The 56,291-nt window shown below is 68.5% G+C and carries 52 protein-coding genes and 4 riboswitches (2 of these 56 only partly in view); of the genes, 32 read left to right on the forward strand and 20 right to left on the reverse strand.

Features of this window, described 5'->3' with window-relative positions:
- From JL100_RS10915 to JL100_RS10940, 6 genes are all read left to right on the forward strand, one after another.
- A protein-coding gene (locus JL100_RS10915) for a DUF3141 domain-containing protein (protein ID WP_202679818.1) crosses the window boundary here: on the forward strand, positions 1–912 show its 3' end. The gene continues 1,260 nt to the left of window position 1, outside the view; 912 of the gene's 2,172 nt are visible here — the last part of the coding sequence; the start codon falls outside the window, past its left edge; the stop codon is at positions 910–912.
- Positions 913–1,005: 93 nt separating this feature from the next.
- Positions 1,006–1,521, forward strand: coding sequence for a c-type cytochrome (locus JL100_RS10920; protein WP_202679817.1), 516 nt, complete (start codon positions 1,006–1,008; stop codon positions 1,519–1,521).
- A gap of 2 nt (positions 1,522–1,523) precedes the next feature.
- Positions 1,524–2,396, forward strand: a complete 873-nt coding sequence (locus JL100_RS10925) for a cytochrome c (RefSeq protein ID WP_228421199.1) — start codon at positions 1,524–1,526, stop codon at positions 2,394–2,396.
- Positions 2,397–2,647: 251 nt separating this feature from the next.
- The gene (locus JL100_RS10930) at positions 2,648–3,358 is read left to right on the forward strand and encodes a metallophosphoesterase family protein (protein WP_202679816.1); all 711 of its coding nucleotides are present in this window, start codon (positions 2,648–2,650) and stop codon (positions 3,356–3,358) included.
- A 272-nt stretch (positions 3,359–3,630) separates the two neighbouring features.
- Complete coding sequence (locus JL100_RS10935; RefSeq protein ID WP_202679815.1) at positions 3,631–5,616, forward strand: PAS-domain containing protein; 1,986 nt, start codon at positions 3,631–3,633, stop codon at positions 5,614–5,616.
- The gene (locus tag JL100_RS10940) at positions 5,613–7,247 is read left to right on the forward strand and encodes a response regulator (protein WP_202679814.1); all 1,635 of its coding nucleotides are present in this window, start codon (positions 5,613–5,615) and stop codon (positions 7,245–7,247) included. Before JL100_RS10935 ends, JL100_RS10940 begins: the two co-directional genes overlap by 4 nt.
- A 66-nt stretch (positions 7,248–7,313) precedes the next feature.
- Here JL100_RS10940 and JL100_RS10945 read toward each other — a convergent pair whose 3' ends face one another.
- Complete coding sequence (locus JL100_RS10945) at positions 7,314–8,516, reverse strand: EAL domain-containing protein (RefSeq protein WP_202679813.1); 1,203 nt, start codon at positions 8,514–8,516, stop codon at positions 7,314–7,316.
- Positions 8,517–8,811: 295 nt separating this feature from the next.
- Between JL100_RS10945 and JL100_RS10950 the strand changes: the two genes are divergently transcribed.
- The 9 genes from JL100_RS10950 (at position 8,812) to JL100_RS10995 (ending at position 20,799) form a co-directional block, all read left to right on the forward strand.
- Complete coding sequence (locus tag JL100_RS10950) at positions 8,812–9,036, forward strand: hypothetical protein (protein WP_202679812.1); 225 nt, start codon at positions 8,812–8,814, stop codon at positions 9,034–9,036.
- 195 nt (positions 9,037–9,231) lie between these two features.
- Positions 9,232–10,143 carry a hypothetical protein gene (locus tag JL100_RS10955; protein WP_202679811.1) on the forward strand — a complete coding sequence of 304 codons (912 nt, stop codon included), beginning with the start codon at positions 9,232–9,234 and terminating at the stop codon, positions 10,141–10,143.
- A gap of 79 nt (positions 10,144–10,222) precedes the next feature.
- Positions 10,223–10,340, forward strand: a riboswitch (TPP riboswitch).
- 83 nt (positions 10,341–10,423) lie between these two features.
- Positions 10,424–12,229 carry a phosphomethylpyrimidine synthase ThiC gene (thiC, locus tag JL100_RS10960; RefSeq protein ID WP_202679810.1) on the forward strand — a complete coding sequence of 602 codons (1,806 nt, stop codon included), beginning with the start codon at positions 10,424–10,426 and terminating at the stop codon, positions 12,227–12,229.
- 74 nt (positions 12,230–12,303) lie between these two features.
- Positions 12,304–13,044 (forward strand): terminase small subunit, encoded by a 741-nt coding sequence (locus JL100_RS36510; RefSeq protein WP_202679809.1) that lies wholly within the window; start codon positions 12,304–12,306, stop codon positions 13,042–13,044.
- An 80-nt stretch (positions 13,045–13,124) separates the two neighbouring features.
- Positions 13,125–13,352: riboswitch (cobalamin riboswitch) on the forward strand.
- A gap of 39 nt (positions 13,353–13,391) precedes the next feature.
- Entirely contained in the window at positions 13,392–13,940 is a 549-nt protein-coding gene (gene cobU / locus JL100_RS10975) for a bifunctional adenosylcobinamide kinase/adenosylcobinamide-phosphate guanylyltransferase (protein ID WP_407696983.1), read from the forward strand.
- 9 nt (positions 13,941–13,949) lie between these two features.
- Positions 13,950–14,981 carry a cobalamin biosynthesis protein CobW gene (gene cobW, locus JL100_RS10980; RefSeq protein ID WP_202679808.1) on the forward strand — a complete coding sequence of 344 codons (1,032 nt, stop codon included), beginning with the start codon at positions 13,950–13,952 and terminating at the stop codon, positions 14,979–14,981.
- Between the two features lie 6 nt (positions 14,982–14,987).
- The gene (gene cobN / locus JL100_RS10985) at positions 14,988–18,728 is read left to right on the forward strand and encodes a cobaltochelatase subunit CobN (protein ID WP_202679807.1); all 3,741 of its coding nucleotides are present in this window, start codon (positions 14,988–14,990) and stop codon (positions 18,726–18,728) included.
- Positions 18,725–19,348 carry a cob(I)yrinic acid a,c-diamide adenosyltransferase gene (gene cobO, locus JL100_RS10990; RefSeq protein ID WP_228421200.1) on the forward strand — a complete coding sequence of 208 codons (624 nt, stop codon included), beginning with the start codon at positions 18,725–18,727 and terminating at the stop codon, positions 19,346–19,348. The genes cobN and cobO overlap by 4 nt, the downstream gene beginning before the upstream one ends.
- Before the next feature lie 11 nt (positions 19,349–19,359).
- On the forward strand, positions 19,360–20,799 hold the full coding sequence (locus JL100_RS10995; RefSeq protein WP_202679895.1) for a cobyric acid synthase: 1,440 nt from the start codon (positions 19,360–19,362) through the stop codon (positions 20,797–20,799).
- 101 nt (positions 20,800–20,900) lie between these two features.
- On the opposite strand, the gene cbiB is transcribed toward JL100_RS10995, so the two are convergent.
- The 3 genes from cbiB to cobA are packed head-to-tail and all read right to left on the reverse strand — an operon-like array spanning position 20,901 to position 24,002.
- On the reverse strand, positions 20,901–21,875 hold the full coding sequence (gene cbiB / locus JL100_RS11000) for an adenosylcobinamide-phosphate synthase CbiB (protein ID WP_202679806.1): 975 nt from the start codon (positions 21,873–21,875) through the stop codon (positions 20,901–20,903).
- The gene (locus JL100_RS11005) at positions 21,872–23,173 is read right to left on the reverse strand and encodes a cobyrinate a,c-diamide synthase (RefSeq protein WP_228421201.1); all 1,302 of its coding nucleotides are present in this window, start codon (positions 23,171–23,173) and stop codon (positions 21,872–21,874) included. The genes cbiB and JL100_RS11005 overlap by 4 nt, the downstream gene beginning before the upstream one ends.
- A 4-nt stretch (positions 23,174–23,177) precedes the next feature.
- Positions 23,178–24,002: a uroporphyrinogen-III C-methyltransferase gene (gene cobA / locus JL100_RS11010; protein ID WP_202679805.1), complete on the reverse strand. Its 825-nt coding sequence runs from the start codon at positions 24,000–24,002 to the stop codon at positions 23,178–23,180.
- A 35-nt stretch (positions 24,003–24,037) separates the two neighbouring features.
- Between cobA and JL100_RS36680 the strand changes: the two genes are divergently transcribed.
- A complete protein-coding gene (locus JL100_RS36680) occupies positions 24,038–25,906 on the forward strand; it encodes a cobalt-precorrin-5B (C(1))-methyltransferase (RefSeq protein ID WP_323378482.1) in 1,869 nt (622 codons plus the stop codon).
- Here the strand turns inward: JL100_RS36680 and cobM are convergent.
- The 6 genes from cobM to JL100_RS11055 are packed head-to-tail and all read right to left on the reverse strand — an operon-like array spanning position 25,855 to position 32,085.
- Positions 25,855–26,622, reverse strand: coding sequence for a precorrin-4 C(11)-methyltransferase (gene cobM, locus JL100_RS11025; protein ID WP_202679804.1), 768 nt, complete (start codon positions 26,620–26,622; stop codon positions 25,855–25,857). The two genes, JL100_RS36680 and cobM, sit on opposite strands and share 52 nt — an antisense overlap.
- On the reverse strand, positions 26,619–28,421 hold the full coding sequence (gene cobJ, locus JL100_RS36515) for a precorrin-3B C(17)-methyltransferase (protein WP_202679803.1): 1,803 nt from the start codon (positions 28,419–28,421) through the stop codon (positions 26,619–26,621). The genes cobM and cobJ overlap by 4 nt, the downstream gene beginning before the upstream one ends.
- Positions 28,418–29,122: a precorrin-2 C(20)-methyltransferase gene (locus JL100_RS11040; RefSeq protein ID WP_202679802.1), complete on the reverse strand. Its 705-nt coding sequence runs from the start codon at positions 29,120–29,122 to the stop codon at positions 28,418–28,420. The genes cobJ and JL100_RS11040 overlap by 4 nt, the downstream gene beginning before the upstream one ends.
- Positions 29,119–30,324 carry a precorrin-6y C5,15-methyltransferase (decarboxylating) subunit CbiE gene (cbiE, locus tag JL100_RS11045; protein WP_202679801.1) on the reverse strand — a complete coding sequence of 402 codons (1,206 nt, stop codon included), beginning with the start codon at positions 30,322–30,324 and terminating at the stop codon, positions 29,119–29,121. Before cbiE ends, JL100_RS11040 begins: the two co-directional genes overlap by 4 nt.
- On the reverse strand, positions 30,321–30,947 hold the full coding sequence (locus JL100_RS11050) for a precorrin-8X methylmutase (RefSeq protein ID WP_202679800.1): 627 nt from the start codon (positions 30,945–30,947) through the stop codon (positions 30,321–30,323). Before JL100_RS11050 ends, cbiE begins: the two co-directional genes overlap by 4 nt.
- A gap of 7 nt (positions 30,948–30,954) precedes the next feature.
- Entirely contained in the window at positions 30,955–32,085 is a 1,131-nt protein-coding gene (locus JL100_RS11055; protein WP_228421203.1) for a sirohydrochlorin chelatase, read from the reverse strand.
- 38 nt (positions 32,086–32,123) lie between these two features.
- Positions 32,124–32,354, reverse strand: a riboswitch (cobalamin riboswitch).
- Here JL100_RS11055 and cobD point away from each other — a divergent pair.
- The 10 genes from cobD to JL100_RS11105 all read left to right on the forward strand — a co-directional run bounded on the left by cobD (position 32,344) and on the right by JL100_RS11105 (position 40,852).
- Complete coding sequence (gene cobD, locus JL100_RS11060) at positions 32,344–33,405, forward strand: threonine-phosphate decarboxylase CobD (RefSeq protein ID WP_202679799.1); 1,062 nt, start codon at positions 32,344–32,346, stop codon at positions 33,403–33,405. It overlaps the preceding riboswitch by 11 nt.
- Positions 33,402–34,043 carry a 5,6-dimethylbenzimidazole synthase gene (gene bluB / locus JL100_RS11065; protein ID WP_202679798.1) on the forward strand — a complete coding sequence of 214 codons (642 nt, stop codon included), beginning with the start codon at positions 33,402–33,404 and terminating at the stop codon, positions 34,041–34,043. Before cobD ends, bluB begins: the two co-directional genes overlap by 4 nt.
- Positions 34,044–34,106: 63 nt before the next feature.
- A riboswitch (cobalamin riboswitch) is annotated at positions 34,107–34,331 on the forward strand.
- A gap of 120 nt (positions 34,332–34,451) precedes the next feature.
- Positions 34,452–35,123: an energy-coupling factor ABC transporter permease gene (locus tag JL100_RS11070; protein WP_202679797.1), complete on the forward strand. Its 672-nt coding sequence runs from the start codon at positions 34,452–34,454 to the stop codon at positions 35,121–35,123.
- Complete coding sequence (locus JL100_RS11075) at positions 35,120–35,425, forward strand: energy-coupling factor ABC transporter substrate-binding protein (RefSeq protein WP_202679796.1); 306 nt, start codon at positions 35,120–35,122, stop codon at positions 35,423–35,425. The genes JL100_RS11070 and JL100_RS11075 overlap by 4 nt, the downstream gene beginning before the upstream one ends.
- Positions 35,412–36,161, forward strand: coding sequence for a cobalt ECF transporter T component CbiQ (gene cbiQ / locus JL100_RS11080; RefSeq protein WP_202679795.1), 750 nt, complete (start codon positions 35,412–35,414; stop codon positions 36,159–36,161). Before JL100_RS11075 ends, cbiQ begins: the two co-directional genes overlap by 14 nt.
- Positions 36,158–36,967 carry an energy-coupling factor ABC transporter ATP-binding protein gene (locus tag JL100_RS11085; RefSeq protein ID WP_202679794.1) on the forward strand — a complete coding sequence of 270 codons (810 nt, stop codon included), beginning with the start codon at positions 36,158–36,160 and terminating at the stop codon, positions 36,965–36,967. The genes cbiQ and JL100_RS11085 overlap by 4 nt, the downstream gene beginning before the upstream one ends.
- Positions 36,968–37,013: 46 nt before the next feature.
- Positions 37,014–37,223 (forward strand): DNA gyrase inhibitor YacG, encoded by a 210-nt coding sequence (locus JL100_RS11090; protein WP_202679793.1) that lies wholly within the window; start codon positions 37,014–37,016, stop codon positions 37,221–37,223.
- 135 nt (positions 37,224–37,358) lie between these two features.
- A complete protein-coding gene (locus JL100_RS11095; protein ID WP_202679792.1) occupies positions 37,359–39,545 on the forward strand; it encodes a DUF3141 domain-containing protein in 2,187 nt (728 codons plus the stop codon).
- 2 nt (positions 39,546–39,547) lie between these two features.
- On the forward strand, positions 39,548–40,198 hold the full coding sequence (locus JL100_RS11100; protein ID WP_202679791.1) for a CoA transferase subunit A: 651 nt from the start codon (positions 39,548–39,550) through the stop codon (positions 40,196–40,198).
- A gap of 3 nt (positions 40,199–40,201) precedes the next feature.
- The gene (locus tag JL100_RS11105; RefSeq protein ID WP_202679790.1) at positions 40,202–40,852 is read left to right on the forward strand and encodes a 3-oxoacid CoA-transferase subunit B; all 651 of its coding nucleotides are present in this window, start codon (positions 40,202–40,204) and stop codon (positions 40,850–40,852) included.
- A gap of 9 nt (positions 40,853–40,861) precedes the next feature.
- Here the strand turns inward: JL100_RS11105 and JL100_RS11110 are convergent, their stop codons facing one another.
- Complete coding sequence (locus tag JL100_RS11110) at positions 40,862–42,037, reverse strand: ROK family transcriptional regulator (RefSeq protein ID WP_202679789.1); 1,176 nt, start codon at positions 42,035–42,037, stop codon at positions 40,862–40,864.
- Between the two features lie 268 nt (positions 42,038–42,305).
- On the opposite strand from JL100_RS11110, the gene JL100_RS11115 reads away from it, so the two are divergent.
- The 6 genes from JL100_RS11115 (at position 42,306) to JL100_RS11140 (ending at position 48,463) form a co-directional block, all read left to right on the forward strand.
- On the forward strand, positions 42,306–43,379 hold the full coding sequence (locus tag JL100_RS11115) for a sugar phosphate isomerase/epimerase family protein (protein WP_202679788.1): 1,074 nt from the start codon (positions 42,306–42,308) through the stop codon (positions 43,377–43,379).
- Complete coding sequence (locus JL100_RS11120) at positions 43,376–44,560, forward strand: Gfo/Idh/MocA family protein (protein WP_202679787.1); 1,185 nt, start codon at positions 43,376–43,378, stop codon at positions 44,558–44,560. Before JL100_RS11115 ends, JL100_RS11120 begins: the two co-directional genes overlap by 4 nt.
- Before the next feature lie 18 nt (positions 44,561–44,578).
- A complete protein-coding gene (xylA, locus tag JL100_RS11125) occupies positions 44,579–45,889 on the forward strand; it encodes a xylose isomerase (RefSeq protein WP_202679786.1) in 1,311 nt (436 codons plus the stop codon).
- Between the two features lie 39 nt (positions 45,890–45,928).
- Complete coding sequence (gene amaB, locus JL100_RS11130; RefSeq protein WP_202679785.1) at positions 45,929–47,425, forward strand: L-piperidine-6-carboxylate dehydrogenase; 1,497 nt, start codon at positions 45,929–45,931, stop codon at positions 47,423–47,425.
- 139 nt (positions 47,426–47,564) lie between these two features.
- Complete coding sequence (locus JL100_RS11135; RefSeq protein ID WP_202679784.1) at positions 47,565–48,017, forward strand: MarR family winged helix-turn-helix transcriptional regulator; 453 nt, start codon at positions 47,565–47,567, stop codon at positions 48,015–48,017.
- A gap of 44 nt (positions 48,018–48,061) precedes the next feature.
- Positions 48,062–48,463, forward strand: coding sequence for a DUF1398 domain-containing protein (locus JL100_RS11140; RefSeq protein ID WP_202679783.1), 402 nt, complete (start codon positions 48,062–48,064; stop codon positions 48,461–48,463).
- Between the two features lie 47 nt (positions 48,464–48,510).
- Here JL100_RS11140 and JL100_RS11145 read toward each other — a convergent pair whose 3' ends face one another.
- The 9 genes from JL100_RS11145 to JL100_RS11185 form a co-directional block, all read right to left on the reverse strand.
- Positions 48,511–49,695 (reverse strand): ribonuclease E/G, encoded by a 1,185-nt coding sequence (locus tag JL100_RS11145; RefSeq protein ID WP_202679782.1) that lies wholly within the window; start codon positions 49,693–49,695, stop codon positions 48,511–48,513.
- Positions 49,692–50,306: a Maf family protein gene (locus JL100_RS11150; protein WP_202679781.1), complete on the reverse strand. Its 615-nt coding sequence runs from the start codon at positions 50,304–50,306 to the stop codon at positions 49,692–49,694. Before JL100_RS11150 ends, JL100_RS11145 begins: the two co-directional genes overlap by 4 nt.
- 34 nt (positions 50,307–50,340) lie before the next feature.
- Positions 50,341–50,559, reverse strand: a complete 219-nt coding sequence (infA, locus tag JL100_RS11155) for a translation initiation factor IF-1 (RefSeq protein WP_037452069.1) — start codon at positions 50,557–50,559, stop codon at positions 50,341–50,343.
- 272 nt (positions 50,560–50,831) lie between these two features.
- A complete protein-coding gene (locus JL100_RS11160) occupies positions 50,832–51,611 on the reverse strand; it encodes a succinate dehydrogenase iron-sulfur subunit (RefSeq protein ID WP_158045036.1) in 780 nt (259 codons plus the stop codon).
- A gap of 92 nt (positions 51,612–51,703) precedes the next feature.
- On the reverse strand, positions 51,704–53,494 hold the full coding sequence (sdhA, locus tag JL100_RS11165; protein ID WP_202679780.1) for a succinate dehydrogenase flavoprotein subunit: 1,791 nt from the start codon (positions 53,492–53,494) through the stop codon (positions 51,704–51,706).
- A gap of 7 nt (positions 53,495–53,501) precedes the next feature.
- Positions 53,502–53,903: a succinate dehydrogenase, hydrophobic membrane anchor protein gene (gene sdhD, locus JL100_RS11170; RefSeq protein ID WP_202679779.1), complete on the reverse strand. Its 402-nt coding sequence runs from the start codon at positions 53,901–53,903 to the stop codon at positions 53,502–53,504.
- A 9-nt stretch (positions 53,904–53,912) separates the two neighbouring features.
- A complete protein-coding gene (sdhC, locus tag JL100_RS11175; protein WP_323378484.1) occupies positions 53,913–54,308 on the reverse strand; it encodes a succinate dehydrogenase, cytochrome b556 subunit in 396 nt (131 codons plus the stop codon).
- A 597-nt stretch (positions 54,309–54,905) separates the two neighbouring features.
- Positions 54,906–55,097 carry a hypothetical protein gene (locus JL100_RS11180; RefSeq protein ID WP_202679777.1) on the reverse strand — a complete coding sequence of 64 codons (192 nt, stop codon included), beginning with the start codon at positions 55,095–55,097 and terminating at the stop codon, positions 54,906–54,908.
- Positions 55,098–55,388: 291 nt separating this feature from the next.
- Positions 55,389–56,291: the 3' portion of a DHA2 family efflux MFS transporter permease subunit gene (locus JL100_RS11185; protein WP_202679776.1), read on the reverse strand. Its footprint extends 654 nt past the window's final position; only the last 903 of its 1,557 coding nucleotides appear in the window; its start codon lies beyond the right edge, outside the window; it ends in the stop codon at positions 55,389–55,391.

Below are 56,291 nucleotides of genomic sequence, written 5' to 3' on the forward strand. Positions count from 1 at the left end.
TTCGAGCCGCGCGAGATCGCCGACATCCTCAAGCTGGACGACACCCGGGAGGACGAGCTGCGATTCGAGGCCGTCGCCCGCGTCTCCCAGGTCAACGAGGGCCTGTACGAGACCTTCGCCCGCCCCTGGATCACTCCCTTCGTCACAGAGGCGTCGGCACGCTGGCTGCGCCTGATGCACCCGGCGCGGCTCGAACGCCTGACGGTGTCGGACCACAACCCCTTCATGCGGCCGCTGGAGCCCCTGGCCGAGGCGGTCCGGCGCGAGCGCCGGCCGGCCGCTCCCGGTAATCCCTTCGTCCAGGCGGAGCGGCGGATGTCCGACGGCATCGTCCAGGCGCTGGAGGAGTACCGGAAGTCCCGGGACCTCGCCTATGAGCGGCTGTTCAAGGCGATCTACGGCGCCCCCCTGGTCGAGGCCGCCGTCGGCCTGCGCGCCGAGGGCGCGCGGCATGTCCGCCGCCGGGGCGACTCGGCGCTGCGCGCCGAACTGGCCAAGGCCAGGCTGGCGCTGCTGGCGACCCGGATCGAGGAGGGCGGGCGGCTGGAGGCGCTGATGCGCGCATTGATCTACGTCTTCCGGGAAGACCGCCGCATGGTCGATGAACGCACCTTCCGGATGATGGAGCGGATCCGCGACGAGCGGCCCGACGCGGAGCGGGTGAGCGTCGCACGGGTGAAGGACTGCGTCCGCATCCAGGCCGCGATCCTCCAGATCGACGAGGAACGTGCGATTCGCGCCCTTCCGAGCCTCGTCCCCGATCGCGCGGGCCGCGAACGCGTCCTGGACGCCGTCCGGCGCATCTCCCTGGCCCAGGGCGCCCTGTCCGCGACGGCGCAGGCCCGCCTCGACCAAATCCAGGCGGCGCTTGGGCTGGAGGAGCGGAACCCCGGACGGGCGGTCATCGCCTGACCGCTCCACCAAAGCCGTACCCCCTCTGGTAGGGGGGTGGAGAGCCCGCGTTTCGCGTCTACTTCCCTGACAATCAGCGGAAGGAGAGTTACGTTGAGCAGGATCAGCAAGAAACCGGGAATCGTCCGTAACGCCGTGATCTGCGTGGCTTCGGCAGGATGCCTCGTCGCCGCGATCGGCCAAGCCGCCGCCCAGTCCCAGCGGCCGGTGTCCGCCGACCCGGCCGTCGTGGTCAAGGAACGCGAGACGACCATGAAATCCATGGGCGACGCGATGAAGAAGATCTCCGCCTACGTCAAGAACGAGGGCGGTACGGTCGAAGGGGTGCGCGAGGGCGCCGCGGCGATCCGGCAGGCTTCGCAGAAGATCGCGCCCAGCCTGTTCCCCGCCGATACCGGCATCGGCAGGATCGAGGACAGCGAGGCCAAGCCCGAGATCTGGCAGCAGTGGCCGAAGTTCGAGCAGGCGGCCGCCCGCCTGGTGACCGCCGGCAACGACCTGTCGTCCGCCGCCGAGGGCGGCGACCGCGCGGCGATCGCCCGGCAGTTCGCCCAGGTCGGGCAATCCTGCGGCGGCTGCCACGACGATTTCCGCCAGAAGAAAAACTGAACGTGGCTTCCTGGCTTCTACGCCTGGGCGTGCCGCTGGCCCTTGCGGCCGGCGGTGCAGCCCCCTCGTTGGCCCAGACGGCCGGGGAAGATCCGGTCAAGCGCGGCGAGTACATCTTCAATGCCGCCGGTTGCCTGGGCTGCCACACCGAATCCAAGGAAGCCCCCCGGCTGGCCGGCGGGCGGGCCCTGAAGACACCGTTCGGCACCTTCTACGGGCCGAACATAACCCCCGACCCGGACACCGGGATCGGGGGCTGGACCGACGAGGATTTCATCCGCGCGCTGCGCGAGGGCCGCTCGCCGGACGGCACGGCCTATTTCCCGGTCTTCCCCTATACCTCGTTCACCCATCTGACCGACCAGGACCTGCGCGACCTCAAGGCCTATCTGGACGCCCAGCCCGCCGTGTCGAAGCCGAACCGGCCCCACGACGTGTCGCCGCCCTTCGGCTGGCGCTTCCTGCTGCCGGCCTGGCAGGCCCTGTTCCTGGAGGACGGCGGCCTGCCGCCCGAGCCCGGCCGCGATGCGCAATGGGAGCGCGGGCGCTATCTCGTCCAGGCGGCGGGGCACTGCGGCGAATGCCACAGCCCGCGCAACTTCCTGGGCGCGATCGACCACGACCGGATGCTCGCCGGCTCGGCCGACGGTCCGGAAGGCAAGCCCGTGCCGAACATAACGTCCGATCCCGAGAACGGCGTCGGCAAATGGTCGCCGGGCGAAATCGCCTTCCTGCTGGAGATCGGCATGATGCCCGACGGCGACTTCGTCGGCGGCGGCATGAACGAGGTGGTGGAGAACAGCACGTCCAAGCTTAGCGCCGAGGACCGGGAGGCGATCGCGGCCTATCTGCTGACCGTGCCGCCGGGCGGATGAGCGCTCCCGGGAGCTTTCCTCGGAAAGGCCCGGGCCTCGTTGAGGCGAAATATCGAACTTTTCGGGTTTCGTGAGAAAGCGGAGCACTTTACACTAATAACGAAGTCGTGGATGCGTCGAAGCGGCCTTTCCGGTCGCGGCACCGGAGCCTTCGCCAGGAGGTGGGGCCGGACCGGGGCGCAGAGGTCCTGAGGAGGAGGAAAGATGCGCGTGCCCGACCTGCGCCGACAGGCCGTTCGCCGGGGCATGCCATGACGATCCTCTTCTGCGGCGATCCCCACGGCAGCTTCTCCCAGATCATCAGGGCCGTCGCCGCCAAGCGGCCGAAGGCGGTCGTGATCGTCGGCGACCACGACCTGGAACAGCCGCTGGAAGAGGCGCTGGCCCCGGTCGTATCGGCGGGCGTTCCGGTCTGGTGGATTCCAGGCAACCATGACGGCGACCGGGTCCACTGGTACAGCAACCTCTTCGACAGCGGCTTGGCCGGCTTCAACCTGCATGGGCAGGTGGTCGAAATGGCTCCCGGCCTTCGCGTCGCCGGCTTGGGCGGCGTGTTCCGCGGGCGCATCTGGCACCCATCCGAAGGCGACGGGACGCCGCGCCATCCGAACCGGGATTCCTATCTGGACTCCCTGCCGACCGGCCACCGCTGGCGGGGCGGGTTGCCCCTGGCGCAACGGGTGTCGATCTGGTGGGAGGATTACCAGAAACTCAAGGCGCAACGCGCCGACGTGCTGGTGTGCCACGAAGCGCCCAGCAGCCACAGGCACGGGTTTGCCGTGCTGGACGAACTCGCCCGCTCGATGGGGGCCCGTCTGATCATCCACGGCCACCACCATATCGGCTATCAGGTCATGCTTCCTGCGGGGCTGCGCGTCGTCGGGATCGCGCGCGCCGGATTGTGGCGGCTCGCCGTGCCCGCAAAGGCTGCCCGGGTTCGCCAGGACGCGACACATCATTAGAATGCAAATTTTCCGCGTGTTGATGTCGCAGCCTCGATCTGAAAACTTTTCATAATCGAATTTTCCTTATCGTCGAGCGAGCAATTGCCGCTTCGTGAACGATAATGATAAACGCCTCGCTGCTCCTTCTGGGCGCGGCCACTGTCTTCGGGGGGGGATGGTGGGCCGGACGCCGCCACCGATCGGACCCGACCGTGCCGTCCGGCCTTTCTCCCGTCGACCTGATCGGCGGAATGCCATTCCATGCGACGTCCGTTCAGGAAACTTCCGTCGTGCCGGACCGGCAGTTCGCTCGCGACGACGACGGCGGGACGGTGGATCCGACCCGGGCCGGCCAGCAGCTCATCCTCGACGCCATACCGTTCCCGGTCGCCGTCCTGCGGCGCTGCGACGAGGTGGTCCTCTACGTCAATACGCCGCTGGCCAGGATCGCCAACCAGGACGCCGCGTCCATGATGGGCCGCCGCTCCACGGTCAAGTACGCCACGCGGGCCGACTACGAGGATGTCCAGGCGGCCCTGGAGCAGGCTGGCCGGATCGACGAGCGCGAGGTGCGGCTGCGCAATATCGACGGCAGGATCTTCTGGGTCACCCTGTCGGCGGTGCTGATCCCCTACCATGGCGAGGACGCCTTCCTTGTGGGCTTCACCGACATCACGGCGCGCAAGCAGGCGGAGGTCGTCCAGCGCGAGCTGATCGACGCGGTGCCCGTGCCGCTGGTGCTCGCCAGGACCTCGGATGCCAGGATCCTCCAGATCAACCGGCGGGCGTCCGAACTGTTCGGGATCGCCTCCGACCTCGCGGTGGGGCGCTATGCCACGGACTTCTACGTGGTGGAGGAGGAGCGGCGGCGCCTCGGCATGCTGCTGCGCGAGGACGGGCAGGTGGACGAGTTCGAGGTCCAGCTGGCCGACAGCATGAGAAGGCCGTTCTGGGCGCTGCTCTCGGCGCGGCTGTTCGACCACAAGGGCGAGCAGGCCAGCCTGACCGCGGTCAACGTGATCAACGAGCGCAAGCGCATCGAGCAGGAATTGGCGGTCGAGCGGGCCATGCTGAAGGCCACGCTGGAAAACATGGACCAGGCCATGCTGATCACCGACCGCGACCTTCGGGTGATCGGATGGAACAGGCGCTGCGTCGAGCTTCTGGGACTTCCCGCCGAGTTCCTGGAGAGCGGCCCGACCAAGGACGAGATCGCAGCTTATCTCGCGGATCAGGGCGACTTCGATACCCTGTCCGAGTCGGAGGTCGGCCTGTTCCGGGGCGACCAGCGGGCGCTGCTCGAAAGCCGGCCGATCTACGAGCGGCGGCGCCCCAACGGGACCGTGGTGGAGGCGCGCAGCAACCGCCTGCCCGGCGGGGGCTTCGTGTGCAGCTATACCGACATCACCAAGCGCAAGGCCGCCGAGGACGAGTTGCGCGCCTCGAAGGAGGCGGCGGAACTGGCTTATACCGGCCTTCAGCAGGCCAAGAACAGCCTGATCCAGGCGGAGAAGATGGCGGCGCTCGGCTCGCTGGTCGCGGGCGTCGCCCACGAGATCAACACGCCGATCGGAACGGCGTTGACCGCGGCCTCCCACCTGGGCGAACGGACGGCGGAGTTCCGCGCCCAGTTCCAGGGCGGCAAGCTGAAGAAGTCGGAAGCCGAGCGCTACCTCGAGACCGCGGTCGAGACGTCGGCGATCATGGTCGCCACCATCGGCCGCGCGGCCGAGCTGATCCAGAGCTTCAAGCAGGTGGCGGTGGACCAGTCCACGGACATCCGGCGCCGCTTCAACCTCTCGACTTACATCGCCGAGATCCTGCTCAGCCTGAAGCCGCGGCTGAAACAGACCCAGCACGCGGTCGTGGTGGACTGTCCGCATGATCTTGAAATCGACAGCTACCCGGGTGCATTATCCCAGGTGTTGACCAATTTCGTGATGAATTCGATCCTCCATGGCTTCTCCGAAGGGCAGATCGGGACGATCACGATCTCTGCGGAGTTGCAAGACAGCGCCACCGTGGTGATACGATATGCCGACACCGGGCGGGGCATCCCGGAAAAGAACCTGGCGCGCATCTTCGAGCCCTTCTTCACCACCAGGCGGGGAACGGGGGGCACAGGACTGGGGCTGCACATCGTTTACAACATCGTGACCCAGAGCCTGGGTGGCACCATCGAAGTGCGGAGCGCCGTGGGAGAGGGCGCCGCCTTCATCCTTGCCATTCCCAGGACCGCCCCGGGTCAAGTGGAGCTTTGGATCGACGAGCGATGACAGCCATCGACGGAGAAATCGGCGACGACGACGACCTGCTGTTCGTCGACGAAACGGACGGGGAGGGCGGGGAGGACGAGTCCTCCGCCCTCGACAGTCCGACGGCGAACCGCCGCAGGATCAAGCCCTGGAAGGTGATGATCGTCGATGACGACCGGGAGGTCCATGCGATCACCAAGGTGGTCCTCAGCGACTTCGTCTTCGACGACCGGCCGCTCGAATTCATCAGCGCCTTCAGCGCGTCGGAGGCCTGCCACCTGATCCTGGAGCATCCCGACACCGCCGTCGTGCTGCTCGACGTGGTGATGGAGACCGACGACGCGGGGCTGCGCTGCGTCGAGTTCATCCGGCGCACGGCGGGGAACGAGCAGGTCCGGGTCATCCTGCGCACGGGCCAGCCGGGACAGGCGCCCGAGCGCCAGGTGATCGTCAACTACGATATCAACGACTACAAATCCAAGAGCGAGCTGACGTCCCAGAAGCTGTTCACGGCGGTAGTCGCGGCCCTGCGGTCGTACCAGCACATCATCAGCATCGACATGAGCCGCCGCGGGCTGGAGAAGATCATCGACGGATCGGCGTCGCTGTTCGAACACCGCTCCATGAGCCAGTTCGTGGAGGGCGTCCTGCTCCAGCTGCGCTCGCTGATCCACGGGGCTACCGGGTCGCTGCTCTGCACCGTCTGCCAGGACGGCGGCGTGGCGCCGGTAGGCGCGCTCCAGGTGCTGGCCAGCTCGGAAATGCTCGGCGTGGAACCCGGGCAGCCGCTCGAGCGGATCCTTTCGGCCGATGCCGTCGCCGACATAAGGCGATCCCTCGACGAAGGACGTAACATCTACTGCGCCGACCATAGCGTGATCGTGTTCCGCTCGCGCAACCATTCGACCAGCGTCGTCTATCTGGAGGGGCATCCGCCCCTGGGCGACCTGGACCGCAACCTGCTGGAAATCTTCTGCGGCAAGGTCGCGATCGCCTTCGACAACGTCTATCTCTACGAACAGGTGCTCAATGCCCAGAAGGCGACGGTCTACGCGCTGGGCAAGCTGGCCGAGTTCAAGGACGAGATCACCGGTCACCATGTCCGCCGAATCGAGCGCCTGACCGGTCTGATCGCGGCGGAACTGAAGGCGCGCGACGCCTTCCCCGACGAGATCGACGACCGCTTCGTCGACCAGATCGGTCTCGCCAGCATCCTGCACGACGTCGGCAAGGTCGGGCTGCCCGACAGCATCCTGAACAAGCCGGCCCGCCTGACCGAGGAGGAGATGGCCGTGATCCGCCAGCATCCGACGATCGGCGGAAACGTCCTGCGGGAAGTCGCCAAGATGGTGCCGGGCCGCAGCTACCTGAGCCTGGGCGCCGAGGTGGCGGAAACCCATCACGAGAAATACGACGGAACCGGCTATCCCGCCGGCCTGAAGGGCGATGCGATCCCGGTCAGCGGCAAGATCACCGCCGTCGCCGACGTCTACGACGCCCTGATGCACAAGCGCCCCTACAAGGAGGCCTGGACCCTCCAGGACACGATCGATCATCTGAAATCCCAGAGCGGCACCCACTTCGACCCTCTGGTGGTCGACGCCTTCCTGACGATCCTGGACCGCGGACTGGACGAGGGGGGACTCGGCTGAGGCAGGTACCCTGTGCGGAGGGGCGGCGTCCCGCCGCCCGATCTGCGCGGAATGCGCAGCCGGTCGTCAAACTCCGGTGGGTTGGTCGAGCATCCCGCCCATGACGTCCGCCGGGACCGGCCGGCTGTAATGATAACCCTGGCCGAACGTGCATCCCAGATCCCGAAGCGGCTGGATCAGGTCGGCCGTCTCGACGCCTTCCGCCACCACCTCCATGCCCATGCGGCGGGCCAGTGTGATGATGGTTTCGACGATGTGATGGGTGCGTCCCTGTTCGCCCAACGCCCGGACGAACGACTGGTCGATCTTCAGCACGTCGAACGGAAACTTGTGCAGGTAGGAGAGGCTGGAGTAGCCGGTCCCGAAATCGTCGAGCGCCAGGGTCACGCCGAGGTCCTTGATCCTGCACATGACCTCGTAGGCCTGGTGCGGATCGTGGACCAGCGCCGTCTCGGTCAATTCGACCTTCAGCCGCTCGGCGGGAAAACCGGTCATCTCCAACCGCTTCGCCAAACCCTCCACCACGTCCATATCCGTGAAATGCTGCGACGACAGGTTGACGCTCAGGAAGGGCAGGGGGCGGTCGCCGGCGGTCCGGCGCAGCAACGCGCAGGCATCCGCCATGATGGTCAGATCGATCTGCCGGATCAGGCCGCTCTTCTCGCTCAGGTCGATGAACTCGCACGGCGGCACCAAGCCGCGGTCGGGATGCCGCCAACGGGCGAGGGCCTCGAACCCGGCGAGTTCGCCGCCCGCGATCGTCACGATCGGCTGGAAGAACGGCTCGAACTCCCCGGCGCCGAGGCCCCGTTCCAGGTCGTATTCGCGGTGGATCCAGTTCAGCGCCGACTCGCCGCGCTCCGTGCCGCCGGTGGGAGCCGATACCACCAGGTGATTCGCCGTCCCCCGGTCCCGGCCCGGCAGGTCGTTGAGAAGGCCGATCTGCGCCTGCCTGAACCGGCTGATCAGGCTGCCGAGCAACTGCCCGACGATCGGCTCGACTTCCTGAATGCGTCGCTTAAGCTGGTCCCGCCGGATGATCAGCACCTCCGTCTCTTCCGTCGCCCGGGCGGCGGCCGACCGGACGCTGTCGTCAAGCACCGCCATCTCGCCGAAGATCTCGCCCCGGCCGAGCGTCGCCAGCGTGATGTGGGTCTGGTCCCTGGTGGCGCAGATCTCGACCTGTCCCCGCTCGACGATATAGGCGCAGTCGGCCGGCTGTCCCTCGAAGAAGATCGTTGCACCTGGTCGAAACGTCTTGCGGATCAAGGGAGGGTCTCCACGAAGGGCCGCCGGCTGCCGAACCGAAACGAACCATTTTCAGGAAAATACGGCTTAATCCAGTTTTTGTAAAGGCAAGCCATGCCGGTCAAATAATCCGATCGACCGAAACCGATCGTTTGCAAGCCAAGCGGAGTGTTCCATTCGTAACAACGTGAGAACGCCGCTTCATGCCTTGGATTTCTCTTATGCAATATACATATCAGCGCACGTACCCAGAGTAAGCGTGCTTGCATGTTGGTTAGACCCGCTTTGATAAGTAACCTCTATCAGGGAGCTGACGATGGCCGCGATCGAAAGCCTTAAAGCGATTCTCGACAAGACCTATGAGGGTATGACGCCGAAGCAGCTGATGGCCCAATCCCCAGCCGCCCTTGCGGGCGTCACCGAGAGCGACGCCCTTAAACTCAAGGAAGCCTTCGGTATCGACACGATCGAGGAATTGGCGACGTGCAAATACTTCCTGTGGGCCCAGGCGCTCCACGTCCTGGCTAAAACCGAGAAGTAAGCGTTATCCCGCCATGGCCGGGTAGGACGCCGGGGCGGGGTCCGCCGCCGGACCGGCTGCCATGGCATGGCCATGGTGTCTGAAGATTGGATGACGGTTTCAGATTTGTAATATTGGTTCGGAAGAAAATGGTGGCATTCCGCCTATTGCCGGTTTTATCTCTCCTGGTCGCACATCCCCGTAGGAAGCCAGGAAATGCCGTCCACACCCAGAAGGCCCGACACACCTAACCGGCTGCCGGCGCTTCCGCCCGGAGTGGCATCGCCCTTCCACTATGCTTCGCTGTCCAGCTGCATGGTCCATTACCTTGTCGATCCCGTCAGGGTGATGGATCTTTTCAAGGGGAGCGGGCTGCGGCCCGCCATTTTCGGCGACGGCGCCTCGGTCAGCTACGGCTTCCATGTCCATAGCGCTTTCCGATCGGCCGGGCTGAACCTGCCGCCCGAGCAATGGTCACCGTCGGCGGCCGGGATCGTCCAGGAGCTGGAACTGAGCATCGTGGCCTGTCCGGAAGGTCGCGGGGACGAGATTCCGGACATCACCTTCGATCAGTGGCTGATGGGCGACGAGCAGACGAAGCTGCTTGGAAACCACCGCCTGTTCATGCCGTGCGATGATCCGGCAGCCGTCGCGGTCGGCAGGGAGCTGTTCGGCGATCCGGTTTTCAAGACCGGCTTCCTGGTCAACCTGCCGGCGCCGAACCCGGTCCGCGACGGCATGGCCGCGGCCGCCGAGATTGAGTGGATGCAGACCTGGGGGTTCCGGGTCAACGATCCCGACGACCCGGCCGAGTTCATCTTCACCGCTCTGATCGACACCACCGGCTTGGCCCCGCTTCCCGGCATGATTTCCCCCGTCAGCCGGTACGGGGTGTCCGCGGCCGGCCCCGTCGGCTGCCGCTGGAGCGTCACCCGGCCGTTCGACACCTTTTTCATCGCCGACGCCGGACCGGCGGATCGGGTCCGGCTGACATACGGCGCCAGCCCCCATCCGATGGGCATCGTCATGCGGGACCTTTTGGAGGGAACCCCGGCCTACGCGATCCAGACCTTCCAGTCCGACCCGGTGGCAGTCCGGAACCGGCCCTATTTCCTGAAGCCCGTCTGAGGAAGTCCCTCTGTGGACGTGAGGCTCGACCTTTCCGCGATTGGCGGCTTGACAAGCGGCAGGGATGCCGTGAGGATCGGCGTATTCCCAGGGGAGCCCCGATAGGGGGCTGAGATTCCGTCGGCCTAACGGCAACGCGGAGACCCTTTGAACCTGATCCGGGTCGTGCCGGCGTAGGAAGGGGAGAGGGCGAGGGTTGCGCCGTCGCATCCACGCCGGTTCTCATCAGCTCCATCGCTGCATTCCGGATCTCCGCTCGCATTCGAAGCAGGAGATCACGATGCCGAAAGACAACAATCCCACCTTCACCGTTTCCACCGGGCCGCTGCCCGCGTCGCGCAAGGTCCATGTTCAGGGCACGCTGTACCCGGACCTGCGGGTGGCGCTCCGCGAGGTTGACCTGGAGCCCGCGAGCGGCGAGCCGCCGGTCCGGGTCTATGACAGCTCAGGCCCTTACAGCGACCCGGCCGCTGAAATCGACATCGCCCGCGGCCTGCCCGCGCTGCGCGCCGGCTGGATCGCGGTCCGCGGCGATACCGAAGCCTATGACGGCCGGCCGATCAGGCCGGAGGACAACGGACTGCGCCAGGGCCAGCGCAGCAACCTTGAGGAGTTCTCCGGCCCCGCCCGCAGGCCGCTGCGGGCACGGGCCGGTGCCGCCGTGACCCAGATGGCCTACGCGCGGCGCGGCCTCGTCACGCCGGAAATGGAGTATGTGGCGATCCGCGAGAACCTCGGCCGGCAGGCGGCGCTCGAAGCGGTGCGCGACGGCCGGTCCTTCGGCGCCGCGATCCCGGACCATGTCACTCCCGAGTTCGTGCGCGACGAGGTGGCGAAAGGCAGGGCGATCATCCCGGCCAACATCAACCACCCGGAGATCGAGCCGATGATCATCGGCCGCAATTTCCTGGTCAAGATCAACGCCAATATCGGCAATTCCGCCGTCGCCTCCTCCGTGGCGGAGGAAGTCGAGAAGATGGTCTGGGCGACCCGCTGGGGGGCCGACACCGTGATGGACCTCTCGACCGGCGCCAATATCCACACCACCCGCGAGTGGATCATCCGCAATGCCGCCGTGCCGATCGGCACCGTCCCGATCTACCAGGCCCTGGAAAAGGTCGGCGGCCGGGCCGAGGAGCTGACCTGGGACATCTACCGCGACACCTTGATCGAGCAGGCGGAGCAGGGCGTCGACTACTTCACCATCCATGCCGGCGTCCGGCTCGCCCATATCCCCCTGACCGCGCGGCGGGTGACCGGCATCGTGTCGCGCGGCGGCTCGATCCTCGCCAAATGGTGCCTGGCGCACCATCGGGAGAACTTCCTCTACACCCGGTTCGATGAGATCTGCGAGATCATGCGGGCCTACGACATAAGCTTCTCGCTGGGCGACGGGCTGCGTCCGGGCTCCATCGCCGATGCCAACGACGCGGCGCAGTTCGCCGAGCTGGAGACGCTGGGGGAATTGACGCAGGTCGCCTGGAAGCATGACGTGCAGGTCATGGTCGAGGGTCCGGGCCACGTGCCGATGCACAAGATCAAGGAGAACATGGACCGGCAGCTCGACGTCTGCCGCGAGGCGCCCTTCTACACGCTCGGCCCGCTGACCACCGACATAGCGCCCGGTTACGACCACATCACCAGCGGCATCGGCGCCGCCATGATCGGCTGGTTCGGCACGGCGATGCTGTGCTACGTGACGCCGAAGGAGCATCTGGGCCTGCCCGACCGCGACGACGTCAAGGTAGGTGTCGTCACCTACAAGATCGCGGCCCACGCCGCCGACCTCGCCAAGGGGCATCCGGCGGCCCGGCTGAGGGACGACGCCCTCAGCCGCGCCCGGTTCGACTTCCGCTGGCGCGACCAGTTCCACCTGTCGCTCGATCCCGAGACGGCGGAGCGGTTCCACGACCAGACCCTGCCGGCGGAAGGCGCCAAGACGGCGCATTTCTGCTCGATGTGCGGCCCGAAATTCTGCTCCATGAAGATCACGCAGGAGGTGAGGGAGTACGCCGCCACCGGCATGGCCGGGATGTCGGAGAGCTTCCGGGCCGGTGGCGCGGAGATCTACCGCCCGGTCGAGTGACGGGAACGTTGCGTGGGACCTTCAATCGGTATAAATTCCTTATTCCATGAACATCGTTCCTAAGGAGTTGTGCCATGCAGTTCCCGTCCCGCGCAGCATCCCCATCCCCGGCAGCGGGGCCGTCACGCTCCGCTGCCGCCCCCTCGATCGTCCTGACCCTGCGCCAGGAGGCGTTCTGCGCCGCCATGGCCCTCGGGGTCGGGGGCGCGGAGGCGGCCCGCCGGGCCGGCTACTCTCCCAACGGCGCCAAGCAGCGCGCCACCCTGCTGATGCGCCTGCCGGAAATCCGCGTCCGCATCGACCAGATAAGGACGGCGAGCAGCGCCCATCGGCAACTCCGCCTGGACGATGCCGTCGCCGTGGTCAGCGAGATCCTGGACGGAGCCCTGGAGGGGAAAAGCTTCGGCCTCGCCTTGAAAGCGGTGGAATTCCGCCTGAAGCTGGAGGGCATCATTCAGGACAAGCGGATCGCCCATCATTATCATCTGGACGTGGCCCATCCCGACGCCGACCTTGAGCGACTGGACTGCGATCCGGAAGAGGAACTTGATCATATCCGCGTCCCCGCTCCGGCCGAGGCTCCGGCACCCGCGCCGACACCTGGCCCGGCACCCGTCATGTCCGACGCTTCCCCGCCCGCAGTACCTGCTCCCGCTCCCGGCGTGGAGGCGGTGACCAAGGATGACCTTCGGGTCCAGCGGAGGATGACCCGGCGCTTTGGCGACCTTCCCTCGACCACCGCCCTGTCCACCATGCCCGACCTGATCCCGGGCCCGAGGTCCGGAAGCGTCACGCCCGGGCTTGTAGCCGCCTGAGCGGCCGAAATCCTCGCTTCCATCCCGCGCCCAAGCCCGCGCCCAAGAGGGAGCATTGACAGGGCCGGGGCCTGCCGCCGATAGTGCGCCCGCTCGATGGTGCCGGGCGGCTTGCCGCCGCCAGGCCGCCAAGAGGGAATCCGGTGGGGGCGCGTCAGGTTGCCCGAGTCCGGAGCTGCCCCCGCAACTGTAAGCGGCGAGCGGGTGTCGTCCACTTCAAGCCACTGGTGCCCCACGGCATCCGGGAAGGCGCTGGCGCCCGCATGGACCCGCGAAGCCAGGAGACCTGCCGTCGAGCGCCGTCGTTTCAATCGCGGCCGGGCGGGGTGCACCGGCGGAGGTGGGGCATGATGTCGATTCCAGGAGACCCCTCGGGGGCGCCGCCCGGCGTTACCCTCGTCCTAGGCGGCGCCCGGTCGGGCAAGAGCCGCTTCGCCGAAGCCATGGCCGAGCGGGCGCCGCGCCCGGTCTACCTCGCGACCGGAAGGGCGTGGGACAACGAGATGGCCAGCCGCATCGACGAGCACCGCGACAGGCGCGGTCCGCGCTGGACCACGGTCGAGGAACCGCTCGACCTCGCCGGCACCCTGCCGGGCCTCGCGTCGCCCGACGCGGTCGTGCTGGTCGATTGCCTGACCCTGTGGGTCACCAACCTGATGCTGGAGGAGCGCGACGTCGCGCACGAGACCCGCGGCCTCGTCGAATGCCTGCCTGCCCTGGCCGGCCCCGTGGTGTTCGTCTCCAACGAGGTCGGGCTCGGTATCGTGCCGGACAACGCCATGGCGCGGGCGTTCCGCGACCATGCCGGCCGGCTCCACCAGGAGGTGGCGGCGGTGGCCGACAGCGTCTATCTCCTGGTCGCGGGACTGCCCGTGACCGTCAAAAGCAACCGTTAGGAACCTTCCTTGAGCACCAAGATCCCCGCGACGGTCATCACCGGCTTCCTCGGCGCCGGCAAGACCAGCCTGGTCCGCCACCTGATCGAGAACGCCCGCGGCCGCCGGCTGGCCCTGATCATCAACGAGTTCGGCGACCTGGGCGTCGACCGCGAGCTCCTGGCCGGCTGCGGCGTCGAGAACTGCCGGGAGGAGGACATCGTCGAGCTGACCAACGGCTGCATCTGCTGCACCGTCGCCGACGATTTCCTGCCGACCATCGAGAAGCTGCTGAACCAGCCGCAGCCGCCCGACCATATCGTGATCGAAACGTCCGGCCTCGCGCTGCCCAAGCCGCTGGTCAAGGCGTTCGCCTGGCCGGAGATCCGCACCCGCGTGACCGTCGACGGCGTGATCGCCGTGATCGACGCCGAGGCCGTCGCCGCCGGCCGTTTCGCCAGCGACCCGGAAGCCGTGCAGGCGGCGCGCGACGCCGACGACTCCCTGGACCACGAAAGCCCGCTGGAGGAGCTGTTCGAGGAGCAGGTCCAGTGCGCCGACATGGTCGTCCTCAACAAGGCCGACCGGGTCGATGCCGCCACGCTGGAGGCGGTGACCGCGACCGTCGCCAAGCATCTGCGCCCCGCCGTCAAGACGGTGGTGTCGGTCCAGGGCGGCATCGATCCGTTGGTCCTGCTGGGCCTGGGCGCCGCGGCGGAGGACGACCTGGACAGCCGCCCGTCCCACCACGAGCTGGAGGGTGAGGACCACGACCATGACGATTTCGACAGCTTCGTGATCGGCCTCGGCACGGTGGAGACTCCGGAAGCGGTCGAGGCGCGCATCCTGGCCGCTGTCGCCGCCCACGACATCCTTCGGATCAAGGGCTTCCTGGATGTGGCCGGCAAGCCCATGCGCCACGTGGTGCAGGGCGTCGGCGACCGTATCCAGCGCTACTACGACCGGCGCTGGAAGCCGGAGGAGGAGCGCCGGAGCGAGTTGGTGGTGATCGGTCAGCGCGGGCTCGACCGGGCGGCGGTCGAATCCATCCTGCGCGGCTGAGCCGCCATGCATCTGCTGGCCGCCCAGCCCGGCACCGTCTCCGACGGCAGCGAGGCCGTCGATCTCGGCCAGACCGCGGGCGACATCGTCTTCCTGTCGGCCGCCGACACCGAACTCGCCTGCCTGGCCTCGGCCCATGACAGGCTCGGGCCCGGCTTCCCTAGCCTGCGCCTCGCCAGCCTGCTCCAGCTCGGCCATAACCTCTCGATCGACATCCACGTCGAGCGGGTCGTCTCGAAGGCGAAACTGGTGTTGGTCCGCCTGCTGGGGGGAGAGCGCTACTGGCCCTACGGGATCGAGCAGGTGGCGGACGCCTGCCGGCGCGGCGGCATCCCGCTGGCGGTGCTGCCGGGCGACGACCAGCCCGACCCGGACTTGGCCCGTTTCTCGACCCTTCCGGGCGATGCGGTCCATCGGCTGTGGCAGTACTGCGTCCAGGGCGGCGTCGAGAATGCCGCCGGGTTGCTGCGCTACGCGGCATCGCTCATCGGCCGGGGCGGCGACGGTTGGCGGGAGCCGATGCCGCTGATGCGGGCCGGGATCTACTGGCCGGGACGCGACCGACCGGGGCTCGACGACCTGCGCCGGGCCTGGACGCCGGGCGCTCCCGTGGCGGCCATCCTGTTCTACCGCGCGCTGGAGCAGGCGGCCAACACGGCCGTCACCGACGCGCTGATAGACGCCCTGCGCGGGGCCGGGGTCAACGCCCTGCCGATCGCGACCACCAGCCTCAAGGAGAAGGTCGCGGCCGGCATCGTCGCCGACCTGCTGGCGCGGGCGGAACCCGACGTGATCCTCAACGCGACCTCCTTCGCCGTGTCCCAGCCGGGAGCGGCGCGGTCGGCGACCCCGTTCGACGGCTCGGACTGCCCGGTTTTCCAGGTCGTCTTCTCCGGCGGGTCGGAGGCGGCGTGGCGTGGCGGCACGACCGGCCTGTCCGCCCGCGACATCGCCATGAACGTGGCCCTGCCGGAGGTGGACGGCCGCCTGATCACCCGCGCCGTCAGCTTCAAGGCGGAGGCCCGGCGCCACGAGGCGACCCAGAGCTGGGTGCTGTCCTACAGGCCGGTCACCGACCGCGTTGGTTTCGTGGCGGCCCTGGCGGCCTCCTGGGCGCGGCTGCGCCGCACGCCGCCGGCCGAGCGCCGCGTCGCGGTCATCATGGCGAACTACCCGAACCGCGACGGCCGCCTTGCCAACGGCGTCGGCCTCGACACGCCGGCGGGCGTCGCGCGGTCGCTCCGGACACTGGCTGGGGCGGGCTACGCGGTCACCGGGGCGCCGCCGGATTCCGCCGCGCTGATGGAGCGGATCGGCGCCGGCGTGACCAACGACCTGTCAGCGCTGGACCGGCGCACGGTCTCCGAGACGCTGTCCCTGGGCGCCTACCGTACGTTCTTCGCGGCCTTGCCGGAAGCCGTCCGTACCGCGGTCACGGGGCGCTGGGGCGCCGCGGAGGAGGACCCGTACGTGCGGGACGGGCGGTTCCTGCTGCCCGCGATCCGGTTCGGCAACGTCGCCGTCGCGATCCAGCCGGCGCGGGGCTACCAGATCGATCCGTCCAAGACCTACCACGACCCCGACCTGGTGCCACCGCACGCCTACCTGGCCTTCTACGCCTGGGTCCGCCGGGCGTTCGACGCCCACGCCGTCGTCCATTTCGGCAAGCACGGCAATCTGGAATGGCTGCCGGGCAAGTCGCTGGCCCTGTCGGAGGAGTGCTTTCCGGAAGTGGCGCTGGGACCCGTCCCGCACCTTTATCCATTTATCGTCAACGATCCCGGCGAGGGGACCCAGGCCAAGCGCCGGGCCGCCGCCGTCATCATCGACCACCTGACCCCGCCGCTGACCCGGGCGGAGAGCTACGGCCCGCTCCGCGAGCTGGAAATGCTGGTGGACGAGTATTACGAGGCGGCCGGCGTCGATCCGCGCCGCATCGCCGTCCTGCGCGAGCGCATCCTTGAACTCAGCGCCGCGACCGGCCTGGACGTGGATTGCGGCGTCAGCCGGGACGACGAGCCGCAGGAGGCCCTGGCGAAGCTCGACAGCCATTTGTGCGAGCTGAAGGAACTCCAGATCCGCGACGGCCTCCATGTCTTCGGGGAGGCTCCCGAGGGCGGCCTGCTGACCGACCTGCTGGTGGCGCTGACCCGGCTACCCCGCGGCAAGGGGGAGGGGCGGGACGCCTCGCTGATCCGAGCGCTGGCGGCGGACCTGGAGTTGGGCTTCGATCCGCTGGATTGCGCCATGGCCGAGCCCTGGACGGGTCCGCGCCCGGCCGCCCTCGACACCGGCGGTGTCTGGCGCAGCCACGGCGACACCGTGGAACGGCTGGAGGAACTGGCCCGGCGGCTGGTCGCCGGCGATGCCGTTGCGGAGCCGGAATGGACCCGCGCCGGCATCGTCCTGGATTACATCCTGTCGGACCTTAAGCCGACCGTCGCCGCCTGCGGCGCCGCCGAACTGGAAGGCCTCCTGCGGGGGCTGGACGGCCGGTTCGTGGAGCCCGGCCCCTCCGGTGCCCCGACCCGCGGCCGGCCGGAGGTCCTGCCGACCGGGCGCAACTTCTATTCCGTCGATACCCGCGCCGTGCCCACGCCCGCCGCCTGGCACCTGGGCTGGAAATCCGCCTCCCGCGTGGTCGATCGTTACCTCCAGGAGAACGGCGACTATCCCCGCACCATGGCGCTATCGGCCTGGGGAACCGCCAACATGCGGACCGGCGGCGACGACATCGCCCAGGCGCTGGCCCTGATGGGAGCCCGGCCAACCTGGGACACCGGCACGGGCCGGGTGACCGGGTTCGAGATCATGCCGGCCGGCGTGCTGGACCGGCCGCGCGTGGACGTGACGCTCCGCGTCTCCGGTTTCTTCCGCGACGCCTTCCCCGCCCAGATGGATCTGGTGGACAGCGCCGCCCGGGCGATCGCCGATCTGGACGAACCCGACGACGTGAACCCCCTGGCCGCCCGCGTCCGGGCCGACGCCGCGGCGCTGGTGGAGGCCGGCGTCGATCCCGCTGCTGCCCGGCGCCGGGCCGGCCACCGGGTCTTCGGCTCCAAGCCGGGAGCCTATGGCGCCGGCCTTCAGGCCCTGATCGACGAGCGCGGCTGGGAAACCGAGAAGGACCTCGCCGAGGCCTATCTCGCCTGGGGCGGCTACGCCTATGGCGGCGGGGTGGACGGAGCGCCGGAACGGGTCCTGTTCGAAACCCGGCTCGGCTCCGTCCAGGCCGTCCTGCACAACCAGGACAACCGGGAGCACGATTTGCTGGACAGCGACGACTATTACCAGTTCGAAGGCGGAATGAGCGTCGCCGTGCGGACCCTGTCGGGCCGGGCACCGACCGTCTACCACAACGACCACTCTCGCCCGGAAAGCCCCCGCGTCCGGACCCTGGAGGAGGAGATCGCCCGCGTCGTCCGCGGCCGGGTGGTCAATCCCAAATGGATCGCCGGGGTCATGCGCCACGGCTACAAGGGTGCCTTCGAGCTGGCCGCCACCGTCGATTACCTCTTCGCCTTCGCCGCGACCGCGCGGTGCGTCCGGGACCACCATTTCGACGCGGTGTTCGACGCCTATGTGGCCGACGCCCAGGTCCGCGACTTCATGGCCGGGGCCAACCCCGCCGCACTGCGCGAGATGGCGGAGCGGCTGGCCGAGGCGCAGGATCGCGGCTTGTGGCGCCCGAAGTCCAATGCCGCCTACGATACGCTGAAGAATCTGAGCCGGGGAGAGACGCCATGAAGACCGAAGGCATGACCGAGGAAGAGATCAACGCGCGGCACGCCGAGAAGATGGCCAAGAAGAAGGCCGCCCGCGATCGCATGATCGCGACCAAGACCCTCGAGAAGGGGCTTCTGATCGTCCACACCGGGAAGGGCAAGGGCAAGTCCACCGCGGCCCTCGGCATGGTGATGCGGGGGATCGGCCACGGCTTCAAGGTCGGCATCGTGCAGTTCGTCAAGGGCAAGTGGGAAACCGGCGAGCGGGTCGTGCTGGAGCGCTTCGCCGACCAGGTCACCATCAACACCATGGGCGAGGGCTTCACCTGGGAGACCCAGGACCGCCAGCGCGACATCGCCGCCGCCCGCGCCGCGTGGGACCAGGCGGTCAGCCTGATCCGCGACCCGGCCTACAAGATGGTGCTGCTCGACGAGCTCAACATCGTGCTGCGCTACGACTACCTGCCGCTGGAGGAAGTAATCGAGGTCCTCCGCTCCAAGCCGGAGGACACCCATGTCATCGTGACCGGCCGCAACGCCAAGGACGAGCTGCTGGAGATCGCCGACCTCGTGACCGAGATGACCATGGTCAAGCACCCGTTCCGCGACGGCGTGAAGGCTCAGGCGGGCATCGAGTTTTGACGCACGCAATCATGTTCATGGGCACCGGCTCCGACGTCGGCAAGTCCATGATCGTCGCCGGGCTGTGCCGCGCCTTCACGAACCGGGGCCTCCGGGTCAGGCCGTTCAAGCCGCAGAACATGTCCAACAACGCGGCCGTCACGGCGGACGGCGGCGAGATCGGCCGCGCCCAGGCGCTCCAGGCGCGGGCCTGCCGGGTGGCGCCGGTCACCGACATGAACCCGGTGCTGCTGAAGCCCCAGACCGACATCGGCGCCCAGGTGGTGGTCCAGGGCCGCGTGGTCGGCGCCATGAAGGCCCGCGAGTACCAGACCCGAAAGGGCGAGCTGATGCCCGCCGTGCTGGAAAGCTTCCATCGCCTGGGCCGGGACGCCGACCTGATCCTGGTGGAGGGGGCGGGGAGCGCTTCGGAAGTCAACCTGCGAGCCGGCGACATCGCCAACATGGGCTTCGCCGAGGCCGCCGACCTGCCCGTCGTCCTGATCGGCGACATCGAGCGCGGCGGCGTGATCGCAAGCATCGTCGGCACCTGCGCGGTGCTGCCGCCGGCCGAGCGGGCGCGGCTCAAGGCCTTCCTGATCAACAAGTTCCGCGGCGATGCCAGCCTGTTCGACGACGGCTTGCGGATCATCCACGAGCATACCGGCCTGTCCAGCCTCGGCGTGGTCCCCTGGTTCGCAGAGGCCGACCGGCTGCCGCCGGAGGACGCCCTGGCCCTGTCCTCGCGGCGATCAGCCGAAGGCCGCGCGATCCGGATCGCCGTGCCCCAGCTCTCCCGGATCGCCAATTTCGACGACCTCGACCCGCTGCGCGCGGAACCCGACGTCACGGTCGAGATGATCCCGCCGGGCCGGCCGCTGCCGGGCGACGCCGATCTCGTCATTCTGCCCGGGACCAAGGCGACCATCCCCGACTTGGAGTTCCTCCGCGCCCAGGGCTGGCACATCGACCTCGCCGCCCATGTCCGCCGGGGCGGACACGTGCTCGGGATCTGCGGCGGCTTCCAGATGCTGGGCCGCCGCCTGGACGACCCTGCGGGCACCGAGGGCGCTCCCGGCGCCGTGGACGGCCTCGGCCTTCTCGATATCGAAACGATCCTGGACGGCCCCAAGACCCTGGTCGAGGTCACCGGCCGGCACCTCGCCAGCGGGGCGGAACTGCGCGGCTACGAGATGCATATCGGCCGGACCACAGGCCCCGCGCTGGACCTGCCCCTTCTCGACCTGTCCGGCCGCCCCGAGGGCGCCGTGTCTCCGGACGGCCGGATCGGCGGTTGTTACGTCCATGGAATGTTTTCGGCGGACGGGTTTCGCCACGCCTTCCTCTCCGCCATCCTCGACCGCGCCGAGAGCGGGCTGAACTACGAGGACACCGTCGAGACCACCCTGGACGCGCTGGCCCGCCATCTGGAAACCCACCTGGACCTGGACGAGTTGTTCGCAATTTCGTAGGTCTGCCTTCGCCCGAAGGGCGAACGCCGACGGCATACCGGAACGTTGGCGCGCGGTGTCGGCGTTCGCCTGACGGCGAAGGCCGACCTACGAAACCCGCCCTATAGCAGGAACGCCAGCGTCGCGATCAGCCCGGCCTGAAGGCCGCACGCGGCAGCCATGATGCGGAGCGCCCGGCGGATATCCTCGGAAGTCGCCTCCCGTCTGCCGCCTTCGCCCATCCAGGCATCGTCCACCACGACGGCCCCGTAGCGGCGCGGCCCCGCCAGCGCGAGGCCCAGCGCGCCGGCCATGGCGGCTTCCTGCCAGCCGGCGTTGGGCGACTTGTGCTTGCCGGCGTCGCGCAGCATGGTCTTCCAGGCCGCATGAGCGCGACGCAGCCGCTTGCCCCGCAGGGCGACGGCGCTGCCCAGAATGATGAACAGGCCGGCCAGCCGCGCCGGCATCAGGTTTACCAGATCGTCCAGCCGCGCCGCCGCCCAGCCGAAGGCTTGATGGCGCGGGGTCCGGTGGCCGATCATGCTGTCCGCCGTGTTGATCGCCTTGTAGGCTACCAGCCCGGGAAACCCCAGCACCGCGAACCAGAAGACCGGCGCCACGATGCCGTCGGAGAAGTTCTCCGAGCAGGACTCGATGGCCGCACGGCAGACGCCGTGCTCGTCCAGGCTCTCCGGGTCGCGCCCGACGATCATGGACACCGCCCGCCGCCCGCCCGCCAGCCCCCCGCCCTCCAGCGCCGATGCCACCGCCGCCACATGGGTGTAAAGGCTCCGCTGGGCGATCAGCGTGCTAGCCAGAAGGGCTTCCAGGACCCAGCCGAAGGGCATGGCCTCGAAAGCCAGGCTGGCGAGCCAGGCCGGGCCGGCGGTCAGTGCCAGAAGCAGCAGTGCCGCCACGACACCCGCCAGCCGCCGCGCCGCCGGCTTCCAGCCATCGCGGTTGAGATTCCGGTCCAGCAGGCCGACCAGCCGGCCGAACAGGACGACGGGATGGGGCAGGCGGGCATAGATCCAGGCCGGCTCGCCGAACGCCGCATCGATCCCCAGGGCCAGCAGGAGGACGGCGTCCTGGTTCATTCCCGGACGTCCACCACATGGAGGAACGACCCCATCACCGTGCCGCGCCGGGCGCCCATGCCGCCCAGCTTGTCGCCCCGCGCGTCGCGGACCCTGAACAGCGGCGGGTCGGCCTCCTCCGCCGTGATGCTGGCATAGTGGAACTCGTGCCCGCGCAGCACCGTACCGGCGGAGCCGAACGGCGTCGCCGAAACCGCCACGGCTTCGCGGTAGCCCAGGTGCAGCCGGCGCTTGGCGAAGGACGTCTCAAGCGGCAGCAGCCCGGCCATCGCGTGCCGGACTCCGTCGCCGTCCTCCAACGCCCTACCCAGCACCATGTAGCCGCCGCATTCCCCATAGACGACGGCCCCGCGCTCTGCGGCTGCCCTGGTGCCGCCCAGGAACCGCGCGGCCCCGGCGAGCCGCCCGGCATGAAGTTCCGGATAGCCGCCGGGCAGGAAGACCGCGTCGGCCCGACTGTCCGGCGCCTCGTCCGCCAGGGGAGAGAACGGCATCAGCTCGGCGCCCTGACCGGCCCAGGACGCCAGCAGATGGGGATAGGCGAAGACGAAGGCCTCGTCGCGGGCGACGGCGATACGCTGCCCAAGCGGCGGCAGCGGCGCACCCCCTGCCTCCGCCGGGAACGCCGCCGGTCGCGCCAGCCGGCGCAGGGCCGCGGTATCCACATGCCGGGCCACGGCATCCGCCGCCCGGTCCAGGAAGGCGTCCAGCCCCGCATGCTCCCCGGCAGGCACCAGCCCCAGGTGGCGGTCGGGCAGCTCCAGCGCCTCCAGCTTGGGCAGGGCGCCCAGCACGGGGATTCCGAGCGGTTCCAGGGCGGCCCTCAGCAGGGCCTCGTGCCGGGTGCTGCCGACCCGGTTCAGGATCACTCCCGAGACCGTCACGTCCCGCCGGAAGCTGGCGAAGCCATGGACCAACGCCGCGACCGACTGTGCCTGGGACTTGGCGTCCACCACCAGCACGACCGGCCATCCCGCGAGCGCCGCCAGGTCCGCGGTCGAGCCGGAGCCGTCCGCCGCTCCGTCGTAAAGGCCCATCACACCCTCGACCACCAGCAGCTCCGCGTCGGCCTCCGCCAGCCGCGCCAGCGTGGCCGGGCTCATCGCCCAGGGGTCCAGGTTCAGGCAGGGCCTGCAGCTGGCCGCCGCGTGGAACAGGGGGTCGATATAATCCGGCCCGACCTTCCGCGACTCCACCGCCACGCCGGACCGGCTGAAATGCCTCAGCAGCGCCAGGACCGTGACGGTCTTGCCGCTGCCCGAGGCGGGAGCCGCCAGCACGAGCCCCGGTGCCGCCACGGCCTCAGCCAGCCACGCCGCTGGTGGTCAGGATGCGGCCGGACAGGGCGCCCAGCCAGTCCAGCGCCGGCCGGAGCAGCACCACGTCCCCGACCACCACCATGGCCGGCGGCTCGATGCCGTGCTCCGCCACGTCCGATGCCGCGCGCTCCAGCGTCGTCTCCAGCACATGCTGGTTCGGCAGGGTCGCGTTGGTCACGATCGCGACCGCCTGGTCGCGCGGGCGCCCGGCCTCCATGAAGCGGTCCGCGATTAGGGCAAGGTGCTTCAGCGCCATGTACATGATGATCACCGGCGAGCCGCGCGCCACGGCGGTCCAGTCGATCGTGTCCGGCACCAGCCCGGAGGCGCTGTGCCCGGTCATGAAGGTCACGGCATGGTTCCGGTCGCGGTGGGTCACGGGGATGCCGGCATAGGCCAGGCCGCCGATCCCGGCGGTGATGCCGGGGATCACGCGGAACGGCACCTTGTGCTCGACCAGCATCAGCGCTTCCTCGCCGCCGCGCCCGAACACGAAGGGATCGCCGCCCTTCAGGCGCAGCACGCGCAGGCCCTGCCGCGCCAGTTCGACCAGCCGGCGGGAGATGTCGGGCTGCTTGGGCGACGGCCGGCCGCCGCGCTTGCCGGCGAACTCCAGTCGGCTTTCGGGCTGCGCCATGCCCAGGATGTCCGGCCCGACCAGCGCGTCATAGACGATCACGTCGGCGTGGCGCAGCGCGTGCCAGGCATGGAGGGTGAGCAGGCCGGGGTCTCCCGGGCCGGCGCCCGCGAGCCAGACCCAGCCGGGTTCGAACTCGGGGAAGGGGAGGGGTGAGGATGAGGGGATCATTGCCGCCACTTTACACCGCGTCTATAAGCCACGCCATGACCGACAAACCGGAAGACGTCCCCGATCGTCCCCTGCGCCGTGGCTGGACGACCGGAGCCTGCGCCACCGCCGCCACCCGCGCGGCCTACGCGGCGCTGCTCACCGGCGAGTTCCCGGACCCCGTGACGATCCGCCTGCCGGGCGGGGAAACACCCGCCTTCGCCCTGGCCTGGGAGGCGCTTGGCCCCGATCGCTGCGCCGCCGGCGTGGTCAAGGACGCCGGCGACGATCCCGACGTGACTCACGGCGCCCTGGTGATCGCGACCGTCGGCCGCGGCGCTCCGGGAACCGGCGTCACGTTCCGGGCCGGCGAGGGCGTCGGGACCGTCACCAAGGAGGGATTGCCGATCCCGCCCGGCGAGCCGGCGATCAACCCCGTTCCCCGCCGCATGATGTCGGAGGCGGTGGCCGAGCTGGCGGCGGCCCATGGCGACGCGGGCGACGTGGTGATCGAGGTCTCGATTCCAGGCGGTGCCGAGATCGCGCTCAAGACCTGGAACCCCCGCCTCGGCATCGTCGGCGGGCTGTCGATCCTGGGCACCACCGGCATCGTGGTGCCGTTCTCCTGCTCGGCCTGGATCCACTCCATACACCGTGGGATCGACGTGGCGCGGGCCAACGGGATCGACCATGTCGCAGGCTCGACCGGCTCCACCTCCGAACAGGCGGTCCAGCGGCTCCACGGGCTGTCCGATCTGGCGCTGCTCGACATGGGGGATTTCGCCGGCGGAATGCTGAAGTATCTGCGCCGTCATCCCGTGCCGCGCTTGACAATCGCGGGCGGTTTCGGCAAGTTGTCTAAAATGGCCCAGGGTTTCCTGGACCTCCATTCGGGCCGCAGTCAGGTCGATTTCAACTGGCTTGCCGACCGAATGGCCGAACTGGGCGCCTCGCCCGACGAAATCGAACGCACCCGACATTCCAACACCGCGAACCAAGTGCTGACCCGTGCGGTCGCCGCCGGCCTTCCGCTTGCCGACCTCGTGGCGGACCGGGCGCGGGCGGTGGCGCTGGACACGCTGCGCGGATGCGGCACCGACGTGGAGGTCCTCGTGTTCGACCGCAAGGGCGCGCTGGAAGGGTGCGCCGGCTTCGCCTCTACCCCTCCCGGCAAAGTGCTGATCCTCGGCGGCACGACGGAGGCGGCGGAACTGGCCCGCGGCCTGGAGGGCATGCCGGTGGTCACCTCCCTGGCCGGCCGTACCCGCGCGCCGGCCGCCCTGCCGGGAGAAGTCCGCATCGGCGGATTCGGCGGTGCCGAGGGACTGGCCGCCTATCTGAGGGACAATGCGGTCGCCGCCGTCATCGACGCCACACACCCCTTCGCCGCCACGATCTCCCGCAATGCGGAGGAGGCCTGTCGGCAGGCCGGCGTGCCCCGCCTGGCGCTGGTGCGGCCGGAATGGGTGGCCGGACCCGGCGACCGCTGGATCGAGGTGGACGACATGGAAGCCGCCGTGGCGGCGGTGCCGAGCGGTGCCCGCGCGTTCCTGACCGTCGGCCGCCAGGAACTCGGCCCTTTCGCATCCCGCGACGACGCCTGGTTCCTGGCGCGGGTGATCGACCCGCAGGAACCGCCGAGCCCCAACATAGTCCTGGTGACAGGGCGCGGTCCCTTCGACCTGGATGCCGAACGGACCTTGCTGGCCGACCACGGCATCACCGTCGTGGTCGCCAAGAACAGCGGCGGCGGTGCCAGTCAGCCGAAGCTTACCGCCGCGCGGGAGTTGGGAATTCCGGTCATCATGGTCCGCCGTCCCGCGCCGCCGGCCGGACCCCGCGCCGGCACCGCGGAGGAAGCGCTGGAGTGGCTTCACCGGACCTTGCGCTCGGGCCGCAGCACATGGACATGCTCCGGGTCGTAGAGCGCGCTGTCGCGGAAATCCTCCGCCGCCAGGACTCGGCCGACGATCACCAGCGCGGTGCGGGTGATCTTCGCCTCACGCACCTTCTCCCGGATGTCGGCCAGCGTGCCGCGGATCACCTGCTCGTCGGGCCAGGTCGCCCGATAGACCACCGCGACCGGGCAATCGGCGCCGTAGTGGGGCGACAGCTCCTCGACGATCCTGGTCATGTTGCGGATCGACAGATGGATCGCCAGGGTTCCGCCCGACCGTCCCAGGATATCGAGCGTCTCCGCGTTCGGCATCGGCGAGGACTTCATGGCCGTGCGGGTCAGGATGACGGTCTGCGAAACCTCCGGCAGCGTCAGCTCGGTCCGCAGCAGGGCGGCGGCCGCCGCATAGGCCGGCACCCCCGGCGTGATGTCGTAGGGGATGCCCAGCGCGTCCAGGCGGCGGATCTGCTCGCCGATCGCTCCGTAGAGGGAGGGATCGCCGGAATGGACCCGCGCCACGTCCTTGCCGTCCGCATGGGCGGCTTCGATCTCGGCCAGGATGTCGTCCAGCGTCAGGGGAGCGGTGTCCACGACCCGGGCGCCCTCCGGCGCATAGGCCACCACTTCGGGAGGCACCAGCGACCCGGCATAGAGACAGACCGGGCAGCGGGCGATCAGGTCGCGCCCGCGGATCGTGATCAGGTCGGGGGCGCCGGGGCCCGCGCCGATGAAGTGAACCGTCATGAGGGCTTTTCGTCCGGATGCTTCGCGGCATAGCCGCGGGGGGTGTAGACCCAGGTGCCGCCATCGCCGCGCGGCAGCGCACGGGTCTCGCTGGAGCCGATCAGGACGAGGGTCAGCATGTCCACGTCGGCCACGTCCAGGGCCGCCAGGGTGGTCACGGCGATGGTCTCGCCCGGCCGGCCCAGGTTGCGGGCCAGGATCACCGGCGTGGCGGCGGGACGGTGTTCCAGCAGGACCGCCTTCATGGCGGGAAGTTGCTCCGTGCGGCGGCGCGACACCGGGTTGTAGACGGCGATCACGAAATCGCCCTCGGCAGCGGCGCGGATCCGCCGCTCGATCACCGGCCAGGGAGTCAGCAGGTCAGACAGCGAGATGGTACAGAAGTCGTGGCCGAGGGGAGCGCCGGCCCGTGCCGCCGCCGCCTGGAGCGCCGAGATGCCGGGCGTCACCGCGATGTCGAGCCGCGCCCAATCCGCCCGTCCCTCGCGCTCGACCAGTTCGAACACCAGCGTTGCCATGGCATAGATGCCGGCATCGCCGCTGGAGACCAGGGCCACGTCGCGGCCCTCCGCCGCGAGGTCGAGGGCGACGCGCACACGCATCTCCTCAGCCCCCAGCTCATAGCCGTGCCGCCGCTTGCCGGCCGCAAGATCGCCGAGGAGATCGAGATAGAGATGATACCCGACGAGGTCGGTGGCACTTGCCAGCCAGCGGTCCGCCTCCGGCGTGCGCCAGCCGTCGCTGCCCGGCCCGATCCCGACGACCGAGAGCCGTCCGCGGCGTCGCCCGATGGTGTCAGCGTGGAGCGGCGCCGGCGCCAGCCCGACGGCGCAGGTCGCCCGCGCCGACTTCCGCTTCGGCACCGCCAGCGTTCCGCCCGACGCCGCCAGCGCCGCCCCTTCGGCGACCCCGTGGCAGCCGACCTCGCGGAACACCAGGTCGGACGGGTTGGCAAGGCGGGGGGCCTCCTCCTCCAGCCGGGCGGCGTCGAAGAAGCGGACCGGGACACCAAGATCGGCCGCCGCGGCATGGATCGCCGGCTCGTCCATCTTGACGTCGATCGAGCAGAGCGCCGCAACGGCCCCTTCGGTCAGGCCGGCGGAGGCCAGGGTTTCGCGCACCAGCGCCGTCACTTCCTCCGCCGAAGCGCCGCGCTCGCACCCGACGCCGACCGCCAGCACGGGAGGATGATAGACGAGGCAGGATTCGGAACCGGCTTCGGCCTGTTCCGTGACCCGCAATGTCAGGCTGCCGTCGGCCGAGAAGGGCAGGCGGGTGGCGGTCAGCCAGGGGGCCGTGCCTTCCAGCCGGACCCGCGCTCCCGCCATCAGGGCGGCGGTGAAGGGCTTGGCGTCCTCCGGGTTGGCGAGATGCCAGCCGGCCGGCGGCTCGTCCAGGGCCACGCCGAAATTCAGGTCTCCGGCGGTCGTGATGGCCGGCTCGATGCCCAGCGCCGCCGCCAGCCGGCGCGCCATGTCGTTGGCGCCATGGTGGCCGCCCAGCAGCGGGACGACCGCGCTGCCGTCCTCCGCCAGGGCCAGTACGGGAGGTTCGGCGCGCTTGTCCGACAGGACGGGACCCAGCGCGCGGATCAGGATGCCGGCGGCGAACACGCCGATGATCGGCGTGCCGGCCGCGAACAGCGCCCGCAGATGGTCGAGCGTGGCGGAGAAACTCCTGTCCGCCCCGGCGACCCGGTGGGCGAGCCCGTGGATCTCCGCGCCGGGCAGGACGGTCCGGGCGCCCGACGCGACCTCGAACCCGGATTGCGACAGGACGACGAAAACGGGTGCGCTCATGCCCAGGCCTCACCCCGGCGGTGGACCAGCACCATCGAGAAATAGGGAACGGAATCGGCGTCCACCTGGTCCAGCGGCAGCAGCCGCTGGTTCGCCATGGTGGCACGCTCCACGTAGCGCGACCGGCCGGCAAGGCCCAGCTCTTCCAGCACGTCCCTCACCTTGGCGAAATGACGCCCCAGCTTCATGATCGCGGCGGCGTCGGTCTGGGCGAGGCGCTCGCGCAGCAGGTCGGCCGGAAGTGGGGCGGGAAGCACGGTCAGCACGTCGTTCCGGGCTGCGAGCGGCGCTCCCAGGGCGGCAGCGCAGGCGGTCAGGGAGGAGACGCCCGGCACCACCTGCACCGGAAAGCGTTCCGCCATGCGGCCGAACAGGTACATGAACGAGCCGTAGAAGAAGGGATCGCCCTCGCACAGCACGGCGACGTCGCGCCCGGCCGCCAGATGGTCGCCCAACTCCGCCGCCGCGCGGTCGTAGACTTCCTGCGCCGGGAAGCGCTCGACCAGCATGGGCATGCGGATCGCCACTTCGGTCTGCCCGCCGGGCAGGTGACCGGCAACGATGGCGCGGGCCAGGCTGTCGCCATGTTCCGGAGCCGGGTATGCGACGACGGGGGAGGACCGCAGCAGGCGCAAAGCCTTCAGGGTGATCAGCTCCGGGTCGCCCGGCCCGACACCCAGGCCGTAGAGGGTTCCGCTCATGTCTTGTTCAGCGCCAGTTGGGTGACCGGCATCAGGGGACGCCAGCCGGAAAACGGGCCGACCGGTTCGGCCCTGGAGATAGCGATGCGGGTCAGGCTGCCGCCCAGCCGGGCATAGGCCCTGGTCAGCACCTGCTCGCCCTCGATGGTGACGGCGTTGGCGACCAGCCGGCCGCCGGGGGACAACGCTTCCCAGCAAGTCTCGAACAGGCTGGGTGCCGTGATGCCGCCGCCGATGAAGACCGCGTCAGGGGAAGGAAGCCCGGCCAGGGCCGCCGGCGCCTTGCCCTCGATGATGGAGAGCAGGGGACAGCCCAGCGCCTCGGCGTTCGCCGCGATCAGGGCGAGGCGGTCGCCGCGCGGCTCGATCGCGACGGCGCGGCAGGTGGGGTGATGGCGCATCCATTCCAGAGCGATGGAGCCGCAGCCGGCCCCCACGTCCCACAGCACCTGTCCGGGAACCGGCGCCAGGGCCGCCAGGGTCGCCGCCCGGACCTCCCGCTTGGTCAATTGCCCGTCGTGGTGGAAGGCTTCGTCCGGCAGCCCCGGCGTGCGCGGCAGCAGCGGCGCGCCGGGACCGGCGACGCACTCGACCGCGATCGTGTTCAGATCGGCGTACTCGTCCGCTTCGGCCCATTCCCGCCGCCGTTCGAGGGGGCCGCCCAGATGCTCCAGCACAGTGATCCGGCTGTCCCCGTAACCGCGCTGCCGCAGCAGATCGGCGACCTTCCCGGGCGTACCGCCGTTCTGGGACAGGATCAGCAGGCGGGCGCCGGGCTGGACATGGGCATGGAGCAAGGCCGCCGGACGACCGTGGAGCGACAGCGTCTCGACCTCCGCCCGCGCCCAGCCCATCCGGGCGCAGGCCAGGGCGAAGGCTCCCGGTGCCGGGATGACGATCATCTCACCGGCGGCAACCCGGCGCGACAGGGTGGCGCCAATGCCGTGGTCCATGGGGTCGCCGCTCGCCAGCACGCAGACCCTGCGCCCGCGCAGGCCGATCAGCCGCTCGACTCCCTCGCTGAAGGGTGACGGCCAGGCCAGCCGCTCGCGCCCGTCGCCGGGGATCATGGCGAGGTGGCGCTCACCGCCCATCAGCACCACGGCGGCATCGATCAGCCTGCGGCCGGCCGGAGACACGCCGTCCAATCCGTCCTCGCCGATGCCGACGACGGACAGCCACGCCCCGGCGGAGCCTGTCATGCCGAAGCCCCGATCGCGAGCGCATTGACCGCGGCCGACGCCATGGCGCTGCCGCCGCGCCGGCCGCGGACGGTGACGAAGGGAACGCCGCGCGGGTCGGCGGCCAGCTCGGCCTTGGATTCGGCGGCGCCGACGAACCCCACGGGAAAACCCAGGATCACCGCCGGGCGGGGCGCTCCGGCGTCCAGCAGTTCCAGCAGGCGGAACAGGGCGGTCGGGGCATTGCCGATCGCGACGATCGCCCCTTCCATGTGCGGCAGCCAGAGATCCAGGGCGGCGGCGGACCGGGTAGTGCCGAGCCCGGCGGCCAGGGCCGGCACGGCAGGTTCGGCCAGGGTACACAGCACCGGGTTGCCGGCCGGCAGGCGCGACGCCATGATGCCGGAGGCGACCATGCTGGCATCGGTCAGGACGACGGCCCCCGCAGCCAGCGCAGCCCGGCCGGCCGACATCACGTCCGGGCTCCAGGCGAGGTCGCGGACCAGATCGACCATGCCGCAGGCGTGGATCAGGCGGGTCGCCAACTCGGCCACGTCGGGCGGCAGGCCGGCCAAGTCCGCCTCCTCCGCGATCATCGCGAAGGAGCGGCGGTAGATCTCCGCCGGGTCACGCAGATAGTCCATCACCGGATCAGTCGCGAGCCTGCTTCGTCATGCTTCTCGGCCCCAGCGGATGGTCGGCATGGGGGTAGGGATGATGATGGTGCCCGGCGCCGCCATGGTCGTGGGAATGGCCGTGCCCATGCGCGTGATTATGTCCGTGGGCGTGGTGATGGTCCCCGTGGTCATGATGGTGATGCCCGTGGTCATGACCGTGACCGTGGTCATGACCGTGCGCCTCTCCGGTGCCGATGCCCTCCACGTGATGGTGGTGGCTTTCCTGGCGCAGGCCGACCTCCGCCTCGAAACCCAGGACCTGCTCGCGGTACTTGCACATCTGGCAGTTCATATTGCCGGTGCCCTCGAGGATCTCGGTGACGCGGTCCGAGAAGGTCTCCAGCACCATTGGGTGGTCGTTGAGATAGCCGGCCTTGATGAATTCGATGTTGGGATGACGGGCCGCCACGGCGTCGGCATAGTCGTAGATCCGCCGGACCAGGATGCCGGTGAACAGGAAATACGGGAACACCACGATGCGCCGGTAGCCCAGCTTCGCCGCATGCTCCAGCCCCGGCTCGACCAGCGGGAAGGTCACGCCGGAATAGGATGTCTCGGCCCAGCCGAAGCCCATCCCCTCCCACAGCATGCGAGTAACCTTCGCCACGTTGGAGTTGGCGTCCGGGTCGGACGAACCCCGGCCGACCACCATCAGGAGCGTCTCGTGCCGCGGAACGTCGCCTCCGGCCAGGGCCAGCGCCTCGGCAACCCGGTCGCCGGCGGCGCGCAGCATCTTCAGGTCGATGCCCAGTTCGCGGCCGTAATGGATGGTCATGCCGTCGTTCTGCGCCTGATAGGCGTTCAGCACCGAGGGAATATCGTTCTTCGCGTGGCCGGCGGCGAACAGCATGCCGGGGATCGCCAGCACCTTGGTGACGCCCTTGGCGCGCAGCTTGTCCAGGCCGTCGCGGATGATCGGCTTGGCGAATTCCAGGTAGCCGTACTCCACCGCGTCGAACGGCAGCTTGGCGCGGAGCTGGCCGGCCACGACGGCGAACTCCTGGACGGCGCCGGTGTCGCGGCTGCCGTGGCCGCACAGCATGACGCCGAGCTTTTCGGAAGAAGCCTGTGCCGGTCCCTGGGAGGGTTTGGCGATCGCGTTCATCGTTCCTCTCTCACCGGTGCACCCCGCCCGGTCCCTTGTTGTTGCGAGTGACACCGGCAGGTCTCCTGGCTTGCAGGTCGCCGTCGGGGCCGTTGCCTTCCCGGCCCGCGATCTGGGCCAGTGGCGTGAAATCGGAACCGACTCACTGCTCACAGTTGCGGGGGCAGCCACGGATTTGGCATACGGCTTTACAGCCCGGCCGCACCGTGTTCCCTTTTCACCTCGCGCCCGAACGGGGACGCAAAGGAACCAATGTCCATGGGTCAGCAGTCTTACGGTCCCCCCGCATCAGCGTCAATCCACAATGCGCCGGTTCCGGCGCGGGTTCGCGACCATGGCGGCGGCCTTGCCCGGGCCGAGGCCCGATTCGGCCGCCCGAAGCAGGGGTGGCTGGATCTGTCCACCGGCATCAATCCCTGGCCCATCCGGGTCCCCGCGCCGGGTCCCGACGCCTGGACTCGACTGCCCGACCGGGACGCGCTCGACCGGCTCCTCGCCGCCGCTGGCCGCTATTTCGGCGCGGACCCCGCCGCCATCGTGGCGGCTCCGGGGTCGCAGGCGCTGATCCAGGCGGTGCCCCGGCTGATGCCGCGTGGCAGGGCGGCGATCCTGGGCTTCACCTATGCCGAGCACGCCCGCTGCTGGAGCCTCGCCGGCCACGATGTCGCGGTGAGCGAAACGCTCGACGAGGCTGCCGATGCCGACTGCGTCATAGTGACCAACCCCAACAATCCGGACGGCCGGCAGGTCGAACCGAACCAACTCCTTGCACTTGCCGAACGGCAGGCCGCGCGGGGCGGGTTGCTCGTGGTGGACGAGGCTTTCGCCGACGTGGCGCCGGCAATCAGCGTCGCCTCGGCCGCCGGTCGGCCCGGCCTCTGCGTTCTGCGCTCTTTCGGCAAGTTCTTCGGGCTCGCCGGGCTTCGCCTTGGCTTCGCGCTCGGCCCTGCCGGCCTGGTGTCTGCGCTGGAGGATCACCTGGGACCCTGGGCGGTCGGAGGGCCGGCGCTGGAGGTCGGTGCCACGGCCATGGCCGACCGGGACTGGATCGAGGCGACCCGCGACCGCCTAGCCTTGGCCGCGCGCGACCTGGATGGATTGCTACGGGCGCATGGGCTGGAAATCGTCGGCGGGACCGACCTCTACCGCCTGACCCGCACCGCCCATGCCGCCGCCCTGTTCGAGCATCTTGGCCGCTCCGGCATCCTGGCCCGCCCTTTCGAGGCGCGGCCGGACTGGCTGAGGTTCGGACTGCCGCCCGATGCCGCAGGGGCGGCACGCTTGCGCGACGCCCTCGGCTCGTTCATCTTCCCGGCATGAAGAAAGTCCCGACTTTCGATGTGGGTTTTCAGGAACGGCTGGAAGATCTGTTCCGCTGGCGCCGCGACGTGCGCCGTTTCCGGACCGATGCCATCGACGACGCCCTGATCGAGCGGCTGGTCCAGGTCGCGGCGCTGGCGCCGTCGGTCGGCTACAGCAGGCCCTGGCGGTTCGTCCGCGTCGACGATCCCGGGCGCCGTGCCGCCGTCCGTGGGGCTTTCGAGCGCTGCAACGCCGAGGCGTTGGGCGGCTACACGGGCGATCGCGCCCGGCTCTATGCCACGCTGAAGCTGGCAGGACTGAACGACGCGCCGGTGCAGATCGCCGTGTTCAACGACGACGAGACCACGCGCGGTCACGGCCTCGGCCGGCGCACCATGCCGGAAATGCTGCGCTATTCCACCGTCACCGCCGTCTTCAGCTTCTGGCTGGCGGCGCGGGCTTACGGGATCGGTGCCGGCTGGGTGTCGATACTCGATCCGGAATCCGTCCGGCAGGCGTTGGAGGTGCCGCCCACTTGGTCCCTGGTGGCCTATCTGTGCGTCGGCCTGCCGGTCGAGGAGCATATCGATCCCGAGCTGGAGCGGGCGGGGTGGGAGGCCCGGGACGAGGCGGCGTCGGTCCTGCTGCGCCGCTGACACCGGCGGGCGGTAAAGGGCGCGTGAAACACGGAAGCTTGACGGGCGAATGCTTTGCCCTCTAGCTTCATTCCCGGTGACAGGTTCCCCCGAGCGAGAGTCGAGGGGGATTAATAGGGAACACGGTGCGGCGGACCCCCCAGGGGACCTAATCCGTGGCTGCCCCCGCAACTGTAAGCAGCGAGTCTGCGCCGGCATCAAGCCACTGGCCCGGAAACGGGCCGGGAAGGCATCGGCGTCCGACCGGGACCTGCGAGCCAGGAGACCTGCCGTCACCGGAAGAGCCGTATGTCCGGGCGGGGTGCACCGGGAGGAAGGCCAGCCAGGTCGGCGGCATCCTTGTCGCCGGGCTCAGTGGGCGCTTCATCCATGCACCTCCTTTTGTCGAAAAAGGGGGTTATCAGTTCAATGCATATCATGGAAGGCTACCTGCCGCCTCTCCATGCCGCGGCCTGGATGGTGGCCGCGGCGCCGTTCGTCGTCGCCGGCGTCCGCCGGATCAGGCGCGTGGTCGATGACCATCCCGAGACCAAGCTGCTGCTCGCGACGTCCGGCGCCTTCGCCTTCGTGCTGTCGGCGCTGAAGATCCCGTCGGTGACGGGAAGCTGCTCGCACCCGACCGGCGTCGGCCTGGGCGCCGTCCTTTTCGGGCCGAACGCCATGGCGGTGCTGGGCACCATCGTCCTGCTGTTCCAGGCGCTGCTGCTGGCCCACGGTGGGCTGACCACGCTGGGCGCCAACGTCTTCTCCATGGCGATCGTCGGCCCCTGGGTCGCCTACGGCGTCTGGCGGCTGGCCGCCGGCCTGGGCAGGAGCTTCGCGGTCTTCCTGGCCGCGGCGCTCGGCAACCTGGCGACCTACTGCACGACTTCCGTCCAGTTGGCTCTTGCCTTTCCCGACCCGGTGACCGGCTTCGGCGGGGCGCTGGCCAAGTTCCTGTCGATCTTCGCGATCACCCAGGTTCCGCTCGCGGTGGTGGAGGGGATCCTGACGGTCGTGGTGGTCAATCTGCTGGTTCAGTACAGCCGCGACGAGCTGTCCGCGCTGGCGTTCGGAACCAAGGCGATGGGGGCGAAATGAGAGGCCGCAACGCGATTCTTCTCCTGGCCGCCGCCGCCATCGTGGTCCTGCCGCTTCTGGTCGTCGGCAATGCCGAGTTCTCCGGCTCCGATGGGCAGGCGCAGGACCTGATCGACCAGGGGGGGTACCAGCCCTGGTTCGAGCCCCTGTGGGAGCCGCCCAGCGGCGAGATCGAGAGCCTGCTGTTCTCGCTGCAGGCGGCGCTCGGCGCCGGGTTGCTCGGCTATTATGTCGGTCTTCGGCGGGGACGGCGCGAGGGCCGGCCGGAGGATCGGCGGACGGAGCTTCATGCTGGCGATTGACCGCCACGCCTGGACCAATCGCTGGCACGATCTCCACCCGCTGGAAAAGCTGCTGCCCGCGTTCGGCATGCTGATGGTGACCCTGGTCCTGCCGCCCTGGCCCGCGGCGCCGCTTTCGATCGCTGCCATGCTGGCACTGACCATCCTCGGCGCGGGCGTGCCGGCGGGAGCCGTGCTCGGCACGCTCGCGGTCCCGCTGGGCTTCCTGCTGACCGGTGCGCCGGTGCTGGCGCTGGCGGTCGATGTTTCCGACGGTTTGCATGTAGGTCTGGCGCCCGGGGGGCTGGAGGCGGCGGCCGCCGTGACCGTGCGGTCGCTGGCGGCTACCTCCTGCCTCGTCTTCCTGATCCTGACGACGCCGGTCGCCGACCTGATGCCCTTGCTGGGGCGGCTGGGCGTGCCGCGGCTGGTGCGTGACCTGATGCTGCTGACCTACCGGCTGATCTTCGTCTTCCTGGATTGCGCCGCCACCGGCCGGCAGGCCCAGATCGGCCGCCTCGGCTACGACGGCCCCCGGCGCAGCCTGCGCTCGGCCGGCTGGCTGGCGGGAAGCCTGTTCCAGCGCTCCCTCGCCCGCGGGCGGCGGCTGGAGATCGGGATGGCGGCGCGAGGGCTTGGCAGCGACCTGCCGCAGCCGGGCGACGACCGCGTGCCTTCGGTCTGGCGCCTGCTGGCGGGGGCGGCGCTGCCGCTCGGCGTCGCGTCGGCGGCGCTGCTGGTGCGGAGGGGCGGATGATCCTGGAGGCGCAGGCGCTCCGCTACGACTATGCCGGCGGCATCGAGGCGCTGCGCGGCCTCGACCTCGCCGTCGGGCGCGGGCGCAAGCTGGCCCTGCTGGGGCCGAACGGCTGCGGCAAGACGACCCTGTTCCTGCACCTGAACGGCACCCTGAAGCCGCGCGGCGGGCGCGTGCTGCTCGATGGATCGCCGGCGGGATACGACCGCCGATCGCTCCGCAACTGGCGCAGCCGGGTGGCGCTGGTGCTCCAGGATCCGGACGACCAGATCTTCGCCGCGACGGTCGCCCGCGACGTCGCCTTCGGGCCGCTCAACCTGGACCTGGCGCAAGCGGAGGTGCGCCGGCGGGTGGACGGTGCCTTGGCCGACCTGGGCATTTCGGATCTGGCCGACCGCCCGACCCACATGCTCAGCTTCGGCCAGAAGCGGCGCGTCGCCATCGCGGGCGCCCTGGCGATGCGGCCGGAGGTGCTTCTGCTGGACGAACCCACCGCCGGGCTGGATGCCGACGGCGTCGCGCGCCTGATGTCTGTCCTGGACGGGCTTGCCGCGCAGGGAATGACGCTGGTCCTCTCCACCCACGACGTCGACCTCGCCTATGCCTGGGCGGACGACATCGCGATCCTGCACGGGGGCATGACGCTGATCAGGGGAGCGGCGCCCGACGTGCTGGGCGACGCCCAGGCGCTGGCGCGGGCGAGGCTGCGGCCGCCCCTGCTGCTGGAACTGGCGCGGGCGATGAAGCTGCCGCAGCCATGGCCCCGGACGCGGGAGGCCATGCTGGGACTCCGGGCCGGCGCGTGAACCGGCCGTCTTGGAATCTCGGACAGGCATAACAACTTCTCACCCCATGAGCGAGATTTCCCCAAAGCCCCGCCGGCTCCCGGCCTGCCCGATCTGCGGGCGGCCGGCCGATCCACAGTACAAACCGTTCTGCACGCCCCGATGCGCCGACGTGGACCTGAACCGTTGGTTGGGCGGGGTCTATAGGGTCGAGGCCAACGATCCGGAAGCGGAGATCGAGACCGATTTCGACGCCGATCCGGAGAGGCTCCACTGACGGGCTTGGACATCGCCGTGGCATTAAGCCGCGACCCCTGCAATGTCATTCAAATCCATCTGAACTGTAACCGACCCGACATGTCGCATTGATACCGTCCCGGCCTTCAAGACGAGGCCTTACGGAGCAGCGACGATGACCGGGTTGAAGTTCGACACCCTGTTTCCGATTCCGGGGTTCGCCCGGCAGCAGGCGGCGTTGCCGCTGGCGCCCTGGAACCTGATGGCCGCCTATTCCGACTATCTGGTGGACCTCATGCAGCGCCAGGTGATCTTCCTGGACATCCTGCGGAAGCGCGGCAACGGCTTCGTGGAGATGGAGCGCAAGGGGCTGCCCCCGGTCCTGGCTTTCGAGTACGACATCGTCGTCGACGGCCGCCTGATAGAGCGGCCGGTCAACTACGCGCTGGTGCAAATCCGCCCGCCGGCCGGCGTTGAGATCGACGCCGCGGCCCGGCCCTACATCATCGTGGATCCGCGGGCTGGGCACGGTGCGGGCATCGGCGGCTCCAAGATGGAAAGCCAGGTCGGCGTGGCGCTGCGCGCCGGCCATCCCGTCTATTTCGTGATCTTCTTCCCCGAGCCTGAGCCCGGCCAGACCATCATCGACGTCTGCCGCGCCGAGCAGGTCTTCGTCCGGGCCGTCGCCGAGCGCCACCCTGACGCGCCGAAGCCGGTGATCGAGGGGAATTGCCAGGGCGGATGGGCGGTCATGATGCTGGCCGCCTCCCAGCCGGAGATCACCGGCCCGATCGTGATCAACGGCGCGCCGCTGTCCTACTGGTCCGGCGTCAGCGGCAAGAACCCGATGCGCTACACCGGCGGCCTTTCCGGCGGTTCCTGGGGCGCGCTGCTGGCGGCCGACCTGGGCAACGGCAGGTTCGACGGCGCCAACCTCGTGCTCAACTTCGAATCCCTCAACCCTGCCAATACGTTCTGGAAGAAATACTACAACCTGTTCTCCCAGGTGGACACGGAGGAGAAGCGCTTCCTCGACTTCGAGCGCTGGTGGGGCGGCTTCTACCTGATGAACGAGGAGGAGATCCGCTGGATCGTCAACAACCTGTTCATCGGCAACAAGTTCGCCGCCGGCCGGGTCGAGATCGACGCGGAGAACCACTTCGACATCAAGAATATCCGGTCGCCGATCATCGTCTTCGCCTCCGCCGGCGACAACATCACGCCGCCGCAGCAGGCTTTGAACTGGATCGCCGACGTCTATTCCAGCACCGCGGAGATCAAGGCCAACGGTCAGGTGATCGCGTATCTGCTTCACGAGGATGTCGGCCATCTCGGCATCTTCGTGTCGGGTAAGATCGCTCGCAAGGAACACACGGAGATCGTCAGCACGCTCCAGTTCATCGAGACCGCGGCTCCCGGCCTGTACGAGATCGTCATCACCGAGAAGAGCGTGGTGGACGGCGAGGTGCGCTACAGCGTGGCGCTGGCCGAACGGGAGATCGAGGACATTCTGAAGCTCGACAGCGACGGGCGCGACGACGAGCGCGCGTTCGAGGCAGCCGCCCATGTCTCGGAAGTCACCGAGCGGTTCTATACCGGCATGGTCCGGCCCCTCGTCAGGGCGGTGACCGACGAGAACTCGGCCAAGCTGCGCCGCGCCCTGCATCCGCTCCGCTCCCAGCGCACGGTGCTGAGCGACGCGAACCCGGCCCTGTGGCCGGTGGCCCCTCTGGCCGAGGCGGTCCGCGCCGCCCGGCGGCCGGTCAAGCCGGGCAATCCCTTCCTGACGGTGGAGCGCGCCGTATCCGACAGCATCGCCCAGACGCTCGACACCTACCGGGACATGCGCGACAGCGCCCGGGAGGCCGCTTTCCGCCTGATCTACGGCAGTCTGCACGGCCTGCTTCCGGCCGAAGGGGCAGGGCAGGGCGGCTCGCCGGCGAGCCGGGACCTGCGCGACGCGCCGGAGATCCGCATCGTCCTGGACGGGATCGCAGAGGGCGGTTACGCCCACGCGGTCGTCCGCATGATGCTGCTGCTGGCCGACGCCCGCGGCACGGTCCGGCGCAGCCGGCTGGAGCGCGCCGACCGCCTGCTGAAGGAGGACCCCGCCTTCGCCGGGTTCCCGGCGGAGGGCCTCAAGCAGATCATCCATGAGCAGACCCTGATCATCGAGCTGGAGCCCGCGCAGGCGCTGGCGACGCTCCCGGTGCTGCTGTCCGATCCGGACGATGCCAGCCGCGCCCTGGCGGTCGTGGAAGCCGTCGCCGGCCCGCGCGAGGAGATGGAGGAGCGGACCGTCGCCATGCTCGCCCGCATGGCCGAAGTCCTCTCGGGCGGCGACCGATCGGAGGCGGCGTGACCATGAAGGGCATCAAGATCGAGGACGCCGTCGCCCGGATTCCCGACGGAGCCAGCCTGATGGTCGGTGGCTTCATGGGGGTGGGCACGTCGGAGCGGATCATGGACGAGCTGGTGCGCCAGGGCCGGCGCGACCTGACCGTCATTGCCAACGACACCGCGCGGTCGGGGATCGGGATCGGCAAGCTGGTCGACGCTCGCGCCCTGTCGAAGGTCATCGTCAGCCATATCGGCACCAACCCCGAGACCCAGCGGCAGATGATCGCCGGGGACCTCGCGGTCGAGCTGGTGCCGCAGGGCACGCTGGCCGAGCGGGTCCGCGCCGGGGGCTTCGGCCTGGGCGGCATACTGACCCGCACCGGCCTGGGCACGGCGGTGGAGGAGGGCAAGACGCGGATCGAGGTGAACGGCGAGCCCTTCCTGCTGGAGCTCCCGCTGCGCGCCGACTTCGCGATCGTCCACGCCAAGCAGGCGGACTACGCCTGCAATCTCGCCTATTCGCTGACGGCCCAGAACTTCAACCCGATCATGGCGATGGCCGCGGACGTGGTGATCGTCGATGCCGAGGATATCGTGCCGATCGGCGTGATTCCGCCCGACAGCGTCCGCACGCCGGGCGTTCTGGTGGATTACCTGCTGAACCGGGGGGCTTGAGCCATGGACGCGCAGACCATCATCGTCAAGCGGGTGGCCCAGGAGCTGAAGCCGGGCACCCTGGTCAACCTGGGCATCGGCATGCCGACCAGGGTGTCCAACCACCTGCCGGCCGGCGTCACGGTGTTCTTCCAGTCGGAGAACGGACTGCTCGGCATGGGTCCGGTGCCGCCCGACGGCATGGAGGACCCGGACCTGACCGACGCGGGCGGCGGCTTCGTCACCGCCCTGCCGGGGGCCGCGGCGTTCGACAGCGCCATGTCGTTCGGCCTGATCCGCGGCGGCCACCTGGACGTCACGGTGCTCGGCGGCCTCCAGGTCGATCGGCTGGGGCGGCTCGCCAACTGGATGATCCCGGGCAAGATGATCCCCGGCATGGGCGGGGCCATGGACTTGGTCTCGGGAGCCAAGCGGGTGATCGTCGCGATGACCCACACCGCCAAGGGCGCCCCGAAGATCCTTCGGGAATGCACCCTGCCGCTCACGTCGGTGCGGCGCGTCAGCCTGGTGGTGACCGACATGGCGGTGATCGGCTTTACCGATGACGGTCCGGAGCTGCGGGAGACGGCACCCGGCGTCACCGTCGCGGAGGTGCTGGCGGCGACCGAGGCCGAACTGATCGTGCCGGACCATGTGCCCGTGATGGCGGTGTGACGCCCGGCGTCAGCCGCGCGCGATCGACAGGCGGGGAGGCGCCAGGAACCCGTCGAGGGCCAGGGCGATGCCGCCCATCGGGACGGCATCCTCGCCCAGGGGCGAAACCCGCACGCTGACGCCCGCCGCGGGCGGGCCGAGCGCATGCTCGGCAATAGCCCGCTCCAGGCCGGGCACGATATGGGCGCCGACGACAGCCAGGTTGCCGCCCAGGACGATCAGCCCCGGATTGAGGATGTTGACGATGTTGGACAGGGCAAATCCCAGGTGCCGCGCGACCTCGTCCAGCAGCTCCCGGACCCCCGCCCGGCCCTCCGCCGCCAAGCCGGCGACGGCGCCGATGTCGGCCGCGTCGATGCCCCGGTCCGCCAGGGTACGCAGGATCGCGGCTTCCGACACATAGGTCTCCAGGCAACCGCGCCGGCCGCAGCCGCATCGCCTCCCCTCCGGCGAGACCTTGGTGTGCCCGATTTCCCCGGCGAAACCGCCGGCGCCCCGATAGACGCGGCCGCCCAGCACCAGCGCGCCGCCGACACCCGAGTCGCCGGTCAGATAGACGTAATCGTCCGTCTCCCGGCACAGCCCGAACAGGCGCTCGGCGATGGCGGCGGCCTTGGTGTCGTTGTCGACCTCGACCGGACAGTCGAAGATCTCCTCCAGCATGGCGCGGATCGGCACGTCCCGCCAACCGAGGTTCGGCGCCAGGATCAGGGTGCCGTTCCGGTCCATCAGTCCGGGTATGCCCACGCCCAGGGCCCGGACCGACGACCAGGTCTCGCCGATCTCCGCGATCTCGCGATCGACCGCCTTGCGCAGGGTGACCAGCGCCGCCTTCATGTCCAGGCTGCCCGGAAGCTGGCAATGGCCGAGCACCTCGCCGGCGAGGGTGGTGGTGACGACCCGGATCGTTGCGGGCTCCAGCCGGATGCCGACCAGCACGCCGGCGCTCCTTGGAATGGACAGCGCCGTTTCCGGCCGGCCGACCCGGCGCGCCTTGCTCTGTTCCGACCGCTCGACCAGCCGCAGATCCTGCAGCTGGGCGACGACCGTCGAGACCGTCGCCTTGTCCAGGCCGGTGAGCTTGCCGAGATCGCGCTGGGAGCTTTCCGGATGCTCCCGCAGGGCGTGAAAGACGCGCGCCAGATTGATCTGGCGAATCAATGCCGAGTTCACCCGGGCTGACACGGCGATGTTCTCCTCGCCTGCTTGACCATGCCTAAACTCTAGGCTACGCTTATTTTTGTTCGATGGTCTATCTAATTTGAGACCGAGCGCACACAAGACGCCGCCCCATCGAACGGGAGGGAGAAACGCCAGTGCCGCGCACAGACCCGCGCCAGCAGAGCCATCCCCGCACCATTCCCTCCCTGCGTCCGTTGTCGATATGGCGGCACGGCGCCAAGCGGCTACGCTTCGCGGACAGTCCGCTCCATCCCCGGGAGGACCCGACCAGATGAAGACGATCAAGGGACCGGCCATCTTTCTCGCCCAGTTCGCGGGAGACTCCGAGCCGTTCGATACCCTCAAAGGCATCGCCGGCTGGGCGGCGCAACATGGCTTCAAGGGCGTGCAGATCCCGTCCTGGGACGCCCGCCTGTTCGATCTCGCCAAGGCGGCGGAGAGCAAGACCTATTGCGACGAGGTCAAAGGCATCCTGAACGAGGCGGGCGTCGAATTGACGGAGCTGTCTACGCACCTCCAGGGCCAGCTTGTCGCCGTCCATCCCGCCTACGACCTGGCGTTCGACGGATTCGCGGCTCCGGAAGTGCGCGGCAACCCCGCGGCGCGCCAGCAATGGGCGGTCGAACAGCTCCAGCTGGCGGCCAAGGCCTCCGGCAATCTCGGGCTGACGGCGCACGCGACATTCTCCGGCGCGCTTGCCTGGCCCTATCTCTACCCCTGGCCGCAAAGGCCGGCGGGGCTGGTCGAGACGGCGTTCGACGAACTGGCGAAGCGCTGGCTGCCGATCCTCAACGAGTTCGACCGGGCCGGCGTCGACCTCTGCTACGAGATCCATCCGGGCGAGGACCTGCACGATGGCGTCACGTTCGAGATGTTCCTGGAGCGGGTCGGCGGCCATCCTCGCTGCAACATCCTGTACGACCCCAGCCATTTCGTGCTCCAGCAGCTCGATTATCTCGGCTACATCGACGTCTACCACGAGCGTATCCGGATGTTCCACGCGAAGGACGCCGAGTTCAACCCGTCGCCGCGCCAGGGTGTCTATGGCGGCTTCCAGCCCTGGATCGACCGCGCAGGGCGGTTCCGCTCGCTGGGGGACGGGCAGGTCGATTTCACCGGCATCTTCTCCAAGCTGACGCGGTACGGGTTCGACGGCTGGGCCGTGCTGGAATGGGAATGCTGCATGAAGCATCCGGAGCAGGGTGCCGCCGAGGGGGCGGCCTTCATCGAGGCGCACATCATCGAGGTGACCGAGCGCGCCTTCGACGACTTCGCCGAGGCCGGCACGGACGATGCCGCCAACCGCAGCATGCTGGGCCTCGACCGCGCGGGAGGACAGCCATGACGATCGAAGGCAGCCAGGGCGGGGCGCCGAAGCGGCGCCTCCGGCTCGGCATGGTCGGCGGCGGGCGCGGCGCCTTCATCGGCGCGGTCCATCGCATCGCCGCGCGCCTGGACGACCGGTGGGAACTGGTCGCGGGCGCCCTCTCCAGCGATCCGCAGCGGGCGCGGGACAGCGCCGCCGATCTCCACATCGCGGGCGACCGCGCCTATTCCGACTTCGCCGAGATGGCGCGGGCCGAGGCGGGGCGCCGTGACGGCATCGACGCCGTCGCGATCGTGACGCCCAACCATCTGCACCATTCCGCCGCCCGCGCCTTCCTGGACGCCGGCATCCACGTGATCTGCGACAAGCCGATGACCGCGACGGTGGCGCAGGCCGAGGATCTGGCGGCGGCGGTCGAGGCGAGCGGACGGCTGTTCGCCCTGACCCACAACTACACCGGCTACCCGATGGTCCGGCACGCCCGCGCCTTGGTGGCCGAAGGCGGGCTCGGTACCGTCCGGGTCGTCCAGGTCGAGTATCCCCAGGACTGGCTGACCGTCTCGCTGGAGGAGACCGGCCAGAAGCAGGCGGCTTGGCGGACCGACCCGGCGCAGACCGGCGGGGGAGGGTGCATCGGCGATATCGGCACCCATGCCTTCAACCTGGCGGAGTTCGTCTCCGGCCTCCACTGCACCCAGATCGCCGCCGATCTTTCCAGTTTCGTGGAGGGACGGCGGGTGGACGACAACGTCAACATGCTGCTGCGCTTCAGCAGCGGGGCGCGGGGCATGCTGTGGTCGAGCCAGGTGGCGCCCGGCCATGAGAACGGTTTGCGCCTCCGGATCTTCGGCGACAAGGCCGGGCTGGAATGGCACCAGGAGCAGCCGAACCACCTGCGCGTGACCCGGTTCGGCGAGCCGCCGCAGCTGGTCACCCGCAACGGCCCGGGTTCCGGCCCCGCGGCGGCGCACGCCAGCCGGATTCCCGCCGGCCATCCCGAGGGCTACCTGGAGGGCTTCGCACAGATCTACAGCGACATCGCCGAACAGGTCGCGGCACGGATCGAGGGCCGCGAGCCCGACCCGGCCTCGCTGCTGGTGCCGACCGTCGAAGAGGGCGTGCGCGGAGTTCGCTTCATCTCCGCCGCCATCGATTCCAGCCGCAACAACGCGGCCTGGACAGCGCTTTCGACCCATTGATCCGCCGGAGCTTCAGCCATGACTGCCCCGTATTTCGAGACTATCGGCCGCATCCCCTTCAAGGGACCGGAATCCGACGATCCCCTGGCGTTCCGCCACTACGAACCCGACCGCCTGGTGCTGGGCAAGCGTATGGAGGACCATCTGCGGGTCGCCGTCTGCTGGTGGCATACCTTCTGCTGGCCCGGCGTGGACATGTTCGGCGCCGGCACCTTCGACCGGCCCTGGCAGGCGGCGGACACCCTGGAGAACGCCGAACTGAAGCTTCATGCCGCCTTCGAGTTCTTCGAGAAGCTGGGCGTGCCGTTCTTCTGCTTCCACGACGCCGACGTGGCCCCGCTGGGGGAGACCATCGCGGAGGGCGACGCCAGCCTCGCCCGGATCGAGGAACTGATGCGGGACGGCATCGACCGTACCGGCGTCAAGCTGCTGTGGGGGACCGCCAACCTGTTCTCGCACCGGCGCTACATGGCCGGCGGGGCGACCAACCCCGACCCGGAGGTCTTCGCCTTCGCTGCGGCGCAGGTCGCTCGGGTACTGGAGATGACGCACCGCCTGGGCGGCGAGAACTATGTGCTGTGGGGTGGCCGGGAAGGGTATGACACCCTGCTCAACACCGACATGAAGCGGGAGCTGGACCAGCTCGGCCGGTTCATGTCCCTGGTGGTCGAGCACAAGCACCGGATCGGTTTCAAGGGCACGATCCTGATCGAGCCGAAGCCGATGGAGCCGACCAAGCACCAGTACGACCACGACGCCGCGACGGTCCACGCCTTCCTGCGGAAGTACGGGCTGGAGAACGAGATAAAGCTGAACCTGGAGGTCAACCACGCGACGCTGGCCGGCCATTCCTTCGAGCACGAGGTCGCCTATGCCATCGCCAACGGCCTGATGGGCAGCTTCGATATCAACCGCGGCGACCCGCAGAACGGCTGGGACACCGACCAGTTCCCCAACGACGACCGGGAGGCGGCGCTGGCCCTGTACCATGTCCTGTCGGCCGGTGGCTTGACCACGGGCGGCTTCAACTTCGACGCCAAGGTGCGGCGGCAGTCCATCGACCCGGAGGATCTGTTCATCGCCCATATCGGCGGCATGGACACGCTGGCGCGCGGGCTGCTGATGGCGGAGCGGATGATCCGGGACGGCAAGCTGGCCTTCCATGTCGCGGACCGCTATGCCGGCTGGAACGAGGGGCTGGGGGCCGACATCCTGGACGGCCGTGTCGGGCTGGGCGATCTCGCCAAGCTGGCCCGCGACCGGAACCTGAAACCGGAACCCCGCTCCGGCCGGCAGGAGTATCTGGAGAACCTGGTTAACAGGTATTAGGGTGGCGTCCACGCCTGAGGAAAACGAGGAGCCGACACCATGAAACTGCGGGATATCGCCGCCGCCCTGAACTTGGACGCGGAGCTGCTTCAGGGCGGTACCCGCATCGTCCGCAGCCCGATCGACGGCACGGAGATCGGCCGTTTGAGGGACGACACGCCCGAGACGGCGGATGACAAGATCGCCGCCGCGGCGGAAGCCTTCAAGACGTGGCGGTTGGTGCCGGCTCCCCGGCGCGGCGAGCTGATCCGCCTGCTGGGCGAGGAGCTGCGCGCCCACAAGGAGGCGCTGGGCAGCCTCGTGACCCTGGAGTGCGGCAAGTCGATCCAGGAAGGCTATGGCGAAGTTCAGGAGATGATCGACATCTGCGACTTCGCGGTCGGCCTGTCCCGCCAGCTCTATGGGCTGACCATCGCTTCGGAGCGTCCGGGCCACCGGATGAGCGAGACCTGGCATCCGCTGGGTGCCGTCGGCGTGATCTCCGCCTTCAATTTTCCGGTCGCGGTCTGGTCTTGGAACTTCGCGCTGGCCATCGTCTGCGGCGACCCGGTGGTCTGGAAGCCGTCGGAGAAGACCCCGATCACGGCGCTCGCCTGCCAAGCCCTGTTCGAGCGCGCAGTGGCGCGGTTCGGCGACGCTCCCGTCGGACTGTCCTCGGTGCTGGTCGGTGGCCGGGAGATCGGCGAGCGGCTGGTGGACGACCGGCGCATCGCGCTGGTCAGCGCCACCGGCAGCACGCGCATGGGCCGCGAGGTCGGGCCCCGCCTCGCACAGCGCTTCGCCCGCTCGATCCTGGAGCTCGGCGGCAACAACGCCATGATCGTGACGCCCTCGGCCGACGTGGAACTGGCGGTCCGCGCGATCCTGTTCGCCGCGGTCGGCACGGCGGGGCAGCGCTGCACCAGCCTGCGCCGGCTGATCGTGCATTCCGACGTCTACGACACGCTGGTTCCGCGGCTTCGGCAGGCCTATGCCGGGATCCCCATCGGCAATCCGCTGGACAAGTCCAAGCTGGTCGGGCCGCTGATCGACCGCGACTCATTCGAAGGCATGGCCCGCGCGCTGGAAAGCGCGACGGCCGAAGGCGGCAGCGTGACCGGTGGCCGGCGCGTGCTGGCCGACGAGTTCCCGGATGCCTTCTATGTCGAGCCGGCGCTGGTCGAGATGCCGGGGCAGACCGACACGGTGCGGCACGAGACCTTCGCCCCAATCCTCTACATCCTGCGCTACGACGCCCTGGACGAGGCGATCGCGTTGCAGAACGACGTGCCGCAGGGGCTGTCGTCCTGCATTTTCACGACCGACCTGCGCGAAGCCGAGCGGTTCCTGTCCGCCGGCGGCAGCGACTGCGGCATCGCCAACGTCAATATCGGCCCGAGCGGTGCGGAGATCGGCGGCGCTTTCGGCGGCGAGAAGGAAACCGGCGGCGGCCGCGAGTCGGGCTCGGACGCCTGGAAGGCCTATATGCGCCGGCAGACCGCGACGGTGAACTATTCCGACGCGCTGCCGCTGGCGCAGGGCATCGTGTTCGGCTGAACCCCGGCGAGTATCACGCTTTCGGTACGGGAGGGCGGGCGGAAAGCGCCCTCCTGCCATTCCCCGTGTGACGCGGAATACAAGTTGACTAGGAAACTTAATTCGGCTAGTTTCCTAGTCAACAAGGTGGAGGCGATAGGTGCCGACCGTTTCAGACGTGACTGCCCATACCGGCTATTGGCTACGGATAGTTTCCAACGCGGTGTCGCAGGACTTCGCCCGCAAGGTCGCGGACGAGGGGGTTACGGTGGCGGAATGGGTCTTCCTGCGCGCGCTCCATGATGCCGATGCGATGGCGCCCTCGGTCCTGGCTGAAAAGATGGGAATGACGAAGGGCGCGATCAGCAAGCTTGCCGAACGTCTTCTTGAGAAAGGACTGCTTTCACGCACGGATAACCCAGGCGACAAGCGGGCGCACAGCCTGTCCCTGACGGAAGCCGGGCGAAAAAAAGTACCGGTCCTGGCGGCGCTGGCCGACGAAAACGACGCCGAGTATTTCGGGACGCTGACGGCACGAGAGCGTGAAGCACTCGATCGTACTTTGAAGAACCTCGCCGCAAGGCGGGGATTGATGAACACTCCGGTGGATTGATCCGCCGAATTTATCGACCATCCAGATGTGAAAGGATCTGCGCCATGGACGCGGAAAGGATCTCCATTGCCAGCGCTTGTCTGCACGCAGCCCATGACGGCAGCGTCAGCTTTCCTGAGATCGTCGGCAAACTGATTGCCGCCGGCTTCGAGGGCTACGCGGTGGACTATCGGCGCAACACCCAGACCTACTATCTGCCGGATGGCGACAGCGTGATGCTGGATATGCCGCCGTCACCCGGGGCCGTTGCGCCCACGTTGGATCCCGCCAGGGTCGAGTCGTTGGTGCGGTGGGCGCAGGCGAATGGTCCCGACTACAGCTACTCGGGATTCTGCGAGGAGGTGAAAGCGGCAGGCTGCGCGGGGTACATCGTCTCGTTCTCCGGTCGCCGCGTGGTCTATTTCAGCCGTATGGCCGAGATCCATGTCGAGCATTTCCCGAATTGACTCCAGAACGCTTGGACGCCGGGCCGAGCGGGCTCCCGAGGCGGATCTCAGTCCGATCGACTGACTCCACAGGAAGCCAGCAGATCGGACAGCGGCGGGCCGCGCCGCTGGCGAGTCAGTTCGACGAGACCGAGCTTCGACATGCCGTACACGTTGACGCCGGCGGGGTCGTCGGCGGTGGCTTGGCCCAGTGCGCCGAGCAGGTGCTCGACATCCCGACGGGCAGTCATGTTGATGAAATCCACGATGACGATGCCGCCTATATTGCGCAGGCGGAGTTGCCGGGCGATCTCTTCCACCGCGTCGAGATTGGTCGCCAGGGCGTTCGGGCGTTCTCCGCCATTGACGTCGATCACGGTCAGCGCCTCCGTCCGGTCGATCACCAGGCTGCCTCCGCCGGGGAGCGGGACCGTGCGGCCGGAAAGCTCCCGGATCGCGCCTTCGATATCGTAACGATCAAACAGGGCTTCCTGCCGGATCTCTACCAGCGCTGCGGCGTCGGGAGCCAAGTCCGCCAGTTCGCCCCTGATGGCGGCATCGGACACGTAGATGCGAGCGATGCGCCGGCCGCCGGTCTCGACGACGGCGCGCACCGCGGCCGAGGAACCCGTACTCAGGGTCCGGGGCGGATCCCCGGCAACCTGCCGCTCGATCTGCCTCCAGGCCAAGGCCAGGGCTTCGGCTTCCGACGCCAACAATTCAGTTTCCACGCCGAGGGCGCTGCCGCGGACGATCCAGCCACCGCCCAGGCCGCCGGTGATCTCGGAGATCATCTGGGAAAGCCGGCCCCGCGCGTCGCCCTGCGCCAGCCGGCGGGAGATGGAGATGCCCGGCTTGAACGGGGTCATCACCAGGAACCGGCCGGGCAGGGTCACGTCCATGGTCAGGGATGGCCCCTTGCCGCCGCCGGGCTCCGCCTTGACCTGGACCAGTACCGGCTGGCCGGCCCGAAGGGTGGTTCCGGCGCGCGCCGCCTTGCGGCTCGTGGGGGCTGCCGTGCGCAGATCGGCATTGTTCAGCAGGCCGGCAGTACCGCCGATATCCACGAAGGCGCCGTTCAGGGCGGTGACGATCCGGTCCACCCGCCCCAGCACGATTTCTCCCAGTCGGCTTGGCCGGACGGCGCTGTCGATATGGAGATCGGTCAACCGTCCGTCCTCGACCACCGCGGCGCGCAGGAGAGGTCCGGCACGATCGATCAGGATCTCGATGTCCCGGGACGGGCCGGTCACGTGGGAACGGGAGACGGGGAGGCGGGTACGAAGCCCGCGCCGCGCAGCATGTTGGAAACTTCGAACAGCGGCAGTCCCACGACGTTGCTGTAGGAACCGCCGATCCAGCGGACCAGCGCCGCGGCGCGCCCCTGGATGGCGTAACCGCCCGCCTTGCCCTGCCACTCGTTCGACGCGATGTAGTCTTCCGTCTCCTCAAGGCTCAGCACCTTGAAGGTAACGGCGGTTTGCACGACACGATCGAGGCTGCGCCCGTCGGGCAGCACCAGCGTGACGCCGCCATAGACGCGGTGTCGGCGGCCGGAAAGCAGCTTCAGGCAGGCGCGGGCCTGCTGTTCGGTCTCGGCCTTGGGCAGGATGCGGCGACCACAGGCCACCACCGTATCCGCCGCGAGCACGAAACTGCCGGTATGGCGCGATGCCACCGCGGCAGCCTTCTCGGCAGCGAGCCTTGCGGCATGCTGGGCGGGAAGTTCGTCGCGGAACGGGGTTTCATCGAGGTCTGCCGGGTCGATGCCGGCCGGATCGATTCCGATCTGGCGCAGCAGGTCTAGACGCCGGGGCGAGGCAGAGGCGAGCACCAGCGTGTTAGATGCCGGTGGAACTGTCATGACGTGAAGGTCACGGTCTGTCCGACGCGGCAGGTCACTTGAAGCGGAATGTGATACGGCCCTTGCTGAGGTCGTAGGGAGTCATTTCCACATTCACCCTGTCGCCCGCGAGCACGCGGATGCGGTTCTTGCGCATCTTGCCCGAGGTGTGCGCCAGCACTTCGTGGTCGTTATCCAGCTTGACCCGGAACATGGCGTTCGGGAGCAGTTCCATGACGGTGCCGGAGAATTCGATCAGATCTTCTTTTGCCATAAGTCCTTTGGTCCGTTCAGGAGATTCCGCGGAGATAAGTGATCGCCGGAACCACGCGGGTCAAGCGGTTTCCCGGCGCGGGCGCACAATAGGCCGATGCGCGGGAAAACGATACTGCCCATTCGACAAAAACCCGCCACAAAGTGCTTCCCCGCAAAAGGCCCTCCGGAAGGAGAGGCCCCTGAAAGATGACAGCGCCAGCGCCGTCTCCGCCCGTGTGCGGAGACGGCGCTGGCGCCGCGGGACACCGTGCCGGGCCGAAGCTTCCGGTCTTACTGTCGCTCGACCATCAGCTTCTTGATTTCCGCAATCGCCTTGGCGGGATTGAGACCCTTTGGGCAGGTGCGGGTGCAGTTCATGATGGTGTGGCAGCGGTACAGGCGGAAGGGGTCTTCCAACTGGTCGAGCCGCTCGCCCGTCATCTCGTCACGGCTGTCAGCGATCCAGCGATAGGCCTGGAGCAGGACGGCCGGGCCGAGATAGCGGTCGCCGTTCCACCAGTAGCTGGGGCAACTCGTGGTGCAGCAGAAGCACAGGATGCACTCGTAGAGGCCGTTCAGCTTCTCGCGCTCTTCCGGGCTCTGCAGCCGCTCGCGGTCCGGCGGGGTGGCCGACTGGGTCTGGAGCCACGGCTTGATCGAGGTGTACTGGGCATACACCTGGCTCAGGTCGGGGACCAGATCCTTGACCACCTTCATGTGCGGCAGCGGGTAGATCGCGACGTCGCCCTTCACTTCCTCGATCGGCTTCAGGCACGCGAGCGTGTTGACGCCGTCGATGTTCATGGAGCACGAGCCGCAGATGCCCTCGCGGCAGGACCGCCGGAAGGCGACTGTTCCGTCGATGTCGTTCTTGATGTGGATAAGGGCGTCCAGCACCATCGGTCCACACTTGTCGAGATCGATTTCGAACTCGTCCAGGTGCGGATTCTGGCCGTCCTCGGGGTTCCACCGGTAGATCTTGAAATTCTTGGCGCGCTTGGCGCCCTTAGCGTTCGAGACCCTCTTGCCCGGCGTGATCCGCGAATTGCGGGGTAGCGCGAACTCAACCATCGTATCAAATCCTCGAATACCTTGCCCGCCGCCAGCCGCGGCCCGGAACCGGAACGGCCGATGCCGCCCCGGCCTTGTTGTGGCCTGTCAGGTCAGTACACGCGCGCTTTCGGCGGGAACACCTGGACTTCGTTGGTCAGCGTGTAGAGATGGACGGGACGGAACTCGAAAGTCGTCTTGCCGCTCTCGTCGATGCTGACGACGGTGTGCTTCATCCAGTTTTCGTCGTCGCGGTCCGGATAGTCTTCCCGGGCGTGGGCCCCGCGGCTTTCCGTGCGGTTCGCGGCCGAGTTCATCGTCACGACCGCCTGATACATAAGATTGTCAAGCTCCAGGGCTTCTACAAGGTCCGAGTTCCACACCATGGTGCGGTCGGTGATGCTGACGTGCGGACGCTTCGCCCAGGCCGCCTGCATCAACTGGACGCCTTCCTCCAGCACCTCGCCGGTGCGGAAGACGGCGCAATTGTTCTGCATGTTGCGCTGCATCTCGGCACGCAGGTCGGCCGTCCGGACCTCGCCCTTGGCGTGGCGCAGACGGTCGAAACGCTCCAGCGCCAGCTCGGCGCTGCCCGTCGGAAGCGAACGATGGGACGCGCCCTTCTCGATGATCTCCGACGCGCGGATGGCGGCGGCCCGGCCGAACACGACGAGGTCGAGCAGCGAGTTGGAACCCAGCCGGTTGGCGCCGTGGACCGACACGCAGGCGGCTTCGCCGATCGCCATCAGGCCGGGGACGACCTGGTCGGGGTTCTCCGGCGTCGGCCGGACCACTTCGCAGCGGTAGTTGGTCGGGATGCCGCCCATGTTGTAGTGGACGGTCGGCAGCACCGGGATCGGCTCCTTGGCGACGTCGACGTCGGCGAAGATCTTCGCGGTCTCGGCGATGCCGGGCAGCCGCTCGTGGATCACCGCCGGGTCCAGGTGCTCCAGGTGCAGGTGGATATGGTCCTTGTTGGCGCCGACGCCGCGGCCCTCGCGGATCTCGATCGTCATCGAGCGGCTGACCACGTCGCGGGACGCCAGGTCCTTGGCGGAAGGAGCATAGCGCTCCATGAAGCGCTCGCCGGACGAGTTGGTCAGGTAGCCGCCCTCGCCGCGCACGCCCTCGGTGATCAGGCAGCCGGCGCCGTAGATGCCGGTCGGATGGAACTGCACGAACTCCATGTCCTGGAGCGGCAGCCCGGCCCGCAGGACCATGGCGTTGCCGTCGCCGGTGGAGGTATGGGCCGAAGTGCAGGAGAAGTATGCCCGGCCGTAGCCGCCGGTCGCCAGCACCACCATGTGGGCGCGGAAACGGTGGATCGTGCCGTCGTCCAGGTTCCAGGCCATGACGCCGCGGCAGACGCCGTCCTCGTCCATGATCAGGTCGAGCGCGAAATACTCGATGAAAAACTCCGCCTCGTGCTTCAGCGACTGCTGGTACAGGGTATGCAGGATCGCGTGGCCGGTGCGGTCGGCGGCGGCGCAGGTGCGGTAGGCGCGGCCCTCGCCGAATTTGGTGGTCATGCCGCCGAACGCGCGCTGGTAGATCTTGCCCTCGGCCGTGCGCGAGAACGGCACGCCGTAGTGCTCCAGCTCGATGATCGCGGGGATCGCCTCCCGGCACATGTACTCGATGGCGTCCTGGTCGCCCAGCCAGTCCGACCCCTTGACGGTGTCGTACATGTGCCAGCGCCAGTCGTCCTCACCCATGTTGCCCAGCGCCGCGCTGATGCCGCCCTGCGCCGCGACCGTGTGGCTGCGCGTCGGGAACACCTTGGTGATGCAGGCGGTCTTCAGGCCCTTTTCAGCCATGCCGAAGGTGGCCCGCAGGCCGGCCCCGCCGGCTCCCACGACGACGACGTCGTAGGTGTGGTCGATAATCTGATAGGCGCTCGCCATCGCTGCCTCAGCCTCCGAATGCAATCTTGAGAACGGCGAAGATGCCGGCGACCGCCAGGACGAAGCACAGGAACTTCGCCACGACGATCGCTACGACCTTCGCCCATTCGTTATGAACATAGTCTTCCAGGACGACCTGGATACCGGAGGCTGTGTGGTGAAACGTCACACCGACGAACAGGATCATCATGATCGCGGAGAAGGGCGACTGCAGCCACTGGACAGCGGCGGCATGGCCGTCGCCGATGATGCTCAGCACCCCGAACACGAACCACAGGGTCAGCGGGATCAGGGCGATCGACGTCAGCCGTGACATCATCCAGTGATGCGAGCCCGCCTTGGCCGAACCGAGGCCGCGGACGCGGCCGAGCTGGGTGCGGAGGCCGGGATTTGAGCTTGTGCTAGCCATCTGTCTTCCTCACCAGGCAATCAGGACGGCGATCCAGGTCAGGATCGTGAGGCCGGCGGCGGCCCCGATCACGATCCAGCCGCCGAGATACACCTGGGGGAGCTCCAGGCCGTAGCCCGTGTCCCAGACCAGGTGCCGGATGCCGGCGCAGAAATGGAACCACATCGCGAAAGTCCAGGCGAACAGCAGCAGCAGGCCGAAGAACGATCCCATGAACCCGGCTGCGCGCGCGTAGCTTTCCGGTCCCGCGGCGGCGGCGAGCAGCCACCAGACCATCAGTATCGTGCCCACCGCAAGCCCGATGCCGGTCACGCGGTGCGAAATGGAAAGGACGGACGTGATCTGTGGTCGGTAAATTTGCAGATGGGGTGAAAGCGGCCGACTGCCGTTCGACATATCTGACATCCTCGCTTGGGCTGCCGCAACTCGACGCGCGCGGCTGTGCGAAAACCCGGATTTTTATTTTGCGTGCTTGATTTACGCCGCTGGTCCCACCGAGTCAACGGCACCCGGCCGCTTCGACCGCACTGCGGCATCGCGGTGCAGCATGATCCGTGCTTCCAATGGTTGCCCAGCCTGACACCGCGGGGACGGACGTCAAACGGCCGATATGTGCGTGGTCACAGCCATGAAGTATCCGATTGCAGCGGACATAGTCCTGTGCTGCCGCCGGTCCGCTAACGGGTGTTCGTCTCTTTCCACGATGCGGGAAGAAGCCGACCTTCTTGGAGCGCGATCGCCAATATGTGTCGGTTTTATTGAACCGGACTGGCGCACCACTAACGATATGGCAATTTATTATATCAGTGTGGCGGAATTATGGGCATCGTTGCCGCTGAAACCGGATCTGCCTTGGAGGGGCCGCGACCATTTGCGCCAGTGGGCATTTTTTTACGATCGCACTGCGGAAAACCCGGTTGTATTCCGTCGCGCCCAACCCTGGGAGACCTCGAACCCCGTAGGGCAGGGTTGCCCCGCCGCCAGAGGCAGTCCGGGATTCTATCACGAGTGGGCGCGGAACCGTTTGCCGTTGGTCAGGATATCGTTGTTGAAACCTTCGGCGACGCGATCATCGCCATTGGAGGCAAGGCAGAGCGTGATGTTGATCGAGGCAAGTATCGCCTGGTCGATCTGGTCGGGATCCCGGACATAACGCTTGATAGCTTGGAGCGCGCGGGTCACGGACTGTGCCATAACACTTAATCTCCGAAAGAATGCCGGCGTCCGTTGGTGTGTGTCCATCGGACCGTTACCGACATCCTGGCCTTGAACAGATCGTTTGCCTGTGAAGCGGACCACGGCGGACCGTGAATAGTCGCACGGCTTACCTGCGGTTCTGCTTCGGCGAATATCGGCTGGTTGCCACTGACTTATAGCGTTAAAGAAATTAACTATAAGTGAATGGCGTGAGTGGCCGGCATACTACCACTTTCGTGCGGCTTGTCTTGCGGCGGAGTGAAGCATGGAGCGGCGCTGGAGGCGGCCTCAATGCCCGCCCTCGACCGCCGCGCGGGGCTTGCGGACCAGCGGCATGAACAGGAAGGCTGCGGCGAAGACGCACGCCATCAGCAGCAGGCAGTCGCTGAAGGTCAGGACCATGGCCTCTCGCTCGACCAAGCCGTGGATGATTTTCAGCGCGGCCTGGTCGGGGTCGCCCGCGATCACGCCGGACAGCCGGCTGGACAGGCCGTCCAGCATGTCCTGGACGCCGGGCCGGGCGGTGGTCACGTTGTCCGACAGCCGCGACATGTGGAGGGCGAAGCGGTCGATCAGCACCGTGTTGATCGCGGCCAGGCCGATGGCGCCGCCCAGGTTCCGCATCAGGTTGTAAAGGCCGCTGGCGTTCTTGAGTTGGTCGGGCGGCAGGGTGCCGAGCGCCAGGGTGTTGATCGGGATGAAGCACATCATCAGGGAGAAACCTCGGACCGCCTGCGGCACGAACAGCTCCCAGAAATCCGACTCGGCTGTGAGGATCGAGTTGAGATAGACGCCGAAGCCGAACATCCCGAGGCCCAGCGCCAGCATCAGGCGCAGGTCCATCTTCCGGGACAGGATGCCCGCGACCGGCGCCGATATGAACTGGAACATTCCGGTGACGAACATCACCATGCCGATCTGAAGGCTGTTGAGGCCGCGGATGCGGTCCAGGAACAGCGGCATGATGTAGACGGCACCGTAGAGCCCGACGCCGATGACGAAGCTGAACAGGCAGCCGATCGCGAAATTGCGGTCCTTGAAGGCGCGCAGGCCGACAATCGGATTGTGATAGGTCAGGACGCGGCGGAAGAACAGCACGGCGCTGACGGCGCAGACGGCCGCCGCCGTCGCGATGGCGTGATCCTCGAACCAGTCGTTGCGCGGTCCTTCCTCCACCACGAACTCCAGCGT

Origin of the sequence: Skermanella mucosa (assembly GCF_016765655.2) — a bacterium.
Taxonomy (GTDB): Bacteria; Pseudomonadota; Alphaproteobacteria; order Azospirillales; family Azospirillaceae; genus Skermanella; species Skermanella mucosa.

What these genes read in the sequence shown, in the direction of transcription:
- JL100_RS11055 (WP_228421203.1), bottom strand. Translation starts at nt 32,085, where the DNA reads ATGAACGCGATCGCCAAACCCTCCCAGGGACCGGCACAGGCTTCTTCC.
- cobA (WP_202679805.1), bottom strand. Translation starts at nt 24,002, where the DNA reads ATGATCCCCTCATCCTCACCCCTCCCCTTCCCCGAGTTCGAACCCGGC.
- JL100_RS11120 (WP_202679787.1), top strand. Translation starts at nt 43,376, where the DNA reads ATGACGATCGAAGGCAGCCAGGGCGGGGCGCCGAAGCGGCGCCTCCGG.
- JL100_RS11050 (WP_202679800.1), bottom strand. Translation starts at nt 30,947, where the DNA reads ATGGACTATCTGCGTGACCCGGCGGAGATCTACCGCCGCTCCTTCGCG.
- cobD (WP_202679799.1), top strand. Translation starts at nt 32,344, where the DNA reads ATGGGTCAGCAGTCTTACGGTCCCCCCGCATCAGCGTCAATCCACAAT.
- sdhC (WP_323378484.1), bottom strand. Translation starts at nt 54,308, where the DNA reads ATGTCAGATATGTCGAACGGCAGTCGGCCGCTTTCACCCCATCTGCAA.
- JL100_RS11160 (WP_158045036.1), bottom strand. Translation starts at nt 51,611, where the DNA reads ATGGTTGAGTTCGCGCTACCCCGCAATTCGCGGATCACGCCGGGCAAG.
- cobM (WP_202679804.1), bottom strand. Translation starts at nt 26,622, where the DNA reads ATGACGGTTCACTTCATCGGCGCGGGCCCCGGCGCCCCCGACCTGATC.
- cobO (WP_228421200.1), top strand. Translation starts at nt 18,725, where the DNA reads ATGAAGACCGAAGGCATGACCGAGGAAGAGATCAACGCGCGGCACGCC.
- JL100_RS11085 (WP_202679794.1), top strand. Translation starts at nt 36,158, where the DNA reads ATGATCCTGGAGGCGCAGGCGCTCCGCTACGACTATGCCGGCGGCATC.
- cobN (WP_202679807.1), top strand. Translation starts at nt 14,988, where the DNA reads ATGCATCTGCTGGCCGCCCAGCCCGGCACCGTCTCCGACGGCAGCGAG.
- JL100_RS11150 (WP_202679781.1), bottom strand. Translation starts at nt 50,306, where the DNA reads ATGACAGTTCCACCGGCATCTAACACGCTGGTGCTCGCCTCTGCCTCG.
- JL100_RS10995 (WP_202679895.1), top strand. Translation starts at nt 19,360, where the DNA reads ATGTTCATGGGCACCGGCTCCGACGTCGGCAAGTCCATGATCGTCGCC.
- JL100_RS11040 (WP_202679802.1), bottom strand. Translation starts at nt 29,122, where the DNA reads ATGAGCGGAACCCTCTACGGCCTGGGTGTCGGGCCGGGCGACCCGGAG.
- JL100_RS11115 (WP_202679788.1), top strand. Translation starts at nt 42,306, where the DNA reads ATGAAGACGATCAAGGGACCGGCCATCTTTCTCGCCCAGTTCGCGGGA.
- cobU (WP_407696983.1), top strand. Translation starts at nt 13,392, where the DNA reads ATGATGTCGATTCCAGGAGACCCCTCGGGGGCGCCGCCCGGCGTTACC.
- cobJ (WP_202679803.1), bottom strand. Translation starts at nt 28,421, where the DNA reads ATGAGCGCACCCGTTTTCGTCGTCCTGTCGCAATCCGGGTTCGAGGTC.
- JL100_RS36680 (WP_323378482.1), top strand. Translation starts at nt 24,038, where the DNA reads ATGACCGACAAACCGGAAGACGTCCCCGATCGTCCCCTGCGCCGTGGC.
- JL100_RS10955 (WP_202679811.1), top strand. Translation starts at nt 9,232, where the DNA reads ATGCCGTCCACACCCAGAAGGCCCGACACACCTAACCGGCTGCCGGCG.
- JL100_RS36510 (WP_202679809.1), top strand. Translation starts at nt 12,304, where the DNA reads ATGCAGTTCCCGTCCCGCGCAGCATCCCCATCCCCGGCAGCGGGGCCG.
- cbiQ (WP_202679795.1), top strand. Translation starts at nt 35,412, where the DNA reads ATGCTGGCGATTGACCGCCACGCCTGGACCAATCGCTGGCACGATCTC.
- xylA (WP_202679786.1), top strand. Translation starts at nt 44,579, where the DNA reads ATGACTGCCCCGTATTTCGAGACTATCGGCCGCATCCCCTTCAAGGGA.
- sdhA (WP_202679780.1), bottom strand. Translation starts at nt 53,494, where the DNA reads ATGGCGAGCGCCTATCAGATTATCGACCACACCTACGACGTCGTCGTC.
- JL100_RS11100 (WP_202679791.1), top strand. Translation starts at nt 39,548, where the DNA reads ATGAAGGGCATCAAGATCGAGGACGCCGTCGCCCGGATTCCCGACGGA.
- cbiE (WP_202679801.1), bottom strand. Translation starts at nt 30,324, where the DNA reads ATGACAGGCTCCGCCGGGGCGTGGCTGTCCGTCGTCGGCATCGGCGAG.
- JL100_RS11095 (WP_202679792.1), top strand. Translation starts at nt 37,359, where the DNA reads ATGACCGGGTTGAAGTTCGACACCCTGTTTCCGATTCCGGGGTTCGCC.
- JL100_RS11180 (WP_202679777.1), bottom strand. Translation starts at nt 55,097, where the DNA reads ATGGCACAGTCCGTGACCCGCGCGCTCCAAGCTATCAAGCGTTATGTC.
- JL100_RS11140 (WP_202679783.1), top strand. Translation starts at nt 48,062, where the DNA reads ATGGACGCGGAAAGGATCTCCATTGCCAGCGCTTGTCTGCACGCAGCC.
- bluB (WP_202679798.1), top strand. Translation starts at nt 33,402, where the DNA reads ATGAAGAAAGTCCCGACTTTCGATGTGGGTTTTCAGGAACGGCTGGAA.
- JL100_RS10950 (WP_202679812.1), top strand. Translation starts at nt 8,812, where the DNA reads ATGGCCGCGATCGAAAGCCTTAAAGCGATTCTCGACAAGACCTATGAG.
- thiC (WP_202679810.1), top strand. Translation starts at nt 10,424, where the DNA reads ATGCCGAAAGACAACAATCCCACCTTCACCGTTTCCACCGGGCCGCTG.
- JL100_RS11075 (WP_202679796.1), top strand. Translation starts at nt 35,120, where the DNA reads ATGAGAGGCCGCAACGCGATTCTTCTCCTGGCCGCCGCCGCCATCGTG.
- infA (WP_037452069.1), bottom strand. Translation starts at nt 50,559, where the DNA reads ATGGCAAAAGAAGATCTGATCGAATTCTCCGGCACCGTCATGGAACTG.
- JL100_RS11070 (WP_202679797.1), top strand. Translation starts at nt 34,452, where the DNA reads ATGCATATCATGGAAGGCTACCTGCCGCCTCTCCATGCCGCGGCCTGG.
- JL100_RS11090 (WP_202679793.1), top strand. Translation starts at nt 37,014, where the DNA reads ATGAGCGAGATTTCCCCAAAGCCCCGCCGGCTCCCGGCCTGCCCGATC.
- cbiB (WP_202679806.1), bottom strand. Translation starts at nt 21,875, where the DNA reads ATGAACCAGGACGCCGTCCTCCTGCTGGCCCTGGGGATCGATGCGGCG.
- amaB (WP_202679785.1), top strand. Translation starts at nt 45,929, where the DNA reads ATGAAACTGCGGGATATCGCCGCCGCCCTGAACTTGGACGCGGAGCTG.
- JL100_RS10940 (WP_202679814.1), top strand. Translation starts at nt 5,613, where the DNA reads ATGACAGCCATCGACGGAGAAATCGGCGACGACGACGACCTGCTGTTC.
- JL100_RS10930 (WP_202679816.1), top strand. Translation starts at nt 2,648, where the DNA reads ATGACGATCCTCTTCTGCGGCGATCCCCACGGCAGCTTCTCCCAGATC.
- JL100_RS11105 (WP_202679790.1), top strand. Translation starts at nt 40,202, where the DNA reads ATGGACGCGCAGACCATCATCGTCAAGCGGGTGGCCCAGGAGCTGAAG.
- sdhD (WP_202679779.1), bottom strand. Translation starts at nt 53,903, where the DNA reads ATGGCTAGCACAAGCTCAAATCCCGGCCTCCGCACCCAGCTCGGCCGC.